The 53,610-nt window shown below is 68.8% G+C and carries 68 protein-coding genes (1 of these 68 only partly in view); 10 read left to right on the top strand and 58 right to left on the bottom strand.

Going from position 1 to position 53,610, the window contains the following annotated elements; genetic code table 11:
- A protein-coding gene (locus tag GCN81_RS07625) for a serine/threonine-protein kinase (protein WP_156722999.1) crosses the window boundary here: on the bottom strand, positions 1–232 show its 5' portion. It extends 1,631 nt beyond the left edge of the window; 232 of the gene's 1,863 nt are visible here — the first part of the coding sequence; it begins with the start codon at positions 230–232; its stop codon lies off the left edge, out of view.
- A gap of 238 nt (positions 233–470) precedes the next feature.
- Positions 471–2,177 carry a glycerol-3-phosphate dehydrogenase/oxidase gene (locus GCN81_RS07620; protein WP_156722998.1) on the bottom strand — a complete coding sequence of 569 codons (1,707 nt, stop codon included), beginning with the start codon at positions 2,175–2,177 and terminating at the stop codon, positions 471–473.
- Positions 2,178–2,399: 222 nt separating this feature from the next.
- Between GCN81_RS07620 and GCN81_RS07615 the strand changes: the two genes are divergently transcribed.
- Positions 2,400–3,659 carry a nucleotide sugar dehydrogenase gene (locus GCN81_RS07615; RefSeq protein WP_156722996.1) on the top strand — a complete coding sequence of 420 codons (1,260 nt, stop codon included), beginning with the start codon at positions 2,400–2,402 and terminating at the stop codon, positions 3,657–3,659.
- Between the two features lie 67 nt (positions 3,660–3,726).
- On the opposite strand, the gene GCN81_RS07610 is transcribed toward GCN81_RS07615, so the two are convergent.
- The 4 genes from GCN81_RS07610 to GCN81_RS07595 form a co-directional block, all read right to left on the bottom strand.
- Positions 3,727–4,851, bottom strand: coding sequence for a GuaB3 family IMP dehydrogenase-related protein (locus GCN81_RS07610; protein WP_156722994.1), 1,125 nt, complete (start codon positions 4,849–4,851; stop codon positions 3,727–3,729).
- Positions 4,852–4,982: 131 nt separating this feature from the next.
- The gene (gene guaB / locus GCN81_RS07605) at positions 4,983–6,494 is read right to left on the bottom strand and encodes an IMP dehydrogenase (RefSeq protein ID WP_156722993.1); all 1,512 of its coding nucleotides are present in this window, start codon (positions 6,492–6,494) and stop codon (positions 4,983–4,985) included.
- Positions 6,495–6,653: 159 nt separating this feature from the next.
- Positions 6,654–7,229 carry a sigma-70 family RNA polymerase sigma factor gene (locus GCN81_RS07600; protein WP_156722991.1) on the bottom strand — a complete coding sequence of 192 codons (576 nt, stop codon included), beginning with the start codon at positions 7,227–7,229 and terminating at the stop codon, positions 6,654–6,656.
- A gap of 509 nt (positions 7,230–7,738) precedes the next feature.
- Positions 7,739–8,350, bottom strand: coding sequence for a response regulator transcription factor (locus tag GCN81_RS07595; RefSeq protein ID WP_003948568.1), 612 nt, complete (start codon positions 8,348–8,350; stop codon positions 7,739–7,741).
- 377 nt (positions 8,351–8,727) lie between these two features.
- On the opposite strand from GCN81_RS07595, the gene GCN81_RS07590 reads away from it, so the two are divergent.
- On the top strand, positions 8,728–9,057 hold the full coding sequence (locus GCN81_RS07590) for a WhiB family transcriptional regulator (protein ID WP_156722989.1): 330 nt from the start codon (positions 8,728–8,730) through the stop codon (positions 9,055–9,057).
- A 77-nt stretch (positions 9,058–9,134) separates the two neighbouring features.
- Here GCN81_RS07590 and GCN81_RS07585 read toward each other — a convergent pair whose 3' ends face one another.
- The gene (locus GCN81_RS07585; protein ID WP_156722987.1) at positions 9,135–10,031 is read right to left on the bottom strand and encodes a LysR family transcriptional regulator; all 897 of its coding nucleotides are present in this window, start codon (positions 10,029–10,031) and stop codon (positions 9,135–9,137) included.
- Between the two features lie 158 nt (positions 10,032–10,189).
- Between GCN81_RS07585 and GCN81_RS07580 the strand changes: the two genes are divergently transcribed.
- Both GCN81_RS07580 and GCN81_RS07575 read left to right on the top strand, forming a co-directional pair.
- Positions 10,190–11,740 (top strand): multicopper oxidase family protein, encoded by a 1,551-nt coding sequence (locus GCN81_RS07580; protein ID WP_156722986.1) that lies wholly within the window; start codon positions 10,190–10,192, stop codon positions 11,738–11,740.
- 32 nt (positions 11,741–11,772) lie between these two features.
- Complete coding sequence (locus tag GCN81_RS07575; RefSeq protein ID WP_156722984.1) at positions 11,773–12,546, top strand: SDR family NAD(P)-dependent oxidoreductase; 774 nt, start codon at positions 11,773–11,775, stop codon at positions 12,544–12,546.
- Positions 12,547–12,662: 116 nt separating this feature from the next.
- Here GCN81_RS07575 and groL read toward each other — a convergent pair whose 3' ends face one another.
- From groL to GCN81_RS07560, 3 genes are all read right to left on the bottom strand, one after another.
- A complete protein-coding gene (groL, locus tag GCN81_RS07570) occupies positions 12,663–14,288 on the bottom strand; it encodes a chaperonin GroEL (RefSeq protein WP_156722982.1) in 1,626 nt (541 codons plus the stop codon).
- A gap of 121 nt (positions 14,289–14,409) precedes the next feature.
- The gene (gene groES / locus GCN81_RS07565; RefSeq protein ID WP_066995800.1) at positions 14,410–14,718 is read right to left on the bottom strand and encodes a co-chaperone GroES; all 309 of its coding nucleotides are present in this window, start codon (positions 14,716–14,718) and stop codon (positions 14,410–14,412) included.
- A 282-nt stretch (positions 14,719–15,000) separates the two neighbouring features.
- Positions 15,001–15,930: a polysaccharide deacetylase family protein gene (locus GCN81_RS07560; RefSeq protein ID WP_156722981.1), complete on the bottom strand. Its 930-nt coding sequence runs from the start codon at positions 15,928–15,930 to the stop codon at positions 15,001–15,003.
- A 90-nt stretch (positions 15,931–16,020) separates the two neighbouring features.
- Here GCN81_RS07560 and GCN81_RS07555 point away from each other — a divergent pair, with 90 nt between their 5' ends.
- The gene (locus GCN81_RS07555; protein ID WP_407697948.1) at positions 16,021–17,331 is read left to right on the top strand and encodes a class I SAM-dependent methyltransferase; all 1,311 of its coding nucleotides are present in this window, start codon (positions 16,021–16,023) and stop codon (positions 17,329–17,331) included.
- Here GCN81_RS07555 and GCN81_RS07550 read toward each other — a convergent pair.
- The 6 genes from GCN81_RS07550 to tsaB all read right to left on the bottom strand — a co-directional run bounded on the left by GCN81_RS07550 (position 17,260) and on the right by tsaB (position 22,538).
- Positions 17,260–17,697, bottom strand: a complete 438-nt coding sequence (locus GCN81_RS07550) for a hypothetical protein (RefSeq protein WP_231626447.1) — start codon at positions 17,695–17,697, stop codon at positions 17,260–17,262. The two genes, GCN81_RS07555 and GCN81_RS07550, sit on opposite strands and share 72 nt — an antisense overlap.
- A 175-nt stretch (positions 17,698–17,872) precedes the next feature.
- A complete protein-coding gene (locus tag GCN81_RS07545; protein ID WP_156722977.1) occupies positions 17,873–19,735 on the bottom strand; it encodes a glycoside hydrolase family 18 chitinase in 1,863 nt (620 codons plus the stop codon).
- A 167-nt stretch (positions 19,736–19,902) separates the two neighbouring features.
- Positions 19,903–20,172, bottom strand: coding sequence for a hypothetical protein (locus GCN81_RS07540; protein ID WP_156722976.1), 270 nt, complete (start codon positions 20,170–20,172; stop codon positions 19,903–19,905).
- Positions 20,169–21,296 (bottom strand): tRNA (adenosine(37)-N6)-threonylcarbamoyltransferase complex transferase subunit TsaD, encoded by a 1,128-nt coding sequence (gene tsaD / locus GCN81_RS07535; protein ID WP_156722974.1) that lies wholly within the window; start codon positions 21,294–21,296, stop codon positions 20,169–20,171. Before tsaD ends, GCN81_RS07540 begins: the two co-directional genes overlap by 4 nt.
- Positions 21,289–21,834 carry a GNAT family N-acetyltransferase gene (locus GCN81_RS07530; protein WP_156723409.1) on the bottom strand — a complete coding sequence of 182 codons (546 nt, stop codon included), beginning with the start codon at positions 21,832–21,834 and terminating at the stop codon, positions 21,289–21,291. Before GCN81_RS07530 ends, tsaD begins: the two co-directional genes overlap by 8 nt.
- A 50-nt stretch (positions 21,835–21,884) precedes the next feature.
- Entirely contained in the window at positions 21,885–22,538 is a 654-nt protein-coding gene (gene tsaB / locus GCN81_RS07525; protein WP_156722972.1) for a tRNA (adenosine(37)-N6)-threonylcarbamoyltransferase complex dimerization subunit type 1 TsaB, read from the bottom strand.
- A 102-nt stretch (positions 22,539–22,640) separates the two neighbouring features.
- Between tsaB and GCN81_RS07520 the strand changes: the two genes are divergently transcribed.
- On the top strand, positions 22,641–23,201 hold the full coding sequence (locus GCN81_RS07520; protein ID WP_156722971.1) for a hypothetical protein: 561 nt from the start codon (positions 22,641–22,643) through the stop codon (positions 23,199–23,201).
- 98 nt (positions 23,202–23,299) lie between these two features.
- Here GCN81_RS07520 and GCN81_RS31770 read toward each other — a convergent pair whose 3' ends face one another.
- The 7 genes from GCN81_RS31770 to GCN81_RS07490 form a co-directional block, all read right to left on the bottom strand.
- A complete protein-coding gene (locus tag GCN81_RS31770) occupies positions 23,300–23,467 on the bottom strand; it encodes a hypothetical protein (protein WP_197287518.1) in 168 nt (55 codons plus the stop codon).
- Between the two features lie 125 nt (positions 23,468–23,592).
- Entirely contained in the window at positions 23,593–24,153 is a 561-nt protein-coding gene (gene tsaE / locus GCN81_RS07515) for a tRNA (adenosine(37)-N6)-threonylcarbamoyltransferase complex ATPase subunit type 1 TsaE (protein WP_156722969.1), read from the bottom strand.
- Positions 24,122–25,375 (bottom strand): alpha/beta fold hydrolase, encoded by a 1,254-nt coding sequence (locus tag GCN81_RS07510; RefSeq protein WP_156722967.1) that lies wholly within the window; start codon positions 25,373–25,375, stop codon positions 24,122–24,124. The genes tsaE and GCN81_RS07510 overlap by 32 nt, the downstream gene beginning before the upstream one ends.
- A gap of 22 nt (positions 25,376–25,397) precedes the next feature.
- Positions 25,398–26,555: an alanine racemase gene (gene alr / locus GCN81_RS07505; RefSeq protein ID WP_156722965.1), complete on the bottom strand. Its 1,158-nt coding sequence runs from the start codon at positions 26,553–26,555 to the stop codon at positions 25,398–25,400.
- A gap of 105 nt (positions 26,556–26,660) precedes the next feature.
- Positions 26,661–28,289, bottom strand: a complete 1,629-nt coding sequence (locus GCN81_RS07500; protein WP_156722963.1) for an NAD(P)H-hydrate dehydratase — start codon at positions 28,287–28,289, stop codon at positions 26,661–26,663.
- A gap of 71 nt (positions 28,290–28,360) precedes the next feature.
- Positions 28,361–28,729, bottom strand: a complete 369-nt coding sequence (locus GCN81_RS07495) for a holo-ACP synthase (protein WP_156722961.1) — start codon at positions 28,727–28,729, stop codon at positions 28,361–28,363.
- A gap of 94 nt (positions 28,730–28,823) precedes the next feature.
- Positions 28,824–29,063: a hypothetical protein gene (locus GCN81_RS07490; RefSeq protein WP_156722959.1), complete on the bottom strand. Its 240-nt coding sequence runs from the start codon at positions 29,061–29,063 to the stop codon at positions 28,824–28,826.
- A 134-nt stretch (positions 29,064–29,197) separates the two neighbouring features.
- Here GCN81_RS07490 and coaA point away from each other — a divergent pair, with 134 nt between their 5' ends.
- Positions 29,198–30,187 carry a type I pantothenate kinase gene (coaA, locus tag GCN81_RS07485; RefSeq protein ID WP_156722957.1) on the top strand — a complete coding sequence of 330 codons (990 nt, stop codon included), beginning with the start codon at positions 29,198–29,200 and terminating at the stop codon, positions 30,185–30,187.
- Between the two features lie 90 nt (positions 30,188–30,277).
- Here coaA and glmM read toward each other — a convergent pair whose 3' ends face one another.
- From glmM to rplM, 3 genes are all read right to left on the bottom strand, one after another.
- Positions 30,278–31,636 (bottom strand): phosphoglucosamine mutase, encoded by a 1,359-nt coding sequence (glmM, locus tag GCN81_RS07480; protein ID WP_156722955.1) that lies wholly within the window; start codon positions 31,634–31,636, stop codon positions 30,278–30,280.
- 128 nt (positions 31,637–31,764) lie between these two features.
- Positions 31,765–32,286 carry a 30S ribosomal protein S9 gene (rpsI, locus tag GCN81_RS07475; protein WP_156722953.1) on the bottom strand — a complete coding sequence of 174 codons (522 nt, stop codon included), beginning with the start codon at positions 32,284–32,286 and terminating at the stop codon, positions 31,765–31,767.
- A 46-nt stretch (positions 32,287–32,332) separates the two neighbouring features.
- Positions 32,333–32,776, bottom strand: coding sequence for a 50S ribosomal protein L13 (rplM, locus tag GCN81_RS07470; RefSeq protein ID WP_156722951.1), 444 nt, complete (start codon positions 32,774–32,776; stop codon positions 32,333–32,335).
- A gap of 313 nt (positions 32,777–33,089) precedes the next feature.
- On the opposite strand from rplM, the gene GCN81_RS07465 reads away from it, so the two are divergent.
- Positions 33,090–34,046, top strand: a complete 957-nt coding sequence (locus tag GCN81_RS07465; protein ID WP_156722949.1) for a hypothetical protein — start codon at positions 33,090–33,092, stop codon at positions 34,044–34,046.
- A gap of 6 nt (positions 34,047–34,052) precedes the next feature.
- On the opposite strand, the gene truA is transcribed toward GCN81_RS07465, so the two are convergent.
- The 31 genes from truA to rpsJ form a co-directional block, all read right to left on the bottom strand.
- Positions 34,053–34,919, bottom strand: coding sequence for a tRNA pseudouridine(38-40) synthase TruA (gene truA, locus GCN81_RS07460; protein ID WP_156722947.1), 867 nt, complete (start codon positions 34,917–34,919; stop codon positions 34,053–34,055).
- 86 nt (positions 34,920–35,005) lie between these two features.
- On the bottom strand, positions 35,006–35,521 hold the full coding sequence (rplQ, locus tag GCN81_RS07455) for a 50S ribosomal protein L17 (RefSeq protein ID WP_156722945.1): 516 nt from the start codon (positions 35,519–35,521) through the stop codon (positions 35,006–35,008).
- Between the two features lie 97 nt (positions 35,522–35,618).
- Positions 35,619–36,641: a DNA-directed RNA polymerase subunit alpha gene (locus GCN81_RS07450; protein ID WP_016645160.1), complete on the bottom strand. Its 1,023-nt coding sequence runs from the start codon at positions 36,639–36,641 to the stop codon at positions 35,619–35,621.
- Positions 36,642–36,804: 163 nt separating this feature from the next.
- The gene (gene rpsK, locus GCN81_RS07445; protein WP_003948617.1) at positions 36,805–37,209 is read right to left on the bottom strand and encodes a 30S ribosomal protein S11; all 405 of its coding nucleotides are present in this window, start codon (positions 37,207–37,209) and stop codon (positions 36,805–36,807) included.
- Positions 37,210–37,274: 65 nt separating this feature from the next.
- Positions 37,275–37,655 (bottom strand): 30S ribosomal protein S13, encoded by a 381-nt coding sequence (gene rpsM, locus GCN81_RS07440; protein ID WP_156722943.1) that lies wholly within the window; start codon positions 37,653–37,655, stop codon positions 37,275–37,277.
- 197 nt (positions 37,656–37,852) lie between these two features.
- Positions 37,853–37,966 carry a 50S ribosomal protein L36 gene (gene rpmJ, locus GCN81_RS07435; RefSeq protein ID WP_003974245.1) on the bottom strand — a complete coding sequence of 38 codons (114 nt, stop codon included), beginning with the start codon at positions 37,964–37,966 and terminating at the stop codon, positions 37,853–37,855.
- Between the two features lie 59 nt (positions 37,967–38,025).
- On the bottom strand, positions 38,026–38,247 hold the full coding sequence (infA, locus tag GCN81_RS07430) for a translation initiation factor IF-1 (protein ID WP_003948620.1): 222 nt from the start codon (positions 38,245–38,247) through the stop codon (positions 38,026–38,028).
- 199 nt (positions 38,248–38,446) lie between these two features.
- On the bottom strand, positions 38,447–39,283 hold the full coding sequence (gene map / locus GCN81_RS07425) for a type I methionyl aminopeptidase (protein ID WP_156722941.1): 837 nt from the start codon (positions 39,281–39,283) through the stop codon (positions 38,447–38,449).
- 127 nt (positions 39,284–39,410) lie between these two features.
- Positions 39,411–40,070, bottom strand: a complete 660-nt coding sequence (locus GCN81_RS07420) for an adenylate kinase (RefSeq protein ID WP_156722940.1) — start codon at positions 40,068–40,070, stop codon at positions 39,411–39,413.
- The gene (gene secY / locus GCN81_RS07415; RefSeq protein ID WP_156722938.1) at positions 40,070–41,380 is read right to left on the bottom strand and encodes a preprotein translocase subunit SecY; all 1,311 of its coding nucleotides are present in this window, start codon (positions 41,378–41,380) and stop codon (positions 40,070–40,072) included. Before secY ends, GCN81_RS07420 begins: the two co-directional genes overlap by 1 nt.
- 247 nt (positions 41,381–41,627) lie before the next feature.
- Positions 41,628–42,083 carry a 50S ribosomal protein L15 gene (gene rplO / locus GCN81_RS07410; protein ID WP_156722936.1) on the bottom strand — a complete coding sequence of 152 codons (456 nt, stop codon included), beginning with the start codon at positions 42,081–42,083 and terminating at the stop codon, positions 41,628–41,630.
- 1 nt (position 42,084) lies between these two features.
- Positions 42,085–42,267, bottom strand: a complete 183-nt coding sequence (rpmD, locus tag GCN81_RS07405; protein WP_156722934.1) for a 50S ribosomal protein L30 — start codon at positions 42,265–42,267, stop codon at positions 42,085–42,087.
- Entirely contained in the window at positions 42,267–42,872 is a 606-nt protein-coding gene (gene rpsE, locus GCN81_RS07400) for a 30S ribosomal protein S5 (RefSeq protein ID WP_156722933.1), read from the bottom strand. The genes rpmD and rpsE overlap by 1 nt, the downstream gene beginning before the upstream one ends.
- Before the next feature lie 35 nt (positions 42,873–42,907).
- Positions 42,908–43,291: a 50S ribosomal protein L18 gene (gene rplR / locus GCN81_RS07395; protein ID WP_156722931.1), complete on the bottom strand. Its 384-nt coding sequence runs from the start codon at positions 43,289–43,291 to the stop codon at positions 42,908–42,910.
- A 3-nt stretch (positions 43,292–43,294) separates the two neighbouring features.
- A complete protein-coding gene (gene rplF / locus GCN81_RS07390; RefSeq protein WP_156722929.1) occupies positions 43,295–43,834 on the bottom strand; it encodes a 50S ribosomal protein L6 in 540 nt (179 codons plus the stop codon).
- 21 nt (positions 43,835–43,855) lie between these two features.
- Positions 43,856–44,254: a 30S ribosomal protein S8 gene (gene rpsH, locus GCN81_RS07385; protein ID WP_018528360.1), complete on the bottom strand. Its 399-nt coding sequence runs from the start codon at positions 44,252–44,254 to the stop codon at positions 43,856–43,858.
- Between the two features lie 209 nt (positions 44,255–44,463).
- A complete protein-coding gene (locus tag GCN81_RS07375) occupies positions 44,464–44,649 on the bottom strand; it encodes a type Z 30S ribosomal protein S14 (RefSeq protein ID WP_003956452.1) in 186 nt (61 codons plus the stop codon).
- Between the two features lie 5 nt (positions 44,650–44,654).
- The gene (gene rplE, locus GCN81_RS07370) at positions 44,655–45,212 is read right to left on the bottom strand and encodes a 50S ribosomal protein L5 (RefSeq protein WP_156722926.1); all 558 of its coding nucleotides are present in this window, start codon (positions 45,210–45,212) and stop codon (positions 44,655–44,657) included.
- A complete protein-coding gene (gene rplX, locus GCN81_RS07365) occupies positions 45,212–45,535 on the bottom strand; it encodes a 50S ribosomal protein L24 (protein WP_156722923.1) in 324 nt (107 codons plus the stop codon). The genes rplE and rplX overlap by 1 nt, the downstream gene beginning before the upstream one ends.
- 2 nt (positions 45,536–45,537) lie before the next feature.
- Positions 45,538–45,906, bottom strand: a complete 369-nt coding sequence (gene rplN / locus GCN81_RS07360) for a 50S ribosomal protein L14 (RefSeq protein ID WP_156722921.1) — start codon at positions 45,904–45,906, stop codon at positions 45,538–45,540.
- 106 nt (positions 45,907–46,012) lie between these two features.
- A complete protein-coding gene (rpsQ, locus tag GCN81_RS07355; RefSeq protein ID WP_156722919.1) occupies positions 46,013–46,297 on the bottom strand; it encodes a 30S ribosomal protein S17 in 285 nt (94 codons plus the stop codon).
- Positions 46,297–46,521: a 50S ribosomal protein L29 gene (gene rpmC, locus GCN81_RS07350; RefSeq protein ID WP_010036720.1), complete on the bottom strand. Its 225-nt coding sequence runs from the start codon at positions 46,519–46,521 to the stop codon at positions 46,297–46,299. Before rpmC ends, rpsQ begins: the two co-directional genes overlap by 1 nt.
- Positions 46,521–46,940 carry a 50S ribosomal protein L16 gene (gene rplP / locus GCN81_RS07345; protein WP_156722917.1) on the bottom strand — a complete coding sequence of 140 codons (420 nt, stop codon included), beginning with the start codon at positions 46,938–46,940 and terminating at the stop codon, positions 46,521–46,523. Before rplP ends, rpmC begins: the two co-directional genes overlap by 1 nt.
- 5 nt (positions 46,941–46,945) lie before the next feature.
- Entirely contained in the window at positions 46,946–47,788 is an 843-nt protein-coding gene (gene rpsC, locus GCN81_RS07340) for a 30S ribosomal protein S3 (protein WP_156722915.1), read from the bottom strand.
- Positions 47,788–48,135, bottom strand: coding sequence for a 50S ribosomal protein L22 (gene rplV, locus GCN81_RS07335; RefSeq protein ID WP_004571827.1), 348 nt, complete (start codon positions 48,133–48,135; stop codon positions 47,788–47,790). The genes rpsC and rplV overlap by 1 nt, the downstream gene beginning before the upstream one ends.
- A gap of 43 nt (positions 48,136–48,178) precedes the next feature.
- A complete protein-coding gene (gene rpsS, locus GCN81_RS07330; protein ID WP_156722913.1) occupies positions 48,179–48,460 on the bottom strand; it encodes a 30S ribosomal protein S19 in 282 nt (93 codons plus the stop codon).
- A gap of 12 nt (positions 48,461–48,472) precedes the next feature.
- Entirely contained in the window at positions 48,473–49,309 is an 837-nt protein-coding gene (gene rplB, locus GCN81_RS07325; RefSeq protein ID WP_156722911.1) for a 50S ribosomal protein L2, read from the bottom strand.
- A 39-nt stretch (positions 49,310–49,348) separates the two neighbouring features.
- Positions 49,349–49,768, bottom strand: coding sequence for a 50S ribosomal protein L23 (rplW, locus tag GCN81_RS07320; protein ID WP_156722909.1), 420 nt, complete (start codon positions 49,766–49,768; stop codon positions 49,349–49,351).
- Positions 49,768–50,418 (bottom strand): 50S ribosomal protein L4, encoded by a 651-nt coding sequence (gene rplD, locus GCN81_RS07315; RefSeq protein WP_156722907.1) that lies wholly within the window; start codon positions 50,416–50,418, stop codon positions 49,768–49,770. The genes rplW and rplD overlap by 1 nt, the downstream gene beginning before the upstream one ends.
- A gap of 5 nt (positions 50,419–50,423) precedes the next feature.
- Complete coding sequence (gene rplC, locus GCN81_RS07310; protein WP_156722906.1) at positions 50,424–51,068, bottom strand: 50S ribosomal protein L3; 645 nt, start codon at positions 51,066–51,068, stop codon at positions 50,424–50,426.
- 14 nt (positions 51,069–51,082) lie between these two features.
- Positions 51,083–51,391, bottom strand: a complete 309-nt coding sequence (gene rpsJ / locus GCN81_RS07305) for a 30S ribosomal protein S10 (protein WP_003948644.1) — start codon at positions 51,389–51,391, stop codon at positions 51,083–51,085.
- Between the two features lie 489 nt (positions 51,392–51,880).
- On the opposite strand from rpsJ, the gene GCN81_RS07300 reads away from it, so the two are divergent.
- Complete coding sequence (locus GCN81_RS07300; protein WP_156722904.1) at positions 51,881–52,099, top strand: type II toxin-antitoxin system VapB family antitoxin; 219 nt, start codon at positions 51,881–51,883, stop codon at positions 52,097–52,099.
- Positions 52,096–52,506: a PIN domain-containing protein gene (locus GCN81_RS07295; RefSeq protein WP_156722902.1), complete on the top strand. Its 411-nt coding sequence runs from the start codon at positions 52,096–52,098 to the stop codon at positions 52,504–52,506. The genes GCN81_RS07300 and GCN81_RS07295 overlap by 4 nt, the downstream gene beginning before the upstream one ends.
- 110 nt (positions 52,507–52,616) lie before the next feature.
- On the opposite strand, the gene GCN81_RS07290 is transcribed toward GCN81_RS07295, so the two are convergent.
- Complete coding sequence (locus GCN81_RS07290; RefSeq protein WP_156722901.1) at positions 52,617–53,090, bottom strand: hypothetical protein; 474 nt, start codon at positions 53,088–53,090, stop codon at positions 52,617–52,619.
- Between the last annotated feature and the right edge of the window lie 520 nt (positions 53,091–53,610).

The following is a 53,610-nucleotide window of genomic DNA, read 5'->3' as shown; positions in this document are numbered from 1 at the left end:
CCTTGGCCTCGCGCAGCGTTCGGGTGATGAGCCGCCGCTTCTCCTCCTCGTCGATGCTTGAGGGGAAGCGCAGTTCCTTGACCGCGACCGTGCGGCCCAGCGTCTCATCGACCGCCCGCCAGACGGTCCCCATGCCACCGCGCCCGAGCACATCTCCCAGCCGGTACCGCCCGGCCAGCAGGCGCGCGCCCGTGCCCTGACCGGCCTCCTTCGGCTGCTCCGCCTCCGACATGCGTCCCCTCTGCGTCGCCGTGCCCCACGTTGCCTGTCAGGTCGCCGCAGACAACCAGCCCTGGCAGAGCCCCCATTGTCCCCCATGCCAGGGCCCGCCCCGGCCGGGGGTGGCCCTCTCGGCCCAACGCCACGGCTGATTCCCGCCACACCGCTCTGACCTGCGCACGCGCCCCCCGAACCAGAGCCACGGCGGGCTACGGCGGGCTAGACGTCCCGCCGCGCCCCCGGAGCCCCTCCTACCGCGGCACGATGTCCGGCGCCCCCAACCTCGCCGCGTCGGCGGTCAGATCGTCCGGCTGCCGCTGCGACTCCCGCTCGGCTTCCACCCGCTTCTCGTAGTGCTCCACCTCGCGCTCGATCTGGTCCTTGTCCCAGCCCAGGACCTTCGCCATCAGTTCGGCACACTCCCGCGCACTGCGCGTGCCCCGGTCGAAGGTCTCAATGGAGATACGCGTACGGCGGGTCAGCACATCGTCCAGATGCCGGGCCCCTTCGTGCGAGGCGGCGTAGACGACCTCGGCCCGCAGGTAGTCCTCCGCGCCCGTCAGCGGCGCTCCCAGCGAGCTGTCCGCCGCGATCAGCTCCAGCAGTTCCTCGGTGAGCGAGCCGTAGCGGTTCAACAGGTGTTCCACCCGCACCACATGGAGCCCCGTCTCCGCGGCGATCCGCGCTCGCGCGTTCCACAGCGCCTTGTACCCCTCGGCGCCTACCAGCGCGATGTCCTCCGTGACGCAGTCGGCGACCCGTTGGTCCAGGCCGTGGACCGCCTCGTCCACGGCATCCTTGGCCATCACCCGGTACGTCGTGTACTTGCCGCCCGCGATGACCACCAGGCCCGGCACCGGATGCGCGACCGTGTGCTCCCGCGACAGCTTGCTGGTGGCGTCCGACTCCCCGGCCAGCAACGGCCGTAGCCCCGCGTAGACCCCCTGGACGTCGTCGCGCGTGAGGGGCACCGCGAGCACCGAGTTCACATGCTCCAGGAGGTAGTCGATGTCCGCGCTGGACGCCGCCGGGTGTGCCTTGTCCAGGTCCCAGTCGGTGTCCGTGGTGCCCACGATCCAGTGCCGCCCCCACGGGATCACGAACAGCACGCTCTTCTCGGTGCGCAGGATCAGCCCGGTGGTCGAGTTGATCCGGTCCTTGGGCACCACCAGGTGGATGCCCTTGGAGGCCCGTACGTGGAACTGGCCGCGCTCTCCGACCATCGCCTGGGTGTCGTCCGTCCACACCCCGGTGGCGTTGACGATCTGCCGGGCCCTGATCTCGTACTCGCCGCCGCCCTCGAGGTCCTGCACCCGGGCGCCTACTACGCGCTCGCCCTCGCGCAGAAACCCGGTGACCCGCGCGCGGTTGGCGGCCTTGGCGCCGTACGCCGACGCCGTACGCACCAGCGTGGTGACATAGCGGGCATCGTCCATCTGGGCGTCGTAGTACTGCATCGCGCCGATCAGCGCGTCCTTCTTCAAGCACGGGGCAACCCGCAGAGCATGACGTCGAGTGAGGTGCCGGTGCAGGGGCAGCCCGCGCCCGTGCGCCTTCGACATCGACATGGCGTCATAGAGCGCCACGCCCGAGCCCGCGTACACCCGCTCCCAGCCCTTGCCCTTGAGCGGGTACAGGAACGGCACCGGCTTCACCAGATGCGGAGCGATCCGCTCCAACAGCAGCCCACGCTCCTTGAGGGCCTCCCGTACGAGCGCGAAGTCGAGCATCTCCAGATAGCGCAGCCCGCCGTGGATGAGCTTGCTGGACCGGCTCGACGTGCCCGACGCCCAGTCGCGCGCCTCGACGATGCCGGTGGAGAGCCCACGGGTCACGGCGTCGAGCGCGGTGCCCGCGCCGACCACGCCCGCACCCACGACCAGCACGTCGAGTTCTCGCTCGGCCATCGCCGCAAGTGCCTCGGCCCGCTCGGCCGGTCCCAGAGTCGTTGTCCTCACCGCTGCCTCCCGTCGCCCCCGTGTGGTCGGGCTCACACGCTCGATTCTGTAGCCAACCGCCGACTTCAGCCACCGCCTGTGGACAACACTCCGCAGAATGACACTCCCCAATGCGGCATATCGGTCATATTTACTCCTAACCTGACATTGCGCTCGCTCGTTCTGTCCACAGGGCTTGCGCGCTCCTCCCGCTCCGGCTATTGGGAAGGACGGCCCACCGCCATGCCCGCAGATCTCGCCGTCGTCGGAATCGGCCACCTCGGCCTGCCCCTCGCCCAGGCCGCCGTCTCGGCCGGTATCGAGACCCTCGCCTACGACACCCGGCACACCCCCGCACTCGTCGCGGGCCGCCTGCCCGCGGACGAAGGCCCGCTCACCGCCGCCGACCTGCGCCGGATGCTCGCGGGCGGCTTCCGGCCCACCACCAACGCGGCCGAACTGGGCCGGGTGCGCACCGCCGTCATCTGCGCCCCCACCCCGCTCGGCGCCGACCGCGCTCTCGACCTCACCCAAGTGGCCGACGCGGCCCGCGCGCTGGCCGCCCGGATGCGCCCGCACACCACGGTCATCCTGGAGTCACCCGCGTACCCGGGGACCACCGACGATTTCCTGCGCCCCCTGCTCGAAGAGGGCTCAGGACTGCGCGCGGGCCGCGACTTCCACCTCGCCTACTCCCCCGGCCGCCTGGACCCGGGCAGCCGCACCCACGGCTACACCAACACCCCCAAGGTGATCGGCGGCCTCACCCCGGCCTGCACCGAGTCGGCCGCCGCCTTCTACGGACGGCTCACCGACAAGGTCGTACGCGCGCGTGGCACGCGAGAGGCCGAGACCGTCCACCTCCTGGAGACCAACTACCGGCACGTCAACATCGCCCTGGTCAACGAGATGGCCGTGCTCTGCCACGACCTCGGCGTCGACCTCTGGGACGTCATCCGCTGCGCCGAGACCAAGCCCTTCGGCTTTCAGGCCTTCCGTCCAGGACCCGGCGTCGGCGGCCACGCCGTCCCCCTGGACCCCAACAACCTCCCGCACACCACGCGCACCCCGGGCCACCCGCTGCGGATGGTCGGGCTGGCGCAGGAGATCAACCAGCGGATGCCGCAGTACGTCATCCAGCGCGCCGCGACCCTCCTCAACGAGCACGGCAAGTCGGCCCGTGGCGCCCGCGTCCTGCTCCTCGGCACCACCTACAAACCCGACCTCGCCGACCAGCAGGGCGCCCCGGCCCAGGAGATCGCCACCCGGCTGATGGAGATGGGCGCCACGATCAGCTACCACGACCCGTACATCCCGCACTGGCGTGTGCTCGGCTGCCCTGTCCCGCGCGCCGACTCCCTCTACGAGGCCGCGGCCGAGGCCGATCTGACGATCCTGCTGCAGTCCCACCGCACGTACGACCTCCAGGGACTCGCGGTCAAGGCTCAGCTCCTCCTGGACACCCGTGGCGCGAGCCCGGTGGGCGCGGCGCACCGGCTCTGACGGCCGACCAGGAACGCGCGAAGGCCCGCACCATCGGTGCGGGCCTTCGCGTACTCGTACGGTGGTGTCAGCGGTGGTGCTGGGAGTCCGCCACCGTGACCTCGACCCGCTGGAACTCCTTGAGGTCGCTGTAGCCGGTGGTCGCCATCGAGCGGCGCAGCGCGCCGAAGAGGTTCATCGAGCCGTCCGGGCGGTGCGAGGGGCCGGTGAGGATCTCCTCGGTCGTGCCGACCGTGCCCAGGCCGACCTTCTTGCCGCGCGGCACGTCCTCGTGCACGGCCTCCATGCCCCAGTGGTGGCCCGGAGCGGGCGCGTCCGTGGCGCGGGCCAGCGGGGAGCCCATCATCACGGCGTCCGCGCCGCAGGCGATGGCCTTGGGCAGGTCGCCGGACCAGCCCACGCCACCGTCCGCGATGACGTGGACGTAGCGACCGCCGGACTCGTCCATGTAGTCACGGCGGGCGGCCGCGACATCGGAGACCGCGCTCGCCATCGGCACCTGGATGCCCAGCACGTTACGGGTGGTGTGCGCGGCCCCGCCGCCGAAGCCGACCAGCACACCGGCGGCACCGGTGCGCATCAGGTGCAGCGCGGCCGTGTAGGTGGCGCAGCCACCGACGATGACCGGGACGTCCAGCTCGTAGATGAACTGCTTGAGGTTCAGCGGTTCGGCGGCACCGGACACATGCTCGGCCGACACGGTCGTGCCGCGGATCACGAAGATGTCCACACCGGCGTCGACCACGGCCTTGGAGAACTGCGCGGTGCGCTGCGGCGACAGGGCGGCGGCGGTCACCACGCCCGAGTCGCGCACCTCCTTGATGCGCTGCCCGATCAGCTCTTCCTTGATCGGGGCGGCGTAGATCTCCTGGAGGCGCCGGGTGGCGGTCTCCGGGTCAAGCGCGGCGATCTCGTCGAGCAGCGGCTGCGGGTCCTCGTACCGGGTCCACAGGCCCTCGAGGTTCAGTACGCCCAGGCCCCCCAGCTCACCGATCCGGATGGCGGTCTGCGGCGAGACGACCGAGTCCATGGGAGCGGCCAGGAACGGCAGCTCAAAGCGGTAGGCGTCGATCTGCCAGGCGATCGAGACCTCCTTCGGGTCCCGGGTGCGGCGGCTCGGCACGATGGCGATGTCGTCGAACGCGTACGCCCTGCGGCCGCGCTTGCCGCGCCCGATCTCGATCTCAGTCACGTTGGGTGGCCTTTCCAGTCTCCGGTCTGCGCGTACCAGTATCCCCGACGCGGTCCCCGGCACACGCGGCCGAGCCCGCGGGCGGCGTCGCCCGCGGGCTCGTAAGCGCCGGTCTTCGGGTCAAACGAGGGTCAGCGGCGCGAGTAGTTCGGCGCCTCGACCGTCATGGCGATGTCGTGCGGGTGGCTCTCCTTGAGACCGGCCGCCGAGATCCGTACGAACCGGCCCTTGGCCTTCAGCTCCGGGATGTCCGCCGAGCCGACGTACCCCATGGAGGCCCGCAGACCGCCGATCAGCTGGTGCGAGACCGAGGCGAGCGGTCCGCGGTAGGGCACCTGGCCCTCGATGCCCTCGGGGACCAGCTTGTCCTCGGACAGGACGTTGTCCTGGAAGTAACGGTCCTTCGAGTACGAGCGGGCCTGGCCACGCGACTGCATCGCGCCCAGCGAGCCCATGCCCCGGTAGGACTTGAACTGCTTGCCGTTGATGAAGACCATCTCGCCCGGCGACTCCTCGCAGCCCGCGAGCAGCGAGCCGAGCATCACCGCGTCGGCACCGGCGGCGATCGCCTTGGCGATGTCGCCGCTGTACTGCAGTCCGCCGTCGCCGATGAGCGGCACGCCCGCGGGGCCGCAGGCCTTCGCCGCCTCGTAGATGGCGGTGACCTGGGGGACGCCGATACCGGCGACGACCCGGGTGGTGCAGATGGAGCCGGGTCCCACGCCGACCTTGACGCCGTCCACACCGGCGTCGATCAGGGCCTGGGCGCCGTCGCGCGTGGCGACGTTACCGCCCACGATGTCGACGTTGATGTGGGTCTTCAGCTTGGCGATCATGTCGAGGATGCCGCGGCTGTGGCCGTGCGCGCTGTCCACGACCAGGAAGTCGACCCCGGCCTCGACCAGGGCCTGCGCCCGGTCGTACGCCTCGTCGCCGACGCCGACCGCGGCACCGACGACCAGGCGGCCCTCGGCGTCCTTGGCGGCGTTCGGGTACTTCTCGGCCTTGACGAAGTCCTTGACCGTGATGAGGCCCTTGAGGATGCCCGCGTCGTCGACCAGCGGCAGCTTCTCGATCTTGTGGCGGCGCAGCAGCTCCATGGCGTCATCACCGGAGATGCCGACCTTGCCAGTGACCAGCGGCATCGGCGTCATGACCTCGCGGACCTGACGCGAGCGGTCCAGCTCGAAGGCCATGTCGCGGTTGGTGACGATGCCGAGCAGCTTGCCCGCGGGGTCGGTGACCGGGACACCGCTGATACGGAACTTGGCGCACAGGGCGTCGGCGTCGTGCAGCGTGGCGTCCGGCGAGACCGTGATCGGGTCGGTCACCATGCCGGACTCGGAGCGCTTCACCAGGTCGACCTGGTTGGCCTGGTCCTCGATGGAGAGATTGCGGTGCAGCACACCGGCGCCGCCCTGGCGCGCCATGGCGATGGCCATCCGCGCCTCGGTGACCTTGTCCATCGCGGCGGACAGCAGGGGGAGGTTCACCGTCACGTTCCGGGAGATCCGGGTCGTGGTGTCGACCTTGTTCGGCAGCACTTCGGAGGCGCCCGGCAGCAGCAGGACGTCGTCGTAGGTCAGCCCGAGCATCGCGAATTTCTCCGGCGCTCCGGCTCCGTCGTCGACGAGATCAGTCATGACACCTTCCCCAATGCTCTTGCCAGCCGCGGACCACCATGCTAACGGGCCTCAGCGGTACTTCATTCCACGATCGCCCCACCGCAGATCACGATCGTTGTACTTTTCTACGAAGCTTCTATGAAGCTCGCGCTGTGCGGTTCCGTGAAGTCCACGGGGTCACTGCTCGGCGAGGGCGCGAAGCCTGCTCAGCGCCCGGTGCTGGGCGACCCGGACCGCGCCCGGGGACATCCCCAGCATCTGCCCGGTCTCCTCCGCTGTGAGCCCGACGGCGATCCGCAACAGCAGCAGCTCGCGCTGTGTCTGGGGCAGATTGGCGAGGAGCTTCTTGGCCCACTCGGCGTCGCTGCTGAGCAGCGCCCGCTCTTCGGGGCCGAGCGAGTCGTCCGGCCGCTCGGGCATCTCGTCGGACGGCACGGCGGTGGAGCCGGGGTGACGCATCGCGGCTCGCTGGAGGTCGGCGACCTTGTGCCCGGCGATGGCGAAGACGAATGCCTCGAAGGGGCGGCCGGTGTCCTTGTAGCGCGGCAGCGCGAGCAGGACGGCGACACAGACTTCCTGCGCCAGGTCCTCCACGAAGTGCCGTGCGTCACCCGGAAGGCGGGACAGCCTGGTGCGGCAGTAGCGCAGCGCCAGCGGGTGTACGTGAGCCAACAGGTCATGGGTGGCCTGCTGGTCGCCTTCGACGGCGCGGTGGACGAGGGCACCAATCGCCGTCGTCTCTTCGTCACGCATCGGTCCATGGTGCCCTGGCTCCGACCGATCCGTGACACCGCGCCTGTAGTTGTGCACTGAAGCGTTATGAGCAGGTGCGCCGGAACTCATCTCCTGCGCCCTCCCCTCCCGCTCGATCGACTCGTCCCCGAGGAACTCCACACTCCAAGGATGCGGCATCGCGCGGGAAACGGCGTAAGCCACCACCACGAAGGGCACTTCCGGACAGCCCCCGCCCCGCCCGCGCACACGCGAACAGGGCTAGGGTCTGCCCGGCGGATCACGCCGGGGTCGCGGGGCGTGGCACGCACGCCCCCACCCTCGAACTCGCTTCGCTCAGCTCGGGCGGGAGGGACCCCCTCGGCGTTGTCGTCAGTCACCGACGCTCCGCGTCGCCTCAATCCTCCGCCTTGCAGCTGCACGCACCACGCCCCGCTCACCAGCACAGACAGCGCACCGAGCGTCCAGCCCGACCTGATCCGCCGGACAGACCCTAGAACCGGGACCGGAACTCTCGCGGCGGCGCGGTCTCAGCGGACCAGGCCCCAGCGGAAACCGAGCGCCACGGCGTGCGCGCGGTCCGAGGCGCCCAGCTTCTTGAAGAGCCGCCTGGCGTGGGTCTTCACGGTGTCCTCGGAGAGGAACAGCTCGCGGCCGATCTCGGCGTTCGACCGGCCGTGGCTCATGCCTTCGAGCACCTGGATCTCGCGCGCGGTGAGGGTCGGCGCCGCGCCCATCTCGGCCGAGCGCAGTCTGCGCGGGGCGAGCCGCCAGGTCGGGTCGGCGAGCGCCTGGGTGACGGTCGCGCGCAGTTCGGCGCGCGAGGCGTCCTTGTGCAGATAACCGCGGGCACCGGCGGCGACCGCGAGCGCGACGCCGTCGAGATCCTCGGCGACCGTGAGCATGATGATCCGGGCCCCGGGGTCAGCGGAGAGTAGTCGGCGTACGGTCTCGACACCCCCGAGCCCCGGCATCCGTACGTCCATCAGAATCAGGTCCGAACGGTCGGCACCCCAGCGGCGGAGGACTTCCTCGCCGTTGGCCGCCGTCGTGACACGCTCGACGCCGGGCACGGTCGCGACCGCACGGCGGAGCGCCTCTCGGGCAAGCGGGGAGTCGTCGCAGACGAGGACGGATGTCATGGCCGCCCTCCGCAGCTGATGCGCGTCACCTTGAGCCTCCAGGCTGGGTACGAATCGTCACCTGTGCGATTGACGCCCTCAGACATCTGCCCGAGTGCTTGTGTTCTCAACCGCCTCGCACTCTCAACGACGGTCACTCGAAAGAGTTACGGGTCCGCTGACCCCCTTCGACACTCTACGTGAGGGCCCAGACACGGGACGGGCGTCGCAGGTCACCGAAGGTTCACCGGACTCGATGCCCCATTTAGCGGATTTTCTTCCCTTTCGTAGGTGTCTCTAGCTAGATTCACCATGGATCATATTTTCATCTACTAGGACAGTAGATGTACGGTCATGAGGCACTGAACCCGCCCACCACGGTTGCAAGGGGACACGCAATGGCAGATTTCTCCCGCCTTCCCGGACCAAACGCAGACCTGTGGGACTGGCAGCTCCTGGCCGCCTGCCGCGGGGTCGACAGCTCGCTCTTCTTTCACCCGGAGGGCGAGCGGGGCGCGGCGCGCAGCGCCCGCGAGACCTCGGCCAAAGAGGTCTGTATGAGATGCCCGGTTCGCGCGGAGTGCGCCGCTCACGCGCTGGCGGTACGCGAACCGTACGGAGTCTGGGGTGGACTCACCGAAGACGAACGCGAAGAACTCATGGGACGCGCCCGGCACCGTCTGGTCACGGCGTCCACCGCTTCGGCGGCGAGTGCGCCGGGGCACTGACCTCTCCCGAAGCGACGGCACACGGAGGAACGTTTCTGTAGCCGACGAGCCCTTCAGCCCTGTAGCCGACGGGCCCTTCAGCGGGCCGCCGCGCCCGCCAGCCGGTCGAGTGTGGCCACCACAGCGGGCACCTGGGCCAGGTCGGGGAGTGTGAGCGCGACGATCTCGCGCCGCACCGCGGGCTCCACCGTCACCGCGCGGGCGCCCTTGGGCCGTACCGACTCCAGGGCCAGCTCCGGCAGTACCGCCACCCCGAGACCGGCGCCGACCAGGCCGATCACCGCGGGGTAGTCGTCGGTGGCGAAGTCGATACGCGGGACAAAGCCCGCACCCTCGCAGACCTCCACCAACTGCTTGCGGCAGCGCGGGCAGCCCGCGATCCACGGCTCGTCGGCGAAGTCCCCCATGGCGACCGTCGCCGCGTCGGCGAGCCGGTGCCCCTCGGGGACCAGCCCGACCAGCCGGTCGGCGAGGAGCGGCCGTACGACCAGATCGCTCCAGTCGTCCGCGGCGCTCGCCCCCTCGTACCGGAAGGCGAGAGCCACATCGCAGTCCCCCTCACGCAGCATCTCGACCGAGCGCGGGGGCTCGGCCTCCACCAGGGAGACCCGCGTGCCCGGGTGCGCGGCGCGCAGCGCGGCGAGCGCCGTGGGAACCAGGGTCGAGCTGCCGCTGGGGAAGGAGACCAGGCGCACCCGGCCCGCGCGCAGCCCGGCGATCGCGGCGACCTCTTCCTCGGCCGCGGTCAGTCCGGCGAGGATGCCCGCGGCGTGCCGGACGAGCGCTTCACCGGCCTGCGTCAGGCGCATCTCGCGGCCCGTACGGATCAGCAGCGGCGTGCCGGTCGAGTGCTCAAGGGCCTTCATCTGCTGGCTCACCGCGGGCTGGGTGCAGCCCAGTTCGCGGGCGGCGGCGGAAAAGGAGCCGGTAGCGGCCACGGCGCGCAGCACACGGAGATGGCGGGCCTCGATCATGCGTCGAGCATAAGCGAGGCTTGGGGAGCAGCGCGAATACGGCACTGAACCTTTGCCATCTCGGGGGTCGCGCTCAGGGTCTGCTCAGGGTCGCGCCGGGGTCGGTTCAGGGCGCTTCCCGATACTGCGCCGCGTCCTGACGCGGAATCGTGAAGGGCATGAAGGAGACGGGGAGCGGAAGAGGCGAGAGGCGCGGCAAGCCGGGCAGGCTCAAGCGGGTGCTGATCACGCTCGGCGTGGTCGTCGGCGTGCTGATCGCCGCGCTCGGCGGTGGCGTCGCCTGGCTGTGGACGAGCGCCGACGTCAGCACGGTGGGCAAGGTCTCCTTCCGCAACGAGCTGGCCATACCCCCGCTCGCCGACTCCACGGTGGAGCAGGACGGTACGCGGGTCTTCGACCTGCGGATGCAGGCGGGCGAGACCGAGTTCAAGGACGGTCAGCAGACCCCGACCTGGGGATTCAACGGCAGCTATCTCGGGCCGACGCTGCGCGCCGAGCGCGGCGAGAAGGTCAAGGTACGGATAGCCAACGGCCTGGACGAGGCGTCCACCGTGCACTGGCACGGGATGCACCTGCCCGCGAAGATGGACGGCGGCCCGCACCAGATGGTGCGACCGGGCGGCACCTGGACCCCCGACTGGAAGGTCGACCAGCCCGCCGCGACGCTCTGGTACCACCCGCACCCGCACGGTGCCACGGAGAAGCACGTTCAGCGTGGGCTGGCCGGGATGTTCCTCCTGGACGACGAGAAGTCCGCGCGGCTGCCACTGCCCGGGACGTACGGCGTCGACGACATACCCGTCATCGTGCAGGACACGAAGTTCGACGGCGCCAAGTTCGACCACGGTCGCGGAATGATGCGGAGCCTCGGCTTCCTCGGCGACCAGACGCTGGTCAACGGCACGCTCGCCCCGTACCAGGAAGTCGGCGACGAGCTGGTGCGGCTGCGGTTGCTCAACGCCTCGACCGCGCGCACCTACGCCTTCGGGTTCTCCGACAGCAGGCAGTTCGCGCTGATCGGCACCGACGGCGGGCTGCTGGAGGCGCCGGTGCGGATGGGCGGCCATCTGCGGCTGTCACCCGGTGAGCGGGCCGAGGTCGTGGTGCGGATGGAGCCGGGCGAGAAGACCGTGCTGCGGAGCTTCCCTCAGCGGCTCGGCGACGCCTTCAACACGCGCTTCGGTGGTGGTGACGACTCCTTCGACATTCTTCAACTGCGGGCGGGTGACACCCTGCGCCCTTCCCCCGAACTCCCCGACATGCTGGGTGAGCTGGAGATCCCCGAAGGCAAGGACCCCGCGCGCGGGCGGCACTTCGACCTGAAGCTGTCCGGGATCAACGGCCGGAAAATGGACATGGGCCGGATCGACGAGGTCGTTACCCGGGGCACCGAGGAGGTCTGGACGGTACGCAACGGCAACGGCATGGCGCACAACTTCCATGTGCACGACGTGCAGTTCCGGGTACTGGAGATGGACGGCCAGGCGCCGCCGCCCGAACTGCGCGGCGCCAAGGACACGGTCTTCATACCGGACGGCTCGACGGTGAAGCTGGCGATGCGGTTCGACGGGCCACCTGACCCGGATGTCCCGTACATGTACCACTGCCATCTTCTGTACCACGAAGATCTGGGCATGATGGGTCAGTTCGTGGTGGTCGAGAAGGGACAGCAGGCGGGGACGCCGCCGCCGGGGCGTCACCAGCACTGAGCGTGCCACCGGACAGGCTCTAGCCTTGGGCCATGACTACGGCTCTGATTACCGGATCGACCGCAGGCATCGGCGCCGCTTTCGCGCGGCGTCTCGCCGCGGATGGTCACAACCTGGTGCTGGTCGCCCGCGACACCAAACGGCTCCAGGAGCAGGCGACCGAACTGCACGACCGGCACGGCATCGAGGCCGAGGTGCTGACCGCCGACCTGTCGACCGACGACGGCATCGCGGCGGTCGAGGCCCGGCTTGGTGACCGCAGGGACCCGGTCGACCTGCTCGTCAACAACGCGGGCTTCGGCAACAAGGGCCGTTATCTCGAGGTCTCGATGGCCGACGAGCTCACGATGCTGAAGGTGCACTGCGAGGCGGTGCTCCGGCTGACCTCGGCGGCCGCCGAGTCGATGCGGGAGCGTGGGCGCGGCGGTGTCGTCAACGTCGCCTCGGTCGCTGCGTTCGTACCGCGCGGGACCTATGGCGCGTCGAAGGCGTGGGTCGTGCAGTTCACGCAGGGCGCGGCGAAGGACCTGGCGGGTTCGGGGGTGCGGCTGATGGCGCTGTGTCCCGGGTTCGTGCGGACGGAGTTCCACCAGCGGGCCGGGATGGGCACGGACAACATCCCGGGCTGGCTGTGGCTGGACGCGGACAAACTGGTGAGCGCCGCGCTGGCGGACCTGGCGCGCGGTAAGTCGGTGTCGATCCCCGACCCGCGGTACAAGGCGATGATGGGCGTGGTGAAGGTGACCCCGCGCGCTCTGCTCGGTGGGCTGAGTTCCCGTACCGGCCGCAAGTACGGACCGAAGTAGCGCAGCGCGAAGGCCCGGCACCCCGCGACGGGGTGCCGGGCCTTCGTCAGCTCGGCTCAGCGGCTCGGCTCAGCGGCTCGGCTCAGTCAGAGCACGCTGGGTCGGTGCGCGCTGGGTCAGTGCGCGTGGCCGTGACCGTGGCCACCGGCGGCCTCGTCCTCGTCCGCGGGCTTCTCGACGACCAGGGTCTCGGTCGTGAGCAGCAGCGAGGCGATCGACGCGGCGTTCTCCAGGGCGGAGCGGGTGACCTTGACCGGGTCGATGACACCGGCCTTCACCAGGTCGCCGTACTCACCGGTGGCGGCGTTGAAGCCGTTGCCCTTGTCGAGCTCGGCGACCTTGGCGGTGATGACGTAGCCCTCAAGGCCGGCGTTCTCGGCGATCCAGCGCAGCGGCTCGACGGCGGCGCGGCGGACGACGGCGACACCGGTGGCCTCGTCACCCTCCTTGCCGAGGTTGCCCTCGAGCACCTTGACGGCGTGCACCAGAGCGGAGCCACCACCGGAGACGATGCCCTCCTCGACCGCGGCGCGGGTCGCGGAGATGGCGTCCTCCAGACGGTGCTTCTTCTCCTTGAGCTCCACCTCGGTGGCGGCACCGACGCGGATCACGCACACGCCACCGGCCAGCTTCGCGAGGCGCTCCTGGAGCTTCTCGCGGTCCCAGTCGGAGTCCGTGGTCTCGATCTCGGCCTTGATCTGGCCGATGCGGCCCTGGACGTCCTCGGCGTTGCCGCCGCCGTCCACGATCGTGGTGTCGTCCTTGGTGATGGTGACGCGGCGGGCGGTGCCCAGCACGTCAAGACCGGCCTGGTCCAGCTTGAGGCCGACCTCTTCGGCGATGACCGTGGCGCCGGTGAGGGCGGCCATGTCGCCGAGCATCGCCTTGCGGCGGTCGCCGAAGCCGGGGGCCTTGACGGCCACGGCGTTGAACGTGCCGCGGATCTTGTTGACGACGAGGGTGGAGAGCGCCTCGCCCTCGACGTCCTCGGCGATGATCAGCAGCGGCTTGGAGCCACCGGCCTGGATGACCTTCTCCAGCAGGGGCAGCAGGTCCTGGATCGAGGAGATCTTGCCCTGGTGGATCAGGATGTACGGGTCGTCGAGGACGGCCTCCATACGCTCCTGGTCGGTCACCATGTACGGCGACAGGTAGCCCTTGTCGAAGGCCATGCCCTCGGTGAAGTCGAGCTCCACACCGAAGGTGTTGGACTCCTCGACGGTGATGACACCGTCCTTGCCGACCTTGTCCATCGCCTCGGCGATGAGCTCGCCGATCTGCTTGTCCTGCGCGGACAGCGCGGCGACGGCGGCGATGTCGGCCTTGGAGTCGATCGGGCGGGCGGTCGCGATCAGCTCGTCGGAGACGGCCTTGACCGCGGCGTCGATGCCCTTCTTCAGGGCGGCCGGGGACGCGCCGGCGGCGACGTTCCGCAGACCCTCGCGGACCAGGGCCTGGGCGAGCACGGTGGCGGTGGTGGTGCCGTCACCAGCGATGTCGTTGGTCTTGGTCGCCACCTCCTTCACCAGCTGGGCGCCGAGGTTCTCGTACGGGTCCTCGACCTCGACCTCGCGGGCGATGGTCACGCCGTCGTTGGTGATGGTGGGGGCGCCGAACTTCTTGTCGATGACGACGTTGCGGCCCTTGGGGCCGATCGTCACCTTCACTGTGTCGGCCAGCTTGTTGACGCCGCGCTCAAGGGCGCGACGGGCGTCCTCGTCGAACTTCAGGATCTTCGCCATGGAGCTGTCTCAAGTCCTCTCAAAAAAGAAACCGCGCCCCTGTCCACCCGGCGATTTTTGAATTCACGGGGGCCAGGGGCGCGGTACACAACTTTCGGGAGTTCATCGACTCCCAGGTGACTTACTTCTCGATGATCGCGAGTACGTCGCGAGCCGAGAGGACGAGGTACTCGTCGCCGTTGTACTTCACCTCGGTGCCGCCGTACTTGCTGTAGAGCACAACGTCGCCGACCTTGACGTCGAGCGGCAGCCGCTCGCCGTTCTCGAAGCGACCCGGGCCCACGGCCAGGACTGCGCCCTCCTGGGGCTTCTCCTTCGCGGTGTCCGGAATAACCAGGCCAGAGGCCGTGGTCTGCTCGGCGTCGAGCGGCTGGACCACAATGCGGTCCTCAAGCGGCTTGATGGCAACCTTGGAGCTGGTGGTCGTCACGGTCCGGTCTCCCCCTTCGGAGATCTCACGGGGTTAACTGTTTTGGGGTGGCGACCAGGTGGATCCGTCGTCGCGGGTGCCGGACCTGCCCGTCGCTGTTGGCACTCTCCGGTGGGGAGTGCCAGACCTGAGACTATGACCGCGATTAGCACTCGGTCAAGCGGAGTGCCAATGACTCCACTCGACCGGGTCGCGAGGACTCTCCCGGCGCCCCTCCCAGCGCTCCTGTCGGCGGCCCTTCCAGTGGCCCCCAGTGGCCCTCCCAGCACCCGTCTCGGTGGCTCAGAGGTAGTCCTCCAGCCTGCCCACCGCGTACCCCTTGTCCGTCACCGTCTTCATCATCTGGCGGATCATGTCCGGCATGCTGCCCTTCCAGTCCCCCTTGCCCCGGAAGTGGGTGAGGATGATGTCGCCGGGATGCAGATCACGGTCCCACTCGCGCCAGTCCATCCGGTCCGCGAAGGCCTCGGCATTCCACAGCGGCACGGCCTTGATGCCGCAGGCCTTGGCCGCCCGCAGGGTGTCGCCGTTGTAGTTGCCGTACGGCGGACGGAAGAGCTCGGGCCGCTTGCCGTAGCGCTTCTCGATGACGTCCTGCATCCCGCAGATCTCGCGCTTCTGCTGCGCGTACGAGAGCCCGGGCAGATAGCGGTGGTTGAGGGTGTGGTTGTTCAGGACGACGCCGTGGTCCTGCATCTTCTTGAAATAGCCGTAGTCCTCCTTCACCAGGTAGTCACTGAGGAAGGCGGTGTACGGGATGTCCAGCTCGCTCATCATCCTGAGCAGCTCGGGGTCCTTCTCGGCACCATCGTCGATCGTCAGGAAGACGACCTTGTCTTTGGTCGGGATGGTGGTGAAGACGGGCGGCAGGTTCTCGTGCCCGGCGACCTCGAACCCTCGGCGGGTACTGACCTTCGGCTTCTTGGCCGGTGGCTTGGGTGGCGTCAGCGGCATTTTGTCCAGGCCCCAGCGCTTGACCGCGGCCACCTTCGCGGCCCGCTGCTGGGCGGCGCGCTTCTTGGCCTGTTCCTTGGCCTGTTCCGCCTGCTGCTGGCCGTGGGCGGGCTCGACCGGGGGCTTCGCCGACTCGCTGGTGGAGCAGCCGGACGCGACGGCGGCCGCGGCGAGGAGGGCAAGGCCCGCTCGGACCCGGGTGCCCCGCCGTCCACTTCCGGCGATCTTTTCCTTTTGTCGTACTAGTCCTGTCCGCATGGCGTCGGATCCTGTCAGCGCACCGGGCCCCGGGCGGCCAGGCGCCACCACCGGGCGCGCACGATCCACCGACTGGCCGACAATGGCCGGGTGAACGACCTCGACCGCGACCCCGAGCTGGCCGCCTTCGCCGCCCTGCGCACCGACGAGGGCCAGGCCCTGCTCGCCGAACTGCGCGACCACGACCCCGCCCAGGAGCTGGCGCTCGCCACCCGGCTGCGCCGCGACCACCCGGCCGAGCTGGTCTCCGCCGCGCTGGGCCAGGCACGGCTACGGCAGCGGGCGGCCGCCAAGTTCGGCGTCGACGACGCGCGGCGGATGTACTTCACCCCGAACGGTGTCGAGCAGGCGACCCGGACCACCGTCGCGACGTACCGCGCGGAGCGCTTCCACGCCCTGGGCGTACGGAGTGTGGCGGACCTGTGCTGCGGCATCGGCGGCGACGCGATCGCGCTGGCCCGCGCCGGGATCTCCGTACTGGCCGTGGACCGCTCCCCGCTGACCTGCGAGGTGGCCCGCGCCAACGCGGCGGCGCTCGGCCTGGACGCGCTGATCGAGGTGCGCTGCGCGGAGGTCGCCGACGTGGACACGGCGGGGTACGACGCGGTGTTCGTGGACCCGGCGCGCCGGGGCGGACGCGGCCGCGTCTTCGACCCCGAGGCGTACTCCCCGCCCCTGTCCTGGGCCTTGGAGGCCGCTCGCAAGGCCCCGTACGCCGCGCTGAAGATCGCCCCCGGCATCCCGCACGAGGCGGTCCCCGAGGACGTCGAGGCCGAGTGGATCTCGGACGGCGGTGATGTGAAGGAGGCGGTGCTCTGGTTCGGGGACGAGTCCACGGGCGAATCCACGGGCGAATCCACGGGCGAATCCACAGGCGAGTCCGGAAGCGGCACCGCCCCGCAGCCTGCCCCCCAGCCCACCCCACCGCCAGCCCCGCAGCCCGCCTCGATGCGCGCCACCCTCCTGCCCACCGGCGCGACGCTCCACGCGCCCCTGGCCGCGATGCTGCCCGACCCCGAGCCCCGCCCCGTAGGCCGCTACCTCTACGAGCCCGACGGCGCCGTCATCCGCGCACACCTGGTCGCCGAGGTCGCCCGGCAGGTCGACGGGGGACTCATCGACCCGATGATCGCGTACGTCACGAGCGACACGCTGCACCCGACCCCGTACGCCACCGCCTACGAGATCACCGATCAGCTGCCGTTCAACATGAAGAAGCTCAAGGCCCTGCTGCGCGAGCGCGAGGTCGGCGTCCTGACGGTGAAGAAGCGCGGCTCAGCCGTCGAACCGGAGGAACTCCGCCGCAAGATGAAGCTCCAGGGCAAGCGGTCAGCGACGGTCTTCCTGACCAGGGTCGCCGACGCCCCCACCATGCTCGTCGGCGCCCCCGCCGTCGCCTAGCTCCGCCCGGTCGGTCAGCTGCTCCGCGAACACCTGCGAGAGCGGCTGCGGACCTATGTACTGCTGGCAGTTGCACTGCCCCGCCTCGAAGCGCACCGGCTTCTTGTCCTCGTCCCAGGCCGTCGCCACCTCGACCCGCTCATGGCAGCGCCCCCGCTTGTCGTGCTTGGCGAGGTGATGTGTGCAGCCGCAGATCGGCTCCGGGGGCTGGTGCGCCGCCTCGACGGCGAGCCGCTCCTGCTTCGCCGCCTCCATGAGCTCCAGCTTGCGCTCATGCCGGTTGCGCAGTGCGGTACGGACGTTGTCGGCCGCCCAGGCGAAGCCTCCCGTCCAGAAGATGATGAGCACCGCCCAGAACCAGCTCATCAGCCGCCCCTTCCCCTCTGCGCGGCACGCCCGCCTTCTCAGGATAAACGGCACTCCCGTACGAACCCCGCCCCGAGATTCGACCCGTTGCCGTCCGTCTCTGTGTAACGGCGCGAGCCGGGGAGACGTTCCCGTCTCCCCGGCTCACTCAGCCTCACTCAACCCGCGCGACCGCCTACTTCAGGCCATTGCCGATCGCGCTCACCAGCTCACCGTTCGCGGTGTCACCGCTGAACTCCCAGAAGAAGGCGCCGCCGAGTCCCTGGTTCTTGGCCCAGGTCATCTTTCCGGCGATCGTCGACGGGGTGTCGTAGCTCCACCAGTCGCTGCCGCAGTGCGCGTACGCCGTGCCGGCGATGGTGCCGTTGGCCGGGCACTTGCCCTTGAGGACCTTGTAGTCCTCGATGCCCGACTCATAGGTACCCGTGGCCGGTCCGGTGGCCGAGCCACCCGGCTCCGACTGCGTGACGCCCGTCCAGCCGCGCCCGTAGAAGCCGATGCCGAGCAGCAGCTTCTCGGCCGGTACACCCTTGGCCTTGAGCTTGGCGATGGCGTCCGCGGAGTTGAAGCCGTCCTGCGGGATACCGGGGTACGAGGTCAGCGGCGAGTGCGGAGCGGTCGGGCCGTTCTTCGCCCAGGCGCCGAAGAAATCGTAGGTCATGACGTTGTACCAGTCGCTGTACTGCGCGGCGCCCGCGTAGTCCGCCGAGTCGATCTTGCCGCCGTCGGAGGCGTCGGCGGTGATCGCGGCCGTGACCAGGTTGCCGCTGCCGAACTCGGCCCGCATCGCCTTCATCATGTCCTTGAAGACCGCGGGACCGCTGTCGTCACAGGACAGACCACAGGCGTTCGGGTACTCCCAGTCCAGGTCGATGCCGTCGAAGACGTCGGCCCAGCGCGGGTCCTCGACCAGGTCGTAGCAGGACTTGGCGAAGGCGGCCGGGTTCTTCATCGCGTCACCGAAGCCACCGGACCAGGTCCAGCCGCCGAACGACCACAGCACCTTGATGTCCGGGTACTTGGCCTTGAGCTGCCGCAGCTGGTTGAAGTTGCCGCGCAGCGGCTGGTCCCAGGTGTCGGCCTTGCCGCTGACCGACTGGTCGGCGGTGTACGCCTTGTCGATGGCGGCGTACGAGTCGCCCATGGTGCACTTGCCACCCTGGACGTTGCCGAAGCTGTAGTTGATGTGCGTGATCTTCTCGGCCGAGCCCGAGGTCACCAGGTTCTTGACGTGGTAGTTGCGCCCGTAGACGCCCCACTCGGTGAAGTACCCGAGGTTGATCTTGTCGCCGGGGCCAGGACCGGGGCCGGGGTCGCCACCCGTCGTCCGCACCGTGACGGACCCGCTGACCGGACCCGTCTGGCCGGCGGTGTCGCGGGCCTGGACGCTGTACGAGTAGTCGGTCCCCTCGGTCAGCCCGGTGTCCGTGTACGAGGTGCCGGTGACCGTGGCGACCACGGAGCCGCCCCGCAGGACGTCGTAGTTCTTGACGCCCTTGTCGTCGGTGGCCGCGGACCACGAGAGCTTCGCGGAGGTGTCGGTGATGCCGGACGCGGTCGGAGTGCCGGGCGCCGACGGCGGGTTGTCGCCCGGAACCTCCCCGCCACCGTCGCAGGAAGCGCCGTTGAGCTCGCAGTTGTCCGGCGCGCCGTCCCCGCTGCCGTTGAACCCGAACGAGACCGACGCCCCCGGCGTCAGCGTGCCGTTCCAGCCCTTGTTCTTGGCGGTCCAGTGGTTACCGGAGTTGGTGACGGTGGCGTCCCAGGCCGAGGTCACCTTCGTACCGGAGGGGAAGTCCCACTCGACGGTCCAGGAGTTGAGCGTCGTGGTGCCGGTGTTCTTGATCGTCCACTTGCCCTCGAACCCGGTACCCCAGTCCTGCGTCTTGCTGTAGGTGGCCGTCACCTCCTCGGCGGCCTGCGCGGGCGAGGCCAGGCCGACGAGGGCGGCGAGCGGGAGAGTCAGGGTGGCGACAGCCGCGGTAGCTCTGTGCCGGAAGCGTTTTCTGCGTGGCGGGGTGCCGGGGCTCGTACTCAAGGCGTGCTCCTCGGGTGGGGGACGACAGGGGCGGTGGAACGCTGCGCCGTCCGTGAGCACGCCTAGTTGAACGTTTCGTTGAAAACGCACTCACCGCAGTGCGGTGAGAATAGAAAGGTCCAGACCACCGGTCAATAGGTCTGGACCAAAGAAGTTACTGACGAGGTCTACTCCCCCGGCGTCGTGACGCCGTGGGACGCGAAGCGCCAGCGGTGGACCGGACGGCTGATCAGGTCCGGACCTGGCTCGGGGAGTTCGGGGAGGGGGGCGTCGTACGGGGCGTCCCACCAGGTGATGACGAGGACCCGGTCGCCGGGGGCCGTGAGGATTTCCCGGCGCTGCGGACTGCCCTCCAGGTGCTGGCTGTTGACCCAGGCGAGCAACTCCGCGCCGTGGCCGTCGAGGGCCCGCGCCTCCCACATCAACGCGACGGTCATGAGTACAGGTTGTCCTTGCTCGTCTCGTGGACGTGATCGTGGGAGTGGGAGTGGGCCTGAGCGTGCGTGTGGGTGTGGGTGTCGCCCGGCACATGCGGATCCGTCACCGGCAGCGACGAGTCCGCCGACAGGTCCCAGTCCGAGGGCGCCCGGTTCCGCGCGACCATCTCCGCGCCCAGGGCCGCGACCATCGCACCGTTGTCCGTGCACAGGCCAGGCCGCGGCACCCGGAGCGTGATTCCGGCCCGCTCACAGCGCTCCTGAGCCAGCGCGCGCAGACGGGAGTTGGCCGCGACGCCGCCGCCGATCATCAGATGGTCGACACCCTCGTCCTTGCAGGCACGGACGGCCTTACGGGTCAGGACGTCGACGACCGCCTCCTGGAAGGACGCCGACACATCACGTACGGGCACGTCCTCGCCCGCGTTCCGCTTCGCCTCGATCCAGCGGGCCACGGCCGTCTTCAGACCGGAGAAAGAGAAGTCGTACGCCGGGTCACGCGGGCCGGTGAGACCGCGCGGGAAGGCGATCGCGTTCGGGTCCCCTTCGCGCGCGTACCGGTCGATGACCGGGCCGCCGGGGAAGCCGAGGTGCAGCACGCGGGCGATCTTGTCGAAGGCCTCGCCCGCCGCGTCGTCGATGGTCGCGCCCATCGGGCGGACGTCTGAGGTGATGTCGGACGACAGCAGGAGCGACGAGTGACCGCCGGACACCAGCAGCGCCATCGTCGGCTCCGGAAGCGCCCCGTGCTCCAGCTGGTCCACACAGATATGCGAGGCCAGGTGGTTGACGCCGTACAGGGGCTTGCCGAGCGCGTACGCGTACGCCTTGGCCGCCGATACGCCGACCAGCAGGGCACCGGCCAGCCCAGGGCCCGCCGTAACCGAGATGCCGTCCAGGTCGCGGGCCGAGACGCCCGCCTGCTTCAGGGCGCGCTCGATGGTCGGGACCATCGCCTCCAGGTGGGCGCGCGAGGCGACCTCGGGCACCACACCGCCGAAGCGCGCGTGCTCGTCGACGCTGGAGGCGATCGCGTCCGCGAGCAGGGTGGTGCCGCGGACGATGCCGACTCCGGTCTCGTCGCAGGACGTCTCGATGCCGAGTACCAGGGGTTCGTCAGCCATCAGCCTTCATCTCTTCGTGCGGTTCCAGGGTCAGGCGCATGACCAGTGCGTCCACATTGCCCGGCTGGTAGTAGCCGCGCCGGAAGCCGATCGGCTCGAAGCCGAAGCGCTCGTAGAGCTTCTGCGCGCGGGTGTTGTCGACGCGCACCTCGAGCAGCACCTCGCCGCACTCGAAGGCGGTGGCGTGCTTGAGCAGGTCGGTGAGGAGCTCGGCGCCGAGTCCGGTGCCCCAGTGGTCGCGGGCGACCGCGATGGTCTGTACGTCGGCGAGCCCGCCCGCGGCGGCCAGGCCCGCGTACCCCACGAGCCGCTCGCCACCGCCCTCCTGAGCACCTTCCCCGGCGCCTTCCCCGGCGCCCTCCTGAGCGCCTTCCTCGCCGTCGGCCGCACCCGGCACCACGGCGACGACATAGTGCCGGGTCGCCCCCAGCCCGCGCGCATGGGCGAGCTCGGACCAGAACATGCCCTTGGACCAGGCGTCGTTGGGGAACAGCTCGCGCTCGAGACGCAGCACGGCGGCCAGGTCCCACCAGCGCATCTCACGCAGTACGGGCTGCGCGGAGGTGGCGTTCGCAGAGGTGGCGGCGGTCACTTGGGGGTGACCACCTTGTAGTTCTTGGGGACCTGCGCGTCCGGGCGGCGCAGATACAGCGGCCGCGGCTCGGGCAGCTCCTCGCCCGCCGCCAGCCGCGCGGCGGCCAGCGAGGCGAGCGCGGCGGCCGATACGTGCTCGGGTTCGCGCGCGTCCGGGAAGGCCTCCGGGTACAGCAGCGCGCCCGCGCCCACCACCGGCAGCCCCGCGAGCTCGGCCGCGATGTCGGCGGGCCGGTCCACGGCGGGTTCGGTGGTTCTCGTACGGGCCGAGGCGTAGCGCGCCCAGTAGACCTCCTTGCGTCTCGCGTCCGTCGCGACCGCGAAGGGGCCGTCCAGCCCGGAGGCGTACGCCAGCCCGTCCAGGGTGCACAGTCCGTACACGGGGACGCCGAGCGCGGAGCCGAAGGCCGTGGCCGTCATCAGGCCGACGCGCAGTCCGGTGTACGGTCCCGGGCCGGTCCCGACGACCAGCGCGGTGACCGCGTCCAGGTTGAGACCCGCGTCGGCGAGCACCCGGTCGACGGCCGGGAGCAGCAGCTCCCCATGGCGGCGGGCGTCCACCTGACTCGACGCGGCGAGGGCCGACGAGCCGTCGTGCAGGGCGACGGTGACGGCGGGAGTGGCGGTATCCAGAGCGAGCAAGAGCACGCGAACAGCCTACGGCTTGGCGGACGGGGGCACGGCGCCCCGAACAGGCGGGCGGTGGCTGCTACCGTCACCACTCACGTACGTATGAGAGGTGGATGCACGGTGGCACGCAGCAGCTCGGGATTCGTGGCCGGGCTCACCGCCGCAGCCGTCGCGGTGGTCGGCTTCCTCGCCTACCAGGCATCGGCGAACGTCCCCGACACCCTGGGCAAACCCGTGGTGAAGGACTCCGCGAGCGCCTCGAAGGCCCCCGCGGGCGCCAAGGACGAGAAGGCGGACCCGAAGGCGCTCCCGGCCGACTCCGGCACGGGCGAGCGCGTGGTGTACGCGCTGGGCACCGACCGGGTCTGGCTGGTCGGCGCGGACGGCGAGGTGACGCGCACCTACCGGGTCACGCCGAGCACGGTCGACCCGCCGCTCGGCGAGCACACGGTCACCTCGCGGTCCGGTTCGATCACGGGGTCCGACGGCGTACCGATCGAGAACGTGGTGCGCTTCGCGAGCGTCGACGGGGTGACGGTCGGCTTCAGCGCCGCGGTGGACGGCTCCACGCCACCGCCCGATCCGGAACAGCAGACGGGCGGCGTCCGGCAGGCCCGGGCGGACGGCAGGGCGATGTGGAAGTTCGCCACGATCAACAAGACGGTGGTCGTGGTCCCGTAGTCAGGCGCCAGGCATCAAACAGCGGCCAGGCATCAGACCGCGCATCAGACAGCGGCCAGGCGTCAGGCGACCGCCGAGTGTCGGACGGCCGCCAGGCGTCAGGCGGCGTCCTTTCGCCGCTGGCCCGCGGTGTCCGGCTCCTCACGCCGCCGCTCCGGCGGCCGCGGCGGGGTGGACACCGCCTTCGCGGCCGCGCACGACGCCAGCAGGTCTCTCATCGACAGCGCTCGCGGCTGCGGCCGTGTCTCACGTTCCGGCGTCGGCATGAATGCCTCCTGAACTCCGAGGGCAAGCGAGTTAGGCATACCTAACCAGCTCTCGGTACCATAGGAACACGCCGGATGTCAGAGGCGCAATATCTTGCCGACGCCTTGTCGGAAAGTCGGAACGTTCAGAGGGCGAGCGCCGCCAGGTCCGCGTCCGCCCACCGCTCGCCCACACCGGCCAGCGTGACCTTCCGTACGTCGTCGTGATCATGCTCCGCGTCGCCGGTGGCGCGGTCGATCACCAGGTGCAGCCGGTCATCCGACAGTTCCTCGACCTTGCCCTCGCCCCACTCCACGACGATCACCGAGTCCGGCAGCGAGACATCAAGGTCCAGGTCCTCCATCTCGTCCAGACCGCCACCAAGCCGGTACGCGTCCACATGCACCAGCGGCGGTCCGTCACCCAGCGGGGGGTGCACCCGGGCGATCACGAAGGTCGGCGAGGTGACGGCACCCCGTACGCCCAGACCCTCGCCGAGCCCACGGGTCAGCGTCGTCTTCCCGGCTCCGAGCGCGCCGGTCAGCATCACGAGGTCACCGGGGCGCAGCAGTTTCGCCAGGCGGCGCCCCAACTCCCGCATCTCCTCGGGAGAGTGAAGGGTGAGCCCTGCCGTGTTGACGGCGGGCCCGAAGGTGTCGGCGAGCGTGGCGGCGTCAGCGGGCGCCGGGCTGTGCGGTGCTTCCATAGTGAGTCACGGTAGCGCCAGTGGCCGCCGGGAGAGCTCCCACGCGGACGAGCAGGTCCCCCAGCCGGTCCGAGACCGCCTCCGGGTGCTCCAGCATCACCAGGTGCCCGCCGTCCGGCACGATCACCAGTTCCGCGTTCGGCAGCGCGTCCGCGATGACCTCACTGTGCTCGCTCGGCGTGACCAGGTCCCGGTCCCCGGCCAGGACGAGCACCGGGATCGCGTACTTGGGCCCGGTGAAGTGCTTCAACGCGTCCGCCTTGTCGTGCTCGACGAACGCCGGATAGAACTCCGCGACCACATCGATCGGCGTCGCCTCGATCAGCCGCTCCGCGAACCGCGCGACGGCCGGGTCCACGTCCTTGGACGCGAACGAGTAGCGCTTGACGATGCCCGCGAAGAGATCCGCCGTCGCCCGCCGACCGCGCTCCACCAGCTCCGCCCGCGAGCCGAGCACCTTCAGCACTCCGGGGAGCACCCGCCGTACGGCGTTGACGCCCACGGCCGGCAGGCCGTAGCTGACCTCGCCGAGCTTCCCCGACGACGTACCGATGAAGGCGACCCCGACCACCCGGTCCCGGACGAACTCAGGGAACTGGTCGGCCAGCGCCATCATCGTCATGCCGCCCATCGAGTGCCCAACCAGCACCAGCGGCCCCTCGGGCGCGGCCGCGTCGATCACCGCCTTGAGGTCGCGGCCCAGTTGCTCGAAGTTGACCGGCACACTCGGTTTGCCATCCTCGGGGGTCTGCGCGCGGCCGCGCTCCGAGTGCCCGTGGCTGCGCTGGTCCCAGTACACCCCGCGTACGACACCGCGCAGGGCGGCCCGCTGAAAGTGCCAGGAGTCCTGACTGAGGCAGTACCCGTGGCTGAACACCACGGTGACCGGGGCCGGAGACTTCCGCCCGAACAACCGCCTGCGCCGCCGCGCGACGCCGTTCGACGGGTCGACCTCGTCCACCTCGTAGTGCAGCTCGGTGCCGTCTTCCGCCCGCGCCCTGCCGGGAGTGCCGCGCAGGGTGCCGTACGGGCCCGTGGAGTCCAGCGCGAGCCTGGCCTTCCTGCGGATGTCACGCCCGACGGTGAGCCGCTCGACCGCGACACCGGCCGCCGCGCCCGCGGCGACCACACCCACCGCGACACCGGCGACACCGGCCCGGCGCCAGTTGTCGGCGGCCGAGCCCGCCAGAGCGATCGCGTCCCCCGTACTGGTCTCGCTCACTGTGCCCGCTCCTCGTAGCTGGTTAACCTTCGGCGCGCTCGTTCACATAGACGCGCGGGACCCGCGATCCGATGCGCGTCACGATCTCGTACGCGATGGTGCCCGCGGCCCGCGCCCAGTCCTCGGCGGTCGGCTCACCCCGGTCCCCCGGGCCGAACAGTACGGCCGACTCCCCCACCCGCGGCTCATCGCCACCCAGATCGACAACGAACTGGTCCATCGCGATCCGCCCCGCCGCCGTCCGCAGCTTGCCGCCGACCAGCACCGGACCACGGCCGGACGCGTGGCGCGGCAGTCCGTCACCGTAGCCGACGGGCACTAGACCGAGGGTCGTGTCGCCCGGGGTGACGAAGTGATGTCCGTAACTCACACCATGCCCCGCCGGAACATGCTTCACCAACGCCAACGAGGCCTCAAGGGTCATCACCGGCCGCAACCCGAAGTCCTCCGGCACGCCCACCTCCGGGCTCGGCGACACGCCATACATCGCGATGCCGGGCCGCACCAGGTCATAGTGCGACTCGGCGAGCGTCAGAGTCGCGGGCGAGTTCGCGATATGCCGCACCTCGGGACGGAGGCCCGCCGTCTCCGCGTAGCCAAGCGCCCGCTCGAAGGCGGCCGTCTGGGCGGCGATCGAGGGATGGCCGGGTTCGTCCGCACAGGCATAGTGCGACCAGATGCCGGTGACCTTGACCGAACCCTCCGCCTCGGCCTTCAGCGCGGCCTCCACCAGCTCCGCCCAGTCCGCGGGCTGGCAGCCGTTACGGCCCAGGCCGGTGTCGGCCTTGAGCTGCACTCGGGCCGTACGCCCCAGGGCGCGAGCCGCCGCCGTGACCTCGCGCAGCGCCCACATCCCGCTCACCGACGCCTCGATATCGGCCTCGATCGCCTCGCGCCAGGGTCCGCCGGGCGTCCACAGCCAGCACAACACCCGGGCCTGCTCAGGCCCGATCCCCGCGGCACGCAGGGCGAGCGCCTCCTCGGGGGTCGCGGTGCCCACCCAGCTCGCACCCGCCTGGAGCGCGGCCCTGGCACAGGGCAGCATGCCGTGCCCGTACGCGTCCGCCTTCACCACGGCCATGAACTCGGCACGGGGCGCGCGGGCGCGCAAAGCCCGCACATTGGCCCGCAGGGCGGCCAAATCGATCTCGGCGCGGACGCGCAAGGATGTCTCGTTCATCGCGCCCAGTCTCTCAGAGCCCCCCGCCGCCCCTCCCGCAGCCGCCACCACCGGCAACCACGCGCCGACGTACGGCGCCGCGGCTACGCGGCTACGCGGCTACGCTCAGCTGCGCCGTACGTCGCGCCAGGCCTCGGGGACCGCGTCCGCGACATCGTGCGCGCTCACCGGCGCACCCACCGCCGCACCGACACCACCCGCCGCACCGCCACCACCCGCGGCACCGCCACCCCCCGTGCCCGCGCCCGCCGCCGCATGCCGCGCCGCGAGCCCATGCACGTACGCCCCCACCGACGCGGCGTCCACTGGCGCGAGCCCCGCCGCGAGCAGCGACCCCGCGAGGCCGGACAGCACGTCACCGCTCCCGGCCGTCGCCAGCCACGGCGTACCCGTCGGGTTGACCCGCACCGGACGGTGACGGCCCTCCGCGGGCTCCGCCACCAACGTCGTATCCCCCTTCAGCAGAACCGTCGCCGCATACACCTCCGCCAGCTCCCGCACAGCCGCCAACCGCGCCCCCTCGACCTCCGCCCGCGACACCCCCAGCAGCGCCGCCGCCTCCCCCGCGTGCGGCGTCAGCACCGTAGGCGCCCGACGGCCCCGCACCGCCGCCGGATCGGCGAGCCGCAGCCCGTCCGCGTCAACCAGCACCGGCACGTCGCACCCCAGCACGTCCGCCAGCCGCTCGGCGTCGTCACCGAGCCCGGGCCCGACGACCCACGCCTGCACCCGCCCCGCCTTCGACGGCGGCCCCGCCGACACCAGCGACTCCGGATAGCGAGCGAGCACCGCGTCCGCCGCGGGCCCCACGTACCGCACAGCCCCCGCCCCACCACGCACGGCGCCCGCCACCGCGAGCACCGCCGCACCCGGATAGCGCGCCGAGCCCGCCGCGATACCGACGACGCCCCGCCGGTACTTGTCGCTCGCCGCGCCCGGCTCCGGCAGCAGGGCGGCCACATCGGCGTACTGCAACGCCTGAACGTCCGGCGCATTCGATCCATCCGGCGCATTCGATCCATCCGGGGCATGCGATCCATCCGGAGCATCCGGCAGCGACAGCCCGATGTCGACCAGCCGCACCGCGCCCGCGTACGTCCGCGCGGGGTCGATCAGCAGCCCCGGCTTGTACGTCCCGAAGGTCACCGTCGCGTCCGCACGCACCGCGTCCCCCCGCACCTCACCGGTATCCGCCTCGACGCCGCTGGGCAGATCCACGGCGACGACGACCGCACCGGAACTCCGCGCGCCCGCGACCAGGGCGGCGAGCCGGGCGGCACCGGGCCGCAGCCCACCCCGCCCACCGATCCCGACGATCCCGTCCACAATGAGGTCAGCCCGCCGCAGCACGCCCCCCACAGCCTCCGCGACCGCCGCACCTTCCGCATCCGCCGCACCTTCCGCATCCGCCACGCCCTCCGCGGACACCACGCCACCCCCCGCCCCCCGAAGCGCGGCCAGCCCCCCAGCGTGCGTACGCTCCGGCGCGAGCAGCACCGCCGTCACGCCCGCCCCGCGCCGCGCGAGTCGCGCCCCGGCGTACAGCGCGTCCCCGCCGTTGTCCCCGCTGCCCACGAGCAGCACGACCCGGGCCCCGTACACCCGCCCCAGCAGCTCGGCACAGGCGACCGCGAGCCCGGCCGCCGCCCGCCGCATCAGCGTCCCCTCGGGCACCCGCGCCATCAGCTCCCGCTCGGCGGCCCTGACCGTCTCCACGCAGTACGCAGTACGCATGCCCCGAGTCTGCCGCACAGCACTGACACACACCCGCACCCACACTCACCCCCACCCGCGCCCACCGCGAGCTACCCCTCCGCCACCACCACCGCCGACGCCACCCCCGCGTCATGGCTCAGCGACACATGCCAGCCCTGCACCCCGAGCTCCGCCGCCCGCCGTGCCACGCTGCCGCGTACCCGCAGGCGGGGCTGGCCGCTGTCCTCGACGTACACCTCGGCGTCGGTCCAGAGGAGGCCCGCAGGCGCGCCCAGCGCCTTCGCCAGCGCCTCCTTGGCCGCGAAGCGTGCGGCCAGCGAGGCCACCCCGCGCCGTTCACCGCTGGGGAGCAGCAGCTCATGCTCCACGAAAAGCCGGTCCGCGAGCCCCGGTGTGCGCTCCATAGACACCCGGAAGCGCTCGATCTCCGCGACGTCGATCCCCACCCCGATGATCACTTGCCCGCTCTCCGCTCACTCGACTCGCACACGCGGGCAGCCTACGGCGCGAATCCCAGCAGGACGGTCAGGCCAAGCAGGAGGGGCAGAACGTTCAGCGACCGCGGGCTATGCGGTCCACCGCGTCCTGGACGAGGGCAAGGTATTCCGCTTCCTCGCAGCGCGGCTTGCTGCCCATCTCGTACAGGTCGAGGCAGTCGCCCAGGTCCTCGACCAGATCCTCATCCGGAAGGTCCAGCGCCAGTTCGCTGCACACCTCTCCGGAGAACCCCGCCGAGGGAGACTGACCAGCTGGTTTTCGACGGACGAGATCACGGACAACGCGCGCGTACATGCGGGGGCCTCCAGATCGACACCCCCGGTGCCGCGGACGCTATCCCCCTACGCCCGTCCCGGTCCATGCCCAGAGCAACACCCGCGTGACATACGACACCCGCCATGCCGTTCATCCACCCGCGACAATGAAGGGTGATCACTTCGCCGCCCCGCAGTGCCCACCGCCGCGCGGAGTCGACGCCCTACGTCGACCTGACCCGCACCGAGTGGAGCGCCCTGCGCGACAAGACACCGCTGCCGCTCACCGCCAGCGAGGTGGAGCGGCTGCGCGGCCTCGGTGACGTCATCGACCTCGACGAGGTACGAGACGTCTACCTGCCGCTCTCCCGGCTGCTCAACCTGTACGTCGGCGCGACCGACGGCCTGCGCGGCGCACTGAACACCTTCCTCGGCGACGCGGGCAACGGCCACGGAACACAGCACGGCACGCCCTTCGTGATAGGCGTCGCGGGCTCGGTCGCGGTCGGCAAGTCGACCGTCGCCCGCCTCCTCCAGGCGCTGCTGGCCCGCTGGCCCGAGCACCCCCGGGTCGAGCTGGTCACCACGGACGGCTTCCTGCTCCCCATGAAGGAGCTCAAGGCACGCGGGCTCACGTCACGGAAGGGGTTCCCGGAGTCGTACGACCGACGGGCCCTCACCCGCTTCGTGGCCGACATCAAGGCGGGCAAGGACGAGGTCACCGCACCGGTCTACTCCCACCTGATCTACGACATCGTCCCGGGCCAGCGGCTGACCGTACGACGCCCGGACATCCTCATCGTGGAGGGGCTGAACGTCCTACAGCCCGCCCTGCCCGGCAAGGACGGCCGCACCAGAGTCGGTCTGGCCGACTACTTCGACTTCAGCGTGTACGTCGACGCCAAGGCCGAGGACATCGAGAACTGGTATCTCAACCGGTTCAAGAAACTCCGTCAGACGGCGTTCCAGAACCCCGACTCGTACTTCCACCGGCACACCGAGGTCTCCGAGGAGGAGGCGCTCGACTACGCGCGCACGATGTGGCGCACCATCAACAAGCCCAACCTGGTGGAGAACGTCGCCCCGACCCGCGGCCGCGCCACACTGGTCGTACGCAAGGGCCCCGACCACAAGGTCCAACGCCTGAGCCTCCGCAAACTCTGACGCCACATCGCGCCACGCTCACAACGCAACGCTGCCCCGCCCAGGATCAACTCCTAGGCGGGGCAGCATCATGACACCAGGTCACACGGCTTACCCAAGCGCCGACTTCACCACATCGGCCAACCGCCCCGCCACCGACCGCGCCTGCTCGATATCCGCGGCCTCGACCATCACCCGCACCAGCGGCTCCGTACCGGACGGCCGCAGCAGCACCCGCCCCGTCGCACCGAGTTCCCGCTCCGCCTCGGTGACCGCCGCGGCGAGCTCCGCCGAGGTCGACACCCGGGACTTGTCCACGTCCGGGACGTTGATCAGCACCTGCGGCAGCTGCTCCATGACCGAGGCCAGGTCCGCGAGCGTGCGCCCGGTGGCCGCGACCCGGGCCGCCAGCATCAGCCCGGTCAGGGTGCCGTCGCCGGTCGTCGCGTGGTCGAGGATGATCACATGCCCGGACTGCTCGCCACCGAGCGCGTAGCCGTGCTCCTTCATCGACTCCAGTACGTACCGGTCACCGACGGCGGTCTGGATCAGGTCGACGCCCTCGCGCTCCATGGCCAGCTTGAAGCCCAGGTTCGACATGACGGTGGCGACGACCATGTTCTCGCGCAGCGCGCCGCGCTCCCGCATCGCCAGGGCCAGTACGGCGAGGATCTGGTCGCCGTCGACCTCGGCGCCGGTGTGGTCGACGGCCAGGCAGCGGTCCGCGTCGCCGTCGTGTGCGATGCCGAGGTCGGCGCCGTGCTCGACGACGGCGGCCTTGAGCAGCCCCAGGTGGGTGGAGCCGCAGCCGTCGTTGATGTTCAGGCCGTCCGGCTCGGCGCCGATCGTGATGACCTCGGCCCCGGCCCGCGCGAACGCCTCGGGCGAGACCCGGGCCGCGGCGCCGTGCGCCTCGTCAAGCACGATCTTCAGGCCGTCGAGACGGTTCGGCAGTACGCCGATGAGGTGCGCGATGTACTGGTCGAAGCCCTCGTCGTACGCGCGGACCCGGCCGACGTCCGCACCGGTCGGGCGCTGCCAGGGCGCACCGGTGCGGTGCTGCTCGTACAGGGCCTCGATGCGGTTCTCCAGCTCGTCGGCCAGCTTGTGACCACCACGGGCGAAGAACTTGATGCCGTTGTCCGGCATGGCGTTGTGGCTCGCGGAGAGCATCACGCCGAGGTCGCCGCCGAGCGCGCCGGTGAGATACGCCACCGCGGGGGTCGGCAGCACGCCGACGCGCAGCACGTCCACACCCGCGCTGGCCAGGCCCGCGACCACCGCGGCCTCCAGGAACTCCCCGGACGCGCGCGGGTCACGCCCGACCACCGCGACCGGCCGATGGCCTTCGAACGTGCCCGCCTCAACGAGTACATGAGCCGCTGCCACGGAGAGTCCGAGCGCGAGCTCGGCCGTCAGATCCGCGTTGGCGACACCGCGCACACCGTCCGTGCCGAAGAGTCGTCCCACTGATGTCCTCCGAACGTGTCTGAAGCCTCGGAGGTACACCGATCGGGTAGCTCCGAAAATGAAGCACGAACGCCCCGGCGGCACGCAACGTGCCGCCGGGGCGAACGAGTGGTCCAAGCAGCCAGCGATTAGCGCTTGCTGTACTGCGGAGCCTTACGGGCCTTCTTGAGACCGGCCTTCTTGCGCTCGACCGCACGGTCGTCACGCTTGAGGTAACCGGCCTTCTTGAGGGCGCCGCGGTTGTTGTCGACGTCGGCCTCGTTCAGCGCGCGGGCGACACCGAGACGGAGCGCACCGGCCTGACCGGAGACGCCGCCACCCGAGATGCGGGCGACGACGTCGTAGCGGCCGTCCAGCTCGAGCACCTTGAAGGGCTCGTTGACTTCCTGCTGGTGGACCTTGTTCGGGAAGTAGTCCTCGAGCGTGCGCCCGTTGACCTTCCACTTGCCGGTGCCCGGGACGATCCGGACGCGGGCGATGGCGTTCTTGCGACGGCCCAGGCCGGCGGCCGGCTGCGGCTCGCCGAACGCGGAGGCCATCGACTCCGAGGTGTACTCGCCCTCAAGGGGCACCTCGGACTCGGTCGTGTACTGCTCGACGTCGGCGATCTCGGTCTCTTCGACCGGCTGCTCAACGGTGGTCTCGGCCACGATTCTCCTCAGATCTTTCTGTACGTCTTAGGGGCTGTGGCCGGTATTACTGCGCGACCTGGGTGATCTCGAACGGCACCGGCTGCTGGGCAGCGTGCGGGTGCTGGTCGCCCGAGTAGATCTTCAGCTTCGAGAGCATCTGACGACCCAGGGTGTTCTTGGGGATCATGCCCTTGATGGCCTTCTCGACGGCCTTCTCGGGGTTCTTGGCGAGCAGCTCGTCGTAGCGCACCGAGCGGAGGCCGCCCGGGTAGCCGGAGTGGCGGTACGCCATCTTCTGGGTCTTCTTGTTGCCGGACAGGTGAACCTTGTCGGCGTTGACGATGATGACGAAGTCGCCCATGTCCATGTGGGGGGCATAGGTCGGCTTGTGCTTGCCCCGGAGGAGGTTCGCTGCCGTAGTCGCCAGACGGCCCAGGACGATGTCCTGCGCGTCGATGATGTGCCACTGGCGAGTGACATCGCCGGGCTTGGGGCTGTACGTACGCACGGTCGTAGCCTTCGCTTCTTCAGTGAGTGGGTCCTGACAAGGCCACCACGGACGATGTACGACAGCCCTGGCGGACATCGGTGACGCAACCGAGTCCTGCCGCTGGTCATCGGCCCGGTGGGCCGGTGTAAGGGCCCCTCACGTGAGAATGAGAAAGCCAATACACATAACGAACTAGCAGAATACCCGCGCTGGCCCGTACGGGTCAAAACGCGCGCATGCCTCACGGCACTGCCAGCGGACATCTTACCTGCCTCCTGGCATACCCCCGACCCTGGCGGCGGCTCCCGGCCCAGGCTCTAGGATGCGGCGCATGAGCTTTGGGCAAGGGGGGCCGCAGTCGGGCCCAGGGGGAGAACACGGACCAGCGGGACCTCCCAGCTGGAGTCCGCCCGGCGGCTACCCGGGTCCGCAGCAGCCCGACCCGTATGCCGGGCCGCAGGGCGCGCCGCCCTCCGGTCCCGCGCCCGACTGGGCGGCGCTCGCCGAGGCGTCCGAGGCCCGTGCCCGGCGCCGCAGGTGGCTGCTGATCGGTGGAGGCGCGCTGGCCACGGCCGCCGTGGGCTCCGTGGTCGCGTTCGCCGTCATCTCGGCGAACAGCGGCGAGACGTCCGCGAACAAGCCGTCGGGGCAGCTGCCGCCGTCCGCCACGCTCCCGAGCAACACCGACTCGCCCGCGCCGTCCTTCGCGGAGACCGAGCCGCCGCCCCCGCCGGACCCCAAGGAGTTCATATCGAGCGCCGAGAAGGACAAGGCGCCGCTGAGCGCCGACACCCTCTTCCCGAGCGGGAACCACACCAAGAACGACGGCACGGTCTACCAGCGCGGCGCCACCGACACCACCGACAAGTGCGCCGACGCCACCCAGGGTGACCTCGGCACCGTACTCACCAAGAACGACTGCGAGCAGGTCTTCCGCACCAGCTACCAGAAGGACGGGATCGCGGTCACCGTCGGCATCGCCGTCTTCGACAGCGAGAAGCAGGCGCTCCAGGCCAAGAAGCAGGCCGACGGCGGCAACCTCCGGTCGCTGTCCGGCGCCAGCGTCCCCGCCTTCTGCGAGACCTCGCTCTGCCGTAAGACGACCAACTCCTACGGCCGCTACGCCTACTTCACCATCACCGGCTTCACCAACGGCAAGGACGTGACCACGTCCGACAAGCCGGTCTTCACCGCCGGGGACGACCTCGCGCTGTTCGCCTTCCAGCAGATCCGGGCCCGCGGCGAGGCCCAGGCATCGGCGGCGGTCCGCTCCCCCGCCACCGCCTGAGCCCGCTCAGCAGCACCCAGCCCCGGCCCCGGCCCCAGGCAGCGTCCGCCGGTTCCGTGCCTCCAGGTTGCGCGCCGCGAGGAGATCGTCCGCGGGATAGCCGACCTCCTCCAGGGTCAGCCCATGCGGCCGCACCACATGGACGGCGGAGTCCCGCACCCCCGCGGCCAGCACCTTCGCGGGCCACTCCACCGGCCGGTGCCCGTCGCCCACGAACAGCATCGCGCCGACCAGCGAGCGCACCATGTTGTGGCAGAAGGCGTCCGCCTTCACGGTCGCGGTGATGATCCCGTCCGCCCCGCGCTCCCAGCTCAGCCGCTGGAGGGTACGGATGGTGGTCGCTCCCTCGCGCTTCTTGCAGTACGCCGCGAAGTCATGCTCCCCGACCAGCTTCTCCGCCGCCGCGTTCATCGCGTCGACGTCCAGCTCCCAGTCGTGCCAGAGCACGTGGCCGCGCAGCAGCGGGTCGACGCCACCGGGGTGATCGGTGACGCGATAGGCGTAGCGCCGCCAGATCGCCGAGAACCGCGCGTTGAAGCCGCTCGGTGCCTCGGCCACCCGCCAGACCCGCACATCGTGCGGCAGTCGCCCAGCGAGCCTGCGGAGCAGCTTCTCGCGGTGCTCAGCCCACAGCTCGGCGGGCAGATCGACATGGGCCACCTGCCCGCGGGCGTGCACCCCGCTGTCCGTACGCCCGGCGACCGTCAGCTCGTACGTCTCCTGCGACCGCGTCACCGTGCGCAGCGCGTCCTCGATCTCCGCCTGTACGGTGCGCTGCCCCTGGCGCTGCTTGGCCCAGCCGGAGAAGTCCCTGCCGTCGTAGGAAAGGTCCAGCCGCACCCGTACGAATCCGGGCTCTACTTCGTCACTCACCCGTAGATCCTCTCAAAACCTCAAGACAGCGGAACGGGCCCGCACCCCCGAAGGGATGCGGGCCCGCCCGATGGACCTCAGAACGCTCAGGCGTCCTTGGCCTCGGTCTCAGCCGCGGCCTCAGGCTTGGCGTCCTCGACGACCTCGTCCTTCTTGAGGTCGGCGACGGCCTCGTCACCAGCGGCGTCCTTGGCGGAACGCTTGGTGGCGGCCTCGGCCTCACCGACAGCGGTCTGCTGCACGGTCAGCGCCTCGACCAGCTCGATGACAGCCATGGGCGCGTTGTCGCCACGGCGGTTACCGATCTTGGTGATACGGGTGTAACCACCCGGGCGGTTCTCGTAACGCGGGCCGATCTCCGTGAAGAGCGTGTGCACGATGCTCTTGTCGGTGATGGTTGCCAGCACCTGGCGGCGGTTGTGAAGGTCACCCTTCTTCGCCTTGGTGATCAGGCGCTCCGCGACCGGGCGCAGACGGCGCGCCTTGGCCTCGGTGGTGGTGATCCGGCCGTGCTCGAACAGCGACTTGGCGAGGTTCGCCAGCATCGCCTTCTCGTGCGAAGCGCTGCCGCCCATACGGGCGCCCTTGGCGGGCTTCGGCATGGTCTTTCTCCTTCTTTGCTGCACCGGCCGTGTGAGGTACCGGTGTCAGTTCCCCCGAGGCGGTCGCCCCGGGGAAGTTTTCAGTACTGGACGGTGCTCAGTACTGCTCGGTCTCGACGAAACCGGCGTCCGCGTCGTCGTCGGCGCCAAAGGCGTCAGCGGCGGCGGTGGGGTCGAAGCCGGGAGGGCTGTCCTTGAGGGCCAGGCCCATGCCGTTGAGCTTCATCTTGACCTCGTCGATCGACTTCGCACCGAAGTTGCGGATGTCGAGCAGGTCGGCCTCGGAGCGCGCCACGAGCTCACCCACGGAGTGGATGCCCTCACGCTTGAGGCAGTTGTACGAGCGAACGGTGAGCTCGAGCTCCTCGATCGGCAGCGCGAGATCAGCGGCGAGGGCGGCGTCCGTCGGGGACGGGCCCATGTCGATGCCCTCGGCGTCGATGTTGAGCTCGCGGGCCAGACCGAACAGCTCGACCAGGGTCTTACCGGCCGACGCCATGGCGTCACGCGGACGCATGGCCTGCTTGGTCTCGACGTCGACGATCAGCTTGTCGAAGTCGGTGCGCTGCTCGACACGGGTCGCCTCGACCTTGTACGTGACCTTGAGCACCGGCGAGTAGATGGAGTCGACCGGGATACGGCCGATCTCCTGGCCCACCTGCTTGTTCTGGACGGCGGAGACGTAGCCACGACCGCGCTCGACGGTCAGCTCCATCTCCAGCTTGCCCTTGCCGTTCAGCGTGGCGAGGACGAGGTCGGGGTTGTGCACCTCGACACCGGCCGGGGGCGCGATGTCGGCGGCGGTGACCAGACCCGGGCCCTGCTTGCGCAGGTACATCACGACCGGCTCGTCGTGCTCCGAGGAGACGACCAGCTGCTTGATGTTGAGGATCAGGTCGGTGACGTCCTCCTTGACGCCCGGCACGGTGGTGAACTCGTGCAGGACACCGTCGATACGGATGGACGTGACCGCCGCACCCGGGATCGAGGAGAGGAGCGTACGGCGCAGGGAGTTGCCGAGGGTGTAGCCGAAGCCCGGCTCCAGCGGCTCGATCACGAACCGGGACCGGAACTCGTCGACGACCTCTTCGGTCAACGACGGACGCTGAGCGATCAGCATGCGTGGATTCCTTCAGTCAGGGGCACCCGCTATTTGATGCCCATGGAGTACTACACAAGGGTACGGGCGATACGGCCCGAAAGAGCCATACCGCCCGGAACCTCAGATCAAGCGACGCGTGTCAGGTGACATGCATCAGACGACGTGCGTCAGACGATGTACGTCAGACGCGACGGCGCTTGGGGGGACGGCAGCCGTTGTGCGGCGTGGGGGTGACATCCTGGATCGAGCCGACCTCGAGGCCGGTGGCCTGGAGGGAGCGGATCGCGGTCTCACGGCCGGAACCGGGACCCTTGACGAAGACGTCGACCTTGCGCATGCCGTGCTCCTGCGCGCGACGGGCAGCCGACTCGGCGGCCATCTGCGCGGCGAACGGAGTCGACTTACGCGAGCCCTTGAAGCCCACGTGGCCCGCGGAGGCCCACGAGATCACGTTGCCGGTCGGGTCCGTGATGGACACGATCGTGTTGTTGAACGTGCTCTTGATGTGCGCGTGGCCGTGAGCGACGTTCTTCTTTTCCTTGCGGCGCACCTTCTTGGCAGCGCCCTGACGACCCTTGGGGGGCATCTAAATCTCCTACAGGGAGGTGGTCGGTCCTACAGCGAAGACCGCTGGCGGGGGTCCGCTGAGGACTACTTCTTGCCCGGCTTCTTCTTACCGGCGATGGCGCGACGCGGGCCCTTGCGGGTGCGGGCGTTGGTGCTGGTGCGCTGACCGTGAACGGGCAGGCCACGGCGGTGACGCAGACCCTGGTAGCAGCCGATCTCGACCTTGCGGCGGATGTCGGCCTGGATCTCGCGGCGGAGGTCACCCTCGGTACGGAGGTTGGCGTCCACGTACTCACGGATCTTGACCAGGTCCTCTTCGGACAGGTCACGAACGCGGGTGTTGGGGTTCACGCCGGTCTCGGCGAGAGTCCGCTGGGACTGAGTCCGGCCGATGCCGAACACGTAGGTGAGGGCGACCTCGACGCGCTTGTCACGCGGGATGTCGACACCGGAAACGCGTGCCATTCAATGGCTCCAGTTGATTCTCGGAGGTCTTCCGCAGCACCGCTCCCAACCGCCGACCACTTCCTTCGAAGCGGTGGTACGGACTGGGTCCCCGGCCTCCGAGCCGGGGGTGTCGCCCTCCGTTACAGAGAGGGACGGGTCCTGCGTATGTACATTTCGCTTGCGTCGCGCGAAGTTCTGCGGGTGCAGTAGGTGCGTCAGCCCTGGCGCTGCTTGTGGCGCGGGTTGTCGCAGATAACCATGACCCGGCCGTGACGGCGGATCACCCTGCACTTGTCGCAGATCTTCTTGACGCTCGGCTTGACCTTCATGTGGGTGAGGTTCTCCGGGTCAGTGCCACCACCCCGCGGACGCGGGGCACAGGCAAGATCTACTTGTAGCGGTAGACGATCCGGCCACGGGTGAGGTCGTACGGAGACAGCTCCACCACGACCCGGTCGTCAGGGAGGATGCGGATGTAGTGCATACGCATCTTGCCGCTGATGTGTGCCAGGACCTGGTGGCCGTTCTGGAGCTCAACCTTGAACATGGCGTTCGGCAGAGACTCGACGACAGTGCCCTCGATCTCGATGGCACCTTGCTTCTTGGCCACGCTTCGCCCTTCGAATCGACTACCTTGATCGACCTCGTGCGCACATGCAGACACACGGATGCACGAGAGCCGACGAGTCAGTCTACGTCAGGGACCTCGGAAAGACGAATCGAGGAAGGATGCCCCGCTGACAAGATCGTTAAGCAAGACGCAGGCCAGGCACAGGCCAGGCAGGCGCCAGGCAGGGGCCAGGCCCAGCTCAGCCCAGCGGGTCCGGCGCGGCCGTGATTCCGTACTCCGCCAGCTTCGCCCTGCCGCAGTCCGGCGCCGTCAGGACCAGCGGGCCCTGCTCCGTCAGCGCGATGGAGTGCTCCCAGTGCGAGGACCAGGTGCCGTCCGTGGTTTCCACGGTCCAGTCGTCCTCAAGCACCTCGGTGCGGGCGGTGCCCAGGCTCACCATCGGCTCGATGGCCAGGCACGTACCGGGCACCAGCTTGGGCCCACGGCCACGGCGGCGCTCGACGTAGTTCAGGACGTGCGGCTCCATGTGCATCTGGCTGCCGATGCCGTGGCCGCCGTAGTCCTGGATGATGCCGTACTTGCCGCTGGCCGGACGGGGCTGGCGGCGGATGTACGTCTCGATGGCCTTGGAGATGTCCACCAGCCGGTTGCCCAGCTTCATGGCCGCGATCCCGGCCCACATGGACTCCTCGGTCACCCGGGAGAGCTCCACCAGCTCGGGGGCGTGCCCGGACCCGACGAAGGCGGTGTACGCCGCGTCACCGTGCCAGCCCTCGATGATCGCGCCCGCGTCGATGGAGATGATGTCGCCGTCCTTGAGGACGGTCTCCTCGCTGGGGATGCCGTGCACCACGACCTGGTTCACCGACGTGCAGATGGTGGCGGGGAAGCCGCCGTACCCGAGGAAGTTCGACTTGGCGCCGTGCTCGGCCAGCACCTTGCGCGCCACGTCGTCCAGGTCCTTGGTGGTGGCGCCGGGCACCGCCGCCGCACGCGTGGCCTGGTGGATGGCGGCGACGACCAGTCCCGCCGCACGCATCTTGGCGATCTGCTCGGGAGTCTTGATCTCCACCATCGGGGCTTGCCTTCCAGATTCACGGTCATGGTCTTTACGCGGTCACCACCGCAACCGCCACTTGCTAACACTACGGCCGCGGTGACTGTTCGGTCACCGCGGCCGTAGGGGACGTACTGGCGCTGGCTCAGCTCTCGTCGGACTGCTTCAGCGCGGCCATCGCCCGCTCGGTCACATCGGCGACCTCACCGAGCGCGGAGATGGTGACCACCAGACCCTGGGCCCGGTAGTGGTCGATGATCGGCTCCGTCTGCTCGTGGTAGACGTCGAGCCGGGTGCGCACCGTCTCCTCGCTGTCGTCACCGCGCTGGTAGAGCTCGCCGCCACAGGCGTCACAGACATCCGCGGTCTTCGGCGGGCTGTACGTGACGTGGAAGACGTGCGCGCTGTCCTTGCGGCAGATCCGCCGCCCGGCGATGCGCTTGACGACCTCGTCCTCGGGAACCTCGAGGTCGAGCACCGCGTCCAGCTGCTGGCCCTCGGACTTGAGGAACTCGTCCAGCGCCTCGGCCTGCGGCACATTGCGCGGGAAGCCGTCGAGCAGGAAGCCACCAGCGGCGTCCGGCTGCTCCATGCGGTCCTTGGCCATGTCAATGGTGACCTCGTCCGGCACCAGTTGACCGGCGTCCATGATCGTCTTAGCACGCCTGCCCAGCTCAGTGCCCTGGCTGATGTTGGCGCGGAAGAGGTCGCCCGTGGAGATGTGCGGGATCGCGAGGTTCTTGGCGAGGTACGCGGCTTGCGTGCCCTTGCCAGCTCCTGGCGGTCCAACGAGGACGATACGCATCAGCGGAGGAACCCTTCGTAATTGCGCTGCTGGAGCTGGCTTTCGATCTGCTTCACGGTTTCCAGACCCACACCCACGATGATGAGGATGCTCGTCCCGCCGAACGGGAAGTTCTGGTTCGCGCCGAAGCCCGCCAACGCCATTGTCGGCACAAGAGCGATCAGGCCCAGATACAGCGACCCCGGCCAGGTGATCCGGTTGAGCACGTAGCTCAGATACTCAGCGGTGGGTCGACCAGCCCGGATGCCCGGGATGAAGCCACCATACTTCTTCATGTTGTCAGCGACTTCCTCGGGGTTGAACGAGATCGCCACATAGAAGAAGGCGAAGAACACGATCAACAGGAAGTACAGGATCAGGTGCGGCGTCGCGCCGCTGTCGGCCAGGTTGTCCTGGATCCAGCGCGCCCATCCGGAAGTCGAGCCGGAGAACTGCACGATCAGCGCCGGGATGTAGAGCAGCGACGAGGCGAAGATGACCGGGATGATGCCCGCCTGGTTGACCTTCAGCGGGATGTACGTGGACGTGCCGCCGTACGACCTGCGGCCGATCATGCGCTTCGCGTACTGGACCGGGATACGGCGCTGGGCCTGCTCGACGAAGACGACCAGGCCGACCATGAAGAGGCCCACCAGGATCACGATGCCGAACTCAATCCAGCCGTTGGCCAGCGAGCCCTGCTCCTTGATGGCCCACAGCGCGCCGGGGAAGCCGGCGGCGATGGAGATGAACATCAGGATCGACATGCCGTTGCCGATGCCGCGGTCGGTGATGAGCTCACCGAGCCACATGACGGTGGCCGTACCGGCGGTCATCGTGATGACCATGGTGACGGTGACGAAGATCGACTGGTCGGGGACGATCTGTCCGGCCTCCGGGCAACCCGGGAACAGTGCGCCGCTGCGGGCGGTGGCCACCAGGCCGGTGCCCTGCAGGACGGCGAGGGCGACGGTCAGATAACGCGTGTACTGCGTGATCTTCGCCTGGCCGGACTGGCCCTCCTTCTTGAGGGCTTCAAGGCGCGGGATCACCACGGTCAGCAGCTGCAGAATGATGCTCGCGGTGATGTAGGGCATGATGCCCAGCGCGAAGATGGTGACCTGGAGCAGCGCGCCACCACTGAACATCTGCATCAGGCCCATGAGACCGCCGGTATCGGCTCGGTCCAGGCATGCCTGAATGTTCGTGTAACTCACGCCGGGCAGCGGAATGTGCGCCCCGAAGCGGTAGACCACGATGATGCCGAGTGTGAAGAGCAGCTTCTTGCGCAGGTCGGGAGTTTGGAACGCCCGGGCGAACGCGGTGAGCACGGTGCCTCCTGCGACCCCCGCGCTACTGCGTCAGAGGTGACGGTCTTGAGGATCGACGTTTATGGACAGACAAGAGCCGCGGAGTCTGCCGAACGGACGGACCACGCGGCCCGGGACCGAAGTCCCAGATCGAATTACAGCAACAACGCACGCCACCTTACCGGCGCGCGTCGTCCCCCGGAACGACCAACCGGGGATGCCCCATTTGTGATGGGCATCCCCGGTGGGATCGTTCAGATCATCGGGCTCAGACGAGCTCGGTGACGGTGCCACCAGCGGCGGCGATCTTCTCCTTGGCGGAGCCGGAGACGGCGTCAACCGTCACCTGCAGCGCCACGGAAACCTCGCCCTGACCGAGGACCTTGACCAGGCTGTTCTTGCGAACGGCGCCCTTGGCGACCAGATCGGCCACCGTGACCTCGCCACCCTGCGGGTAGAGCGCGGCCAGCTTGTCAAGGTTCACGACCTGGTACTCGGTCTTGAACGGGTTCTTGAAGCCCTTGAGCTTCGGGAGACGCATGTGGAGGGGCATCTGGCCACCCTCGAAGCGCTCCGGAACCTGGTAACGGGCCTTGGTGCCCTTGGTACCACGACCAGCGGTCTTACCCTTGGACGCCTCACCACGACCGACACGGGTCTTGGCGGTCTTGGCACCCGGGGCAGGACGGAGGTTGTGGACCTTCAGCGGGTTCTGCTCCGCCATGTCAGTCGACCTCCTCGACCTTGACGAGGTGACGCACGGTGTGGACCATGCCGACGACCTCGGGGCGAGCCTCCCGGACGACGCTGTCGTTCAGCCGCTTGAGGCCGAGCGTGCGCAGCGTGTCACGGTGGTTCTGCTTGCTGCCGATGTACGACTTCGTCTGCGTGATCTTAAGGCGGGTCATTACGCACCCGCCCCAGCACGCGCACGGAGCAGAGCCGCGGGGGCGACGTCCTCGAGCGGCAGACCACGGCGGGCCGCGATCTCCTCGGGACGCTGCAGGCCCTTGAGGGCCGTCACGGTCGCGTGCACGATGTTGATCGCGTTGGACGAGCCGAGCGACTTCGACAGGATGTCGTGCACGCCGGCGCACTCGAGCACGGCACGCACCGGGCCACCGGCGATAACGCCGGTACCGGGGGAAGCCGGCTTGAGCATGACGACGCCAGCCGCCTTCTCACCCTGGATCGGGTGCGGGATGGTGCCCTGGATGCGGGGGACCTTGAAGAAGTTCTTCTTGGCCTCCTCGACGCCCTTGGCGATGGCGGCCGGAACTTCCTTGGCCTTGCCGTAACCGACACCCACGGTGCCGTCACCATCGCCTACCACGACGAGCGCGGTGAAGCTGAAGCGACGACCACCCTTCACAACCTTGGCGACGCGGTTGATCGCGACAACGCGCTCAACGTACGCGGTCTTCTCGGCGGCAGATGCGCCACCGTCGCGACCCTTCCGGTCCCGCCGCTCGCCGCCACCGGCACCGCTTCCGCGGCGCTGGGGTCCAGCCATTGGATTACCTCTCTCTTTCCGCTAGCTACGGAAGCTCAGAACTTGAGTCCGGCTTCGCGGGCGGCGTCCGCCAGGGCGGCGATGCGCCCGGCGTACTGGTTACCACCACGGTCGAACACGACGGCCTCGATGCCCGCGGCCTTGGCGCGCTCGGCGACCAGGGCCCCGACCTGCTTGGCCTGCGCGGACTTGTCGCCCTCGCCACCGCGGATCGACGTGTCCAGGGTGGACGCCGACGCGAGGGTGTGACCCTTCACGTCGTCGATCACCTGGGCGACGATGTTGCGGTTGGAGCGCGTCACGACCAGGCGCGGACGCTCAGCCGAACCCGTGACCTTCTTACGGATCCGGATGTGACGACGCTTGATGGCCGCACGCTTGTAAGCGTCGCCCTTAGCGATCTTCGTACCGTATGCCATGGCTTACTTACCCGCCTTTCCGACCTTGCGGCGGATGACTTCGCCCTCGTACTTGACACCCTTGGCCTTGTACGGGTCGGGCTTGCGCAGCTTGCGGATGTTGGCCGCAACCTCGCCGACCTTCTGCTTGTCGATGCCCTCGACCGAAAGCTTGGTCGCGGACTCCACCTTGAAGGTGATGCCCTCGGGGGCCTCGATCAGGATCGGGTGGCTGTAGCCGAGCGAGAACTCCAGGTTGGAGCCCTTCGCCAGGACGCGGTAACCGACACCGCTGATCTCGAGCTTCTTCACGTAACCCGTGGTCACGCCGGTGATCATGTTCGCCACCAGCGTGCGGGACAGGCCGTGCAGGGCCTTGTTCTGACGCTCGTCGTTGGGGCGGGTGACGTTGAGCACGCCATCCTCGCCCTTAGCAACCTCGATCGGTGCGGCGACGGTGTGCGAGAGGGTTCCCTTGGGGCCCTTCACCTGCACCGTACGGCCGTCGATGGTGACGTCCACGCCGGCGGGAACCGTGATGGGGAGCTTGCCAATACGCGACATTAGCTTTTCCTCCGTTCCCGACTACCAGACGTAGGCGAGGACTTCCCCACCTACGCCCTTCTTGCCTGCCTGCTGACCGGTCAGAAGACCGTGCGACGTGGAGATGATCGCCACGCCGAGGCCGCCAAGGACCTTGGGCAGGTTGGTGGACTTCGCGTAAACCCGGAGACCGGGCTTGGAGATCCGCTTGATGCCCGCGATGGAGCGCTCACGGTTCGGGCCGAACTTCAGCTCGAGGACGAGGTTCTTGCCGACCTCGGCGTCCTCGACCTTCCAGCCCGTGATGAAGCCCTCCTGCTGGAGAATCTCCGCGATGTGAGACTTGATCTTGCTGTGCGGCATCGCCACGGTGTCGTGGTACGCCGAGTTCGCGTTACGCAGACGCGTCAGCATGTCCGCGATCGGATCAGTCATGGTCATGAATTGGCCTTCGGCCTCTCTCACCGGGGTTTCCTGTATGCGCCATCCCTCTCCCCACACAGGGGCGGGACGGGTGCGGCGCGGGGACCTACGGCGTAGTAAGTCGGTAGGGCAGCGAGTGCCCAACCCCACAAGCCTACGGCATGTGAAGGAGGGCTCCCGCCGACCCGATACTTACCGAGAGCCTCTGGGTCATCCCAACTAAGGGATTACCAGGAGCTCTTGGTCACGCCCGGCAGCTCGCCACGGTGAGCCATCTCACGAAGGCACACGCGGCACAGGCCGAACTTGCGGTACACGGAGTGCGGACGGCCACAGCGCTGGCAGCGGGTGTAGGCACGCACACCGAACTTGGGCTTACGAGCAGCCTTGGCAATAAGAGCCTTCTTCGCCATCTCGCTTACGCCTCCTTGAACGGGAAGCCGAGGTGACGAAGGAGGGCGCGGCCCTCGTCGTCGTTGGTCGCCGTGGTGACCACGGTGATGTCCATACCCCGGACGCGGTCGATCTTGTCCTGGTCGATCTCGTGGAACATGACCTGCTCGGTGAGACCGAAGGTGTAGTTGCCACGGCCGTCGAACTGCTTGGGGGACAGACCACGGAAGTCGCGGATGCGCGGCAGCGCGAGCGACAGGGTGCGGTCCAGGAACTCCCACATGCGGTCGCCACGGAGCGTGACGTGGCAGCCGATCGGCTGGCCCTCACGCAGCTTGAACTGCGCGATGGACTTACGGGCCTTGGTGACGGCCGGCTTCTGACCGGTGATCGTGGTGAGGTCCTTGATGGCACCATCGATCAGCTTGGAGTCGCGGGCGGCGTCGCCCACACCCATGTTGACCACGATCTTCACGAGGCCGGGGATCTGCATGACGTTCTCGTACGAGAACTCCTCACGCAGCTTGCCCGCGATCTCCTCGCGGTACTTCGTCTTGAGACGCGGAGTGGTGGTGGTCGTCATCAGATGTCCTCACCCGTCCGCTTGGCAACGCGGATCTTGTTGCCCTCGTCGTCGAAGCGGTAACCGACGCGAGTGACGACCTTGTTGCCGTCCTTCTCCACGACGAGCTGCACGTTGCTCACGTGCACCGGCGCCTCGGTGGTGACGATGCCGCCGGCCTGCGAAGCGCGGCCCGGCTGGTTCGCCTTCGTGTGCTTCTTGACCCGGTTGACACCCTCGACCAGGACGCGGTCCTCGCGGGGGAAGGCCGCGATGACCTTGCCCTGCTTGCCCCTGTCCTTACCGGTGATGACCTGTACCAGGTCGCCCTTCTTGATCTTCATGCTTACAGCACCTCCGGCGCGAGCGAGATGATCTTCATGAACTTCTTCTCGCGCAGCTCACGGCCGACCGGGCCGAAGATACGGGTGCCGCGAGGGTCGCCGTCGTTCTTCAGAACAACAGCGGCGTTCTCGTCGAAGCGGATGTACGAGCCGTCCGGACGGCGGCGCTCCTTGACGGTGCGAACGATGACCGCCTTGATGACGTCACCCTTCTTCACGTTGCCGCCGGGGATCGCGTCCTTGACAGTGGCGACGATGACGTCACCGATGCCCGCGTAGCGGCGACCCGAGCCACCGAGAACACGGATGCAAAGGATTTCCTTCGCACCAGTGTTGTCGGCGACCTTGAGTCGCGACTCCTGCTGGATCACGTCTATCTCCTGATCGTCTGCCGGTTCCCGGCAGGGGCTTCACTCTTACGAGGTCGGCCCCTGCCGAGCCTGGCGGAACTGTCCTGCGGGATGAGCCCCGCAGGAATTACTTGGCCTTCTCGAGGATCTCGACGATGCGCCAGCGCTTGGTGGCGGACAGCGGCCGGGTCTCCATCAGGAGGACACGGTCGCCGACACCGGCAGCGTTCTGCTCGTCGTGGGCCTTGAGCTTGTTGGTACGGCGGATGACCTTGCCGTACAGCGCGTGCTTGACACGGTCCTCGACAGCGACGACGACGGTCTTGTCCATCTTGTCGCTGACGACCAGACCCTCACGGGTCTTGCGGAATCCGCGGGCGGCAGTCTCTTCAGTCACGTTCTTCTCGCTCATCAGGCGCTCTCCACCGTCTCGATGCCCAGCTCGCGCTCACGCATGAGGGTGTAGATCCGCGCGATGTCCTTGCGGACGGCCTTGAGCCGGCCGTGGTTCTCGAGCTGACCAGTCGCCGCCTGGAAGCGGAGGTTGAACAGCTCTTCCTTGGCCTCGCGGAGCTTGTTGAGAAGCTCCTCGTTGCCCAGCTCGCGCAGCTCGGACGCCTTGGTACCGGCCGACATCACGACTCACCTGCCTCGCGCCGAACGATCCGGCACTTCATCGGAAGCTTGTGAGCAGCGCGGGTAAGCGCCTCACGCGCAATCTTCTCGTTCGGGTAGGACAGCTCGAACATCACCCGACCGGGCTTGACGTTCGCGATCCACCACTCGGGGGAACCCTTACCGGAACCCATGCGGGTCTCGGCGGGCTTCTTGGTCAGCGGGCGGTCCGGGTAGATGTTGATCCAGACCTTGCCGCCACGCTTGATGTGACGCGTCATGGCGATACGAGCGGCCTCGATCTGACGGTTCGTCACGTAGGCCGGGGTCACCGCCTGGATGCCGTACTCGCCGAACGCCACCTCAGTGCCACCCTTGGCCATACCACTGCGCTTGGGGTGGTGCTGCTTGCGGTGCTTGACCCTACGAGGGATCAGCATGTCGGTCAGGCCTCCGTTCCAGTGCTCTCAGCCGGAGCGGCAGCCGCGGGCGCCTCGGCCTTGGGGGCCTCGGCTGCCGGTGCGGACTGCTGCTGCGGCTTGCGGCCGCGGCCGCCACGCTCGCCACCACGGCCACCACGGGCCGGGCGGTCGCTGCCGCCGCCACCACGGGCCGGGCGGTTACCCGCACGGGCCGCGGCGTTCTCGGCGCGAACCTCGGCGATGTTCTTGACGTCGCCCTTGTAGATCCAGACCTTCACGCCGATACGGCCAAAGGTCGTCTTGGCCTCGAAGAAGCCGTAGTCGACGTTCGCACGGAGGGTGTGCAGGGGCACACGGCCCTCGCGGTAGAACTCCGAGCGGGACATCTCGGCGCCGCCGAGACGGCCACCACACTGGATCTTGATGCCCTTGGCGCCGGCCTTCATCGTGCTCTGCATGCTCTTACGCATGGCACGACGGAAGGAGACGCGGGAGGACAGCTGCTCCGCGACGGCCTGCGCGACCAGCTGAGCGTCCACCTCGGGGTTCTTGACCTCGAGGATGTTCAGCTGGACCTGCTTGCCCGTGAGCTTCTCGAGGTCGCCGCGGATGCGGTCGGCCTCGGCGCCACGACGGCCGATGACGATGCCGGGACGCGCGGTGTGGATGTCCACACGCACACGGTCACGGGTGCGCTCGATCTCCACCTTCGAGATGCCGGCGCGCTCCATGCCCTGCGTCATCATCCGACGGATGGCGACGTCTTCCTTGACGTAGTCCTTGTACAGCTTGTCGGCGTACCACCGGGACTTGAAGTCCGTGGTGATGCCGAGCCGGAACCCGTGCGGGTTTACCTTCTGGCCCATTACCGGGTTCCTTCCTTGCTGCTGACGACCACGGTGATGTGGCTGGTCCGCTTACGGATCCGGTAGGCACGGCCCTGAGCACGCGGACGGAACCGCTTCAGGGTCGGGCCCTCGTCCACGTACGCCTCGCTGATGACCAGCGAAGAGGCGTCAGTGTGGTCGTAGTTGTGCGCGGCGTTGGCGATGGCGCTGTCCAGCACCTTGCCAACCGGCACGCTCGCGGCCTGCGGGGCGAAACGCAGGACCGCCTGAGCCTCCGTGGCATCCATGCCACGGATAAGGTCCACCACGCGGCGGGCCTTCATGGGCGTGACGCGGATGTACCGCGCCTGGGCCCTGGCTTCCATGGTTGTCCCTTCGGTGTCGTTCATAGTCTTCGCACCCGCCTCGTCAGCGACGCTTCGACTTGCGGTCGTCCTTGACGTGGCCGCGGAAGGTGCGGGTCGGCGCAAACTCGCCGAGCTTGTGGCCGACCATCGACTCGGTGACGAACACCGGGATGTGGGTCTTGCCGTTGTGCACCGCGATGGTGTGACCCAGCATGGCCGGGATGATCATCGAGCGCCGGGACCAGGTCTTGATGACGTTCTTGGAGCCTGCCTCGTTCTGTACGTCCACCTTCTTGATCAGGTGGTCGTCGACGAAGGGCCCCTTCTTGAGACTGCGCGGCATCTAAACCCGCTCCTAGCGCTTCTTGTTCGACTTGCGGCGGCGGACGATGTACTTGCTCGATGCCTTCTTGGGCGAGCGCGTACGACCTTCCTTCTTGCCCCACGGCGAGACCGGGTGGCGACCACCGGAGGTCTTGCCCTCACCACCACCGTGCGGGTGGTCGACCGGGTTCATCACGACACCACGCACGGTCGGGCGGACGCCCTTCCAGCGCATACGGCCGGCCTTGCCCCAGTTGATGTTCGACTGCTCGGCATTGCCGACCTCGCCGATCGTGGCGCGGCAGCGAACATCGACGAGACGGATCTCGCCAGACGGCATACGAAGGTGGGCCATAGCGCCCTCCTTCGCGAGCAGCTGCACCGAGGCACCCGCGGAGCGGGCGAACTTGGCGCCACCACCGGGACGGAGCTCGATCGCGTGGATCGTGGTACCGACCGGGATGTTGCGCAGCGCCAGGTTGTTGCCGGGCTTGATGTCGGCGCCAGGGCCGTTCTCAATCCGGTCGCCCTGGTTCAGGCCACGGGGGGCGATGATGTAGCGCTTCTCGCCGTCTGCGTAGTGCAGCAGCGCGATGCGCGCGGTGCGGTTGGGGTCGTACTCAATGTGCGCGACCTTCGCCGGCACGCCGTCCTTGTCGTGACGACGGAAGTCGATCACACGGTAGGCGCGCTTGTGTCCGCCACCCTGGTGGCGAACGGTGATCCGACCGGCGTTGTTACGGCCGCCCTTGCTGTGCAGCGGGCGAACCAGCGACTTCTCCGGCGTGGACCGCGTTACCTCGACGAAGTCGGCGACGGAGGAGCCACGGCGGCCCGGCGTCGTCGGCTTGTACTTGCGGATTCCCATTTCTCAGTCCTCGTCCGATATTCGGACCAGGGCACTCCGTTAGGAGGCCTGGCCGAAGATGTCGATACGGTCGCCCTCAGCGAGGGTCACGATGGCGCGCTTGGTGTCCGCACGCTTGCCGAAACCGGTGCGGGTGCGCTTGCGCTTGCCCTGCCGGTTGATCGTGTTGACCCCGGTGACCTTGACCGAGAAGACCGCCTCGACGGCCTGCTTGATCTGGGTCTTGTTGGCGCGCGGGTCGACGATGAACGTGTACTTGTTCTCGTCCAGGAGCGCGTAGCTCTTCTCCGAAACCACCGGCTTGACGAGCACGTCGCGGTGGTCGGTGTAGGTCTTGCTCGGCTCCGCCGGCGACTGCGGGCCGGGGCCCTCGGTGGCGCGACGCGCGGCCTTGGCGGCCCGCGCAGCCTTCGCTGCCTTGGCTTCCTTCGAGGCGATGCTCTGGTGGAACGTAGCCATCAGGCGTCACTCCCTTCGTTCTCTGCGGCCTTGGGGCCAGCGACGAAGGTGTCGAAGGCGGCCTTGGTGAAGACCACGTCGTCCGAAACGAGCACGTCGTACGTGTTCAGCTGGCCCGGCTCCAGGATGTGCACCTGGGGCAGGTTGCGAGCCGACAGCAGGGCCTTCTCGTCCTCGCGGGAGATGACCAGGAGCAGGTTCTTGCGCTCGCTGATCTTGCCCAGGAGGGTCTTGGCGGCCTTGGTGGAAACGTCGCCCTCGACCACGCCGGACACGACGTGGATGCGGTTGTTGCGGGCCCGGTCGGTGAGGGCACCGCGCAGGGCGGCGGCCTTCATCTTCTTCGGGGTCCGCTGCGAGTAGTCACGCGGTACGGGACCGTGGACGACGCCACCGCCGGCGAACTGCGGCGCACGGGTCGAACCCTGGCGCGCGCGGCCGGTGCCCTTCTGGCGGTACGGCTTCTTGCCACCGCCACGGACCTCGCCGCGGGTCTTGACCTTGTGCGTGCCCTGACGGGCCGCGGCCAGCTGCGCGACGACGACCTGGTGGATCAGCGGGATGCTGACCTTCGCGTCGAAGATCTCGCCCGGGAGCTCAACGGTCCCGGCGTTGTCGCCGGAGGGCGACAGAATGTCAATGGTGCTCATAGTCCTCAGGCCCCCTTGGCCGCGGTGCGGACCAGGACGAGGCCGCCGTTCGGACCAGGAACCGCGCCCTTGATGAGGAGCAGGCCCTTCTCCGCGTCAACGGCGTGAACGGTCAGGTTCTGGGTGGTGACCCGCTCGTTGCCCATGCGACCCGCCATGCGCATGCCCTTGAAGACACGGCCGGGGGTGGCACAGCCACCGATGGAACCGGGCATGCGGTGCACACGGTGGGCACCGTGGGACGCCTTGCCACCCTTGAAGTTGTGACGCTTCATGACACCGGCGAAGCCCTTGCCCTTGGTCTTGCCCGTGACGTCAACCTTGACGCCGGACTCGAAGACCTCGGCAGTGATCTCCTGACCGAGCGTGTACTCGCTCGCGTCGGAGGTACGGAGCTCCACCAGGTGGCGGCGCGGGGTCACGTCGGCCTTGGCGAAGTGGCCCTTGAGGGGCTTGTTCACCTTGCGCGGGTCGATCTCGCCGAAGGCGATCTGGACCGACTCGTAGCCGTCGGAGTCATTCGTACGGACCTGGGTAACGACGCAGGGCCCGGCCTTGACAACGGTCACCGGGACGACACGGTTGTTCTCGTCCCAGACCTGGGTCATGCCGAGCTTCTCGCCCAGGACGCCCTTGATCTGCTTAGCCATCTTCTCCGCGCCTCTCAGAGCTTGATCTCGATGTCAACGCCGGCCGGAAGGTCCAGGCGCATCAGCGAGTCAACGGTCTTGGGAGTCGGGTCGAGGATGTCGATCAGGCGCTTGTGCGTGCGCATCTCGAAGTGCTCGCGCGAGTCCTTGTACTTGTGCGGCGACTTGATGACGCAGTACACGTTCTTCTCAGTGGGCAGCGGCACCGGGCCTGCGACCGACGCACCAGTGCGGGTCACCGTCTCGACGATCTTCTTCGCCGAGGAGTCGATGACCTCGTGGTCGTAGGCCTTGAGCCGGATGCGGATCTTCTGTCCCGCCATGGCTACTTTGTAGTCCTGTCTCTCGAACGCTCTGGAACCTGAGGGGTTCTACCAACTCTTCTCCGACCCACGCGGTCGGGCGTGTCGCAGTCTCACTGACAGGGATCTCCCAAAGGATTTCCCTGCTAGGGGCTGCGGCCGATGACCGCGCAGTGGGGGAAGAACACCCACCAGGCGCCTGGTTGAAGGCACCCCGCTGCACTTCCCGGAAGATTCCCGTACGTCCGCCCCAGCGCTGCCATAGGGCAGATAGGGCGACGAGTACTGTGGGACTCGCTTCCGGTCCTCCCGGCGGGAGGCGCGCAGCATCGGCACTCAACCGAGCAACCCCGACAGTCTGCCATACGGGGCAGAGCCCTGGCCAATCGAGCCGGAGAGCGTACCCGGTACGGGGCGAAGGTCAAACCCAGGACGGCACGCCCCGCACTCCCGGTCGGTTGATATATTGGACAGGTCGATATATCAACCACGTTCCCGCAGGAGGCCCCCATGTCCAGGACCCTGGTCGACATCGACGACGACACTCTCCACGCGGCACAGCGGCAGCTCGGCACCAAGACGAAGCGGGACACCATCAACCGCGCCCTGACGATAGCGGCGGCGATCAGCGCGGACGATCGGGCGCGGGCGCTGCGCTGGCTGCAGGAGAACGCCGACTCGTACCTCGACTTCGACGTCCTGGAGGAACGGGAGCGGTCCGGACTGTGACCTACCTCGCCGACACCTCCGCCGTCTGGCGGCTGCTACGTGGCCAGATCGACGAACCCTGGCCGGGCCGCGTGGCGCGCGGACTCGTCGCCCTCACCCCACCCGTCGAGACCGAGCTGATGCCCGGCCTGCGCACCGACCGCGACCACGAGCCCTTCTTCACCATGCTCGGCCAGACCTTCGGCTGGGTTCCCGCGATCGAAGACCCCTGGCCACACGTCATCGCCGTACAACGAGACCTCGTGCGCATCGGGCACCATCGCGGCCCCTCCCCGCTGGACATCGTCATCGCGCTCACAGCGGAACGCCGGGACCTGACCCTGCTCCACGTCGACGACGACTTCGCGGCGATCGCGAAGGTGCGCCCCGACCTCCGACTGGAACGGCTGCGCCCGACAGTCAGGTGAGGAGGGTCAGCTCCAGCTGACGGGTCGCTTACGGGCGGTCACTCGCCCGGCCACCTCACCGAGACGTAGTTGCCGGGCCTGCCCGCGTGCCCTGGCCGATCACCTGAGGGTCAGGCGCATTCCGACGAGCTGTTGTCGACGTGGAAGACGTAGCCGCCCTTCCAGTTGACGAGGTTCGAGGTGTTGGCCTCGTTCCTCATCACCGCGGAAATGCCGACACAGCGACCTCCGCGCGCGAGGGTGCTGCTGTACACCGGGCCCGCGTACTGGGAGAACTTTCCGTGGTCGCGGTCACCGGCCGACTTGTTCTCGCCTGGCCAGATCCGCAGGTCCATGTAGTTGGCGCCCCCGGGCGTGTTGTTGTCGAGGATCGCGCAGGCGCTCTTGCCCTTCATGTAGAAGAACAGTGTCGCGTGGCGCTTGCTCGCATTGGGCAGCGCCTTGGCGTCGGTGAATTCGTACCCGCTGCCGCAGACGCTCGCGGATGCGGCGGACGCCGTGGTGGCGGGCATGGCTATGCCCATCACGGCGAGCGCGGAGCCCGCGACGGCCAGACGTGTCAGATTCCTGCCGAACGAAGACACAGGTTCCCCCTGAAGTTGTTGTGCTGGTCGAGTGCCTCTGAAGCCGAGGAGGGAGATCGAACCCCGCTCGGGTGGAAGCGACAGGACCCTAGGCGCCGGGACTCTTCAGAGACTCTTCCTTCTGGAAGATCACTCTCCGCACTGGTCTCCCTACCGGGGCCGGATGGCGGACAGGTCCTCGCCGTACACCGGACCTCGTACATCACGCGGTCCGCCCCGACATGGATGCGCAGCAGGTCGGCGCTGCCGAACGCACCCCGGAGCCGTGGTTACGGAGGAGGCCAGCGAGGTCAGCGACGACGGGGGCGAGGCGCGTGAGCCGGGTCGAGCGGATGGGGCAGGCGGGGCGGGGTGCGCGGGTCGGCGTCGTGGTGGGCCAGTACCGCATTGGGCACCGGTGGCCGCCCGGTCCGTCCGATGATGGCAGGTCCGGCCCGAGTATCAAGGGCGCTCCCTACGGTCGCGTCGGCTCCGCCGATTCCGCTACCGCTCCACCCTTGACACCCGACCCGGACCCGCG

Origin of the sequence: Streptomyces apocyni, from assembly GCF_009739465.1 — a bacterium.
Classification (GTDB): Bacteria; Actinomycetota; Actinomycetes; order Streptomycetales; family Streptomycetaceae; genus Streptomyces; species Streptomyces apocyni.
Note: the sequence above shows the minus strand (reverse complement) of the source record. Positions and strands in the feature narration are given on the sequence as shown.

Excerpts from the sequence above, each read along its gene's own strand:
- GCN81_RS07615 (WP_156722996.1), top strand. The coding sequence starts at position 2,400 with ATGCCCGCAGATCTCGCCGTCGTCGGAATCGGCCACCTCGGCCTGCCC.
- guaB (WP_156722993.1), bottom strand. The coding sequence starts at position 6,494 with ATGACTGATCTCGTCGACGACGGAGCCGGAGCGCCGGAGAAATTCGCG.
- GCN81_RS07600 (WP_156722991.1), bottom strand. The coding sequence starts at position 7,229 with ATGCGTGACGAAGAGACGACGGCGATTGGTGCCCTCGTCCACCGCGCC.
- GCN81_RS07595 (WP_003948568.1), bottom strand. The coding sequence starts at position 8,350 with ATGACATCCGTCCTCGTCTGCGACGACTCCCCGCTTGCCCGAGAGGCG.
- GCN81_RS07590 (WP_156722989.1), top strand. The coding sequence starts at position 8,728 with ATGGCAGATTTCTCCCGCCTTCCCGGACCAAACGCAGACCTGTGGGAC.
- GCN81_RS07585 (WP_156722987.1), bottom strand. The coding sequence starts at position 10,031 with ATGATCGAGGCCCGCCATCTCCGTGTGCTGCGCGCCGTGGCCGCTACC.
- GCN81_RS07580 (WP_156722986.1), top strand. The coding sequence starts at position 10,190 with ATGAAGGAGACGGGGAGCGGAAGAGGCGAGAGGCGCGGCAAGCCGGGC.
- GCN81_RS07575 (WP_156722984.1), top strand. The coding sequence starts at position 11,773 with ATGACTACGGCTCTGATTACCGGATCGACCGCAGGCATCGGCGCCGCT.
- groL (WP_156722982.1), bottom strand. The coding sequence starts at position 14,288 with ATGGCGAAGATCCTGAAGTTCGACGAGGACGCCCGTCGCGCCCTTGAG.
- GCN81_RS07560 (WP_156722981.1), bottom strand. The coding sequence starts at position 15,930 with ATGCGGACAGGACTAGTACGACAAAAGGAAAAGATCGCCGGAAGTGGA.
- GCN81_RS07550 (WP_231626447.1), bottom strand. The coding sequence starts at position 17,697 with ATGAGCTGGTTCTGGGCGGTGCTCATCATCTTCTGGACGGGAGGCTTC.
- GCN81_RS07540 (WP_156722976.1), bottom strand. The coding sequence starts at position 20,172 with ATGACCGTCGCGTTGATGTGGGAGGCGCGGGCCCTCGACGGCCACGGC.
- tsaD (WP_156722974.1), bottom strand. The coding sequence starts at position 21,296 with ATGGCTGACGAACCCCTGGTACTCGGCATCGAGACGTCCTGCGACGAG.
- GCN81_RS07530 (WP_156723409.1), bottom strand. The coding sequence starts at position 21,834 with ATGCGCTGGTGGGACCTGGCCGCCGTGCTGCGTCTCGAGCGCGAGCTG.
- GCN81_RS31770 (WP_197287518.1), bottom strand. The coding sequence starts at position 23,467 with ATGCCGACGCCGGAACGTGAGACACGGCCGCAGCCGCGAGCGCTGTCG.
- tsaE (WP_156722969.1), bottom strand. The coding sequence starts at position 24,153 with ATGGAAGCACCGCACAGCCCGGCGCCCGCTGACGCCGCCACGCTCGCC.
- alr (WP_156722965.1), bottom strand. The coding sequence starts at position 26,555 with ATGAACGAGACATCCTTGCGCGTCCGCGCCGAGATCGATTTGGCCGCC.
- GCN81_RS07500 (WP_156722963.1), bottom strand. The coding sequence starts at position 28,289 with ATGCGTACTGCGTACTGCGTGGAGACGGTCAGGGCCGCCGAGCGGGAG.
- GCN81_RS07490 (WP_156722959.1), bottom strand. The coding sequence starts at position 29,063 with ATGTACGCGCGCGTTGTCCGTGATCTCGTCCGTCGAAAACCAGCTGGT.
- GCN81_RS07465 (WP_156722949.1), top strand. The coding sequence starts at position 33,090 with ATGAGCTTTGGGCAAGGGGGGCCGCAGTCGGGCCCAGGGGGAGAACAC.
- rplQ (WP_156722945.1), bottom strand. The coding sequence starts at position 35,521 with ATGCCGAAGCCCGCCAAGGGCGCCCGTATGGGCGGCAGCGCTTCGCAC.
- GCN81_RS07450 (WP_016645160.1), bottom strand. The coding sequence starts at position 36,641 with ATGCTGATCGCTCAGCGTCCGTCGTTGACCGAAGAGGTCGTCGACGAG.
- rpsK (WP_003948617.1), bottom strand. The coding sequence starts at position 37,209 with ATGCCCCCCAAGGGTCGTCAGGGCGCTGCCAAGAAGGTGCGCCGCAAG.
- rpsM (WP_156722943.1), bottom strand. The coding sequence starts at position 37,655 with ATGGCACGCGTTTCCGGTGTCGACATCCCGCGTGACAAGCGCGTCGAG.
- rpmJ (WP_003974245.1), bottom strand. The coding sequence starts at position 37,966 with ATGAAGGTCAAGCCGAGCGTCAAGAAGATCTGCGACAAGTGCAGGGTG.
- map (WP_156722941.1), bottom strand. The coding sequence starts at position 39,283 with ATGGTGGAGATCAAGACTCCCGAGCAGATCGCCAAGATGCGTGCGGCG.
- GCN81_RS07420 (WP_156722940.1), bottom strand. The coding sequence starts at position 40,070 with ATGCGTATCGTCCTCGTTGGACCGCCAGGAGCTGGCAAGGGCACGCAA.
- rplO (WP_156722936.1), bottom strand. The coding sequence starts at position 42,083 with ATGGCGGAGCAGAACCCGCTGAAGGTCCACAACCTCCGTCCTGCCCCG.
- rpmD (WP_156722934.1), bottom strand. The coding sequence starts at position 42,267 with ATGACCCGCCTTAAGATCACGCAGACGAAGTCGTACATCGGCAGCAAG.
- rpsE (WP_156722933.1), bottom strand. The coding sequence starts at position 42,872 with ATGGCTGGACCCCAGCGCCGCGGAAGCGGTGCCGGTGGCGGCGAGCGG.
- rplR (WP_156722931.1), bottom strand. The coding sequence starts at position 43,291 with ATGGCATACGGTACGAAGATCGCTAAGGGCGACGCTTACAAGCGTGCG.
- rplF (WP_156722929.1), bottom strand. The coding sequence starts at position 43,834 with ATGTCGCGTATTGGCAAGCTCCCCATCACGGTTCCCGCCGGCGTGGAC.
- rpsH (WP_018528360.1), bottom strand. The coding sequence starts at position 44,254 with ATGACCATGACTGATCCGATCGCGGACATGCTGACGCGTCTGCGTAAC.
- GCN81_RS07375 (WP_003956452.1), bottom strand. The coding sequence starts at position 44,649 with ATGGCGAAGAAGGCTCTTATTGCCAAGGCTGCTCGTAAGCCCAAGTTC.
- rplE (WP_156722926.1), bottom strand. The coding sequence starts at position 45,212 with ATGACGACCACCACCACTCCGCGTCTCAAGACGAAGTACCGCGAGGAG.
- rplX (WP_156722923.1), bottom strand. The coding sequence starts at position 45,535 with ATGAAGATCAAGAAGGGCGACCTGGTACAGGTCATCACCGGTAAGGAC.
- rpsQ (WP_156722919.1), bottom strand. The coding sequence starts at position 46,297 with ATGAGCGAGAAGAACGTGACTGAAGAGACTGCCGCCCGCGGATTCCGC.
- rpmC (WP_010036720.1), bottom strand. The coding sequence starts at position 46,521 with ATGTCGGCCGGTACCAAGGCGTCCGAGCTGCGCGAGCTGGGCAACGAG.
- rplP (WP_156722917.1), bottom strand. The coding sequence starts at position 46,940 with ATGCTGATCCCTCGTAGGGTCAAGCACCGCAAGCAGCACCACCCCAAG.
- rpsC (WP_156722915.1), bottom strand. The coding sequence starts at position 47,788 with ATGGGCCAGAAGGTAAACCCGCACGGGTTCCGGCTCGGCATCACCACG.
- rplV (WP_004571827.1), bottom strand. The coding sequence starts at position 48,135 with ATGGAAGCCAGGGCCCAGGCGCGGTACATCCGCGTCACGCCCATGAAG.
- rpsS (WP_156722913.1), bottom strand. The coding sequence starts at position 48,460 with ATGCCGCGCAGTCTCAAGAAGGGGCCCTTCGTCGACGACCACCTGATC.
- rplB (WP_156722911.1), bottom strand. The coding sequence starts at position 49,309 with ATGGGAATCCGCAAGTACAAGCCGACGACGCCGGGCCGCCGTGGCTCC.
- rplW (WP_156722909.1), bottom strand. The coding sequence starts at position 49,768 with ATGGCTACGTTCCACCAGAGCATCGCCTCGAAGGAAGCCAAGGCAGCG.
- rplD (WP_156722907.1), bottom strand. The coding sequence starts at position 50,418 with ATGAGCACCATTGACATTCTGTCGCCCTCCGGCGACAACGCCGGGACC.
- rplC (WP_156722906.1), bottom strand. The coding sequence starts at position 51,068 with ATGGCTAAGCAGATCAAGGGCGTCCTGGGCGAGAAGCTCGGCATGACC.
- rpsJ (WP_003948644.1), bottom strand. The coding sequence starts at position 51,391 with ATGGCGGGACAGAAGATCCGCATCCGGCTCAAGGCCTACGACCACGAG.
- GCN81_RS07300 (WP_156722904.1), top strand. The coding sequence starts at position 51,881 with ATGTCCAGGACCCTGGTCGACATCGACGACGACACTCTCCACGCGGCA.